We start from the raw sequence: 56,494 nt of genomic DNA, 5'->3' as shown, positions 1-56,494 counted from the left end.
GTCCTCGCCGGCCTCGGTCAGGCGGTACTCGTCACGGCGCCGCCGGCCCGATTCCCGGTAGGGCACGCGGGTGACGATCCCCGCCGACTCCAACTGCCTGAGGGCCCGCGACACCGCGGGCCGTGGGGGATGCCGAACCGTCATGCCGCTGTGGACCGTTCACCACACCCCGGGAATCTTCACGGACGAGGACAAGCACCGGCTCGCGTCCACCATCGCGGACCACTACGAGAAGGTCGGTCTGCCCCGGTTCTACGTCGTCACCCTGTTCCAGGAGACCCGGTCCGAGGACTTCTACGTCGGCGGTGAGCCCGTCGCCGCGGGCGTCCGCGTCACCGTCGACCACATCGCCCGGCACAACCCGGACCGGGACAGCAGGCGCCGCACCGCCGAGTGGATCAGGCGCATGCTGCAGCCCCACCTCGAGCGGCATCCCGGGTTGCACTGGGAGTTCCACGTCGACGAGACCAGCGAGGACCTGTGGATGATCAACGGCTTCGCGCCTCCCCCGGCCGGCTCCGACGCCGAGAAGAGCTGGGCGGAGTCGAACTCTCCGGCCCCCTACTGACCTACCCCGTGAGTGCGGCGAGCATCTCCCGGCTGTCGTCCGCGGTGATGCCGGCCCAGTTGGTGCGGATCACGAGGTCGGTGACGCCCAGCGCTTCCAGCTCCGCGATCCGCTCCCGGCACTCCGCCGCGGAGCCCACGAGGTAGGGGCTCTCCCCCGTCGCGGACCCGTACCCCCACTCGGCGTTCTGCTCGGCCCGGCGCGCGATCGCATCGGCGGCGGCGGTCGGCGCGACCACGTCGGTGACCAGGACGTCACGCCTGAGGGCGACCGGGGTGGACGTCGGGCGGGTGCGGAGGAGCTCGGCGAGCCGCCCGGGTGCGACCTGCGGACCCAGGAACGGGGTGTGGCCGCGGTCGAGCGCGTCGCCGTACGAACGGGGCCCGCTCGCGGCCAGCCAGACGGGTGGGTGCGGGCAGGCGACCGGGCGCAGCCCCAGCCGGGCACCGGTGCCGCGCACCTCGGCGCCCTGCCACCAGGCCACCATCTCGTCGAGGGCACGGAGCTGGCGGGTGCGCCGCTCGGCCCGGCTCACCCCGAAGGCGGCGAACTCGACCGGCCGGTACCCCGCGCCCGCCCCGACCACCAGGCGGCCACCGCACAACGTGTCGACGGTGGCCAGCTCCTCGGCGAGCTGGACCGGATCGAGAAGGGGCAGCAGCAGCACGCCGGCGACGAGCCGCATGTCACCGGACTCGGGGATGAGCCGGGTCAGCAGGGGCAGCGGCTGCAGGTAGGGCCGGGGTGCGGTGAGGAAGTGCTGCCCCGCGACGACACCCGAGTACCCGGCGTCGCGGGCGGCCCGCGTGGTGCGGACGGCGTCGTCCACGAGTGCCGCGCCGTCCGTGCCGGTGCTCTCGTGCAGTGCGACGGCGAGCCTCACGCGTGCTCCTCGGCCGTCGCCTCGTCGAACGCCTTGATGATGCCGTCGATCGACGCGCCCGGTCCGAAGTGCACCGCGACGCCCGCCGCCAGCATGCGGTCGATCTCGGCCGGCTCGTCGATGCCCCCGGCGAGGACCGGGATGTCGCAGCCCTGCTCGCGCAGGCCCTCGACGGTGAGCGAGGCGAAGTGCCCGAGACCCCCGCTCAGGCAGCTCAGCCCCACGGCGTCGGCCGACTCCTGCACGGCCGCCCGCACGATGTGCGCGGTGGGCACCCGTTTGCCGAGGTAGATGACCTCGAACCCGGCCTGCGCGAGGTGCTTGCCGATGAGCCGGACGCCGACGTCGTGCCCGTCGAGCCCCAGCTTGGCCAGTACGACACGTCGTCTCACTCCTCGAAGCCCTCCCTCGTGGCGGCGACGATCTCGGCGGAGGTGGCGCCCGCGCGCAGCGCGCCGATGGCGGGGCGCACCAGGTTCTCGTCGCCCGCCGCGGCCATCCGGACGTCCTTGAGGGAACGCTCGACGAGCGCGGAGTCGCGGCGCCGCTTGTGCTCGCCGACGCGTTCGACCGCGTCGCGCTCGACCTCGGGGAAGTCGACCTCGCCGGTGCTCTTCCCCGCGAAGTACGAGGCCCGCTCGGGGGCGTCGAACACGCCGTGCCCGACCATCTGCCGCTCACCCCGGCGCAGCTGGTCCTGCCGGGCTCCCCTGTTCTCGTCGATCCGGGCCGTGAGGTACCCGTTCTCGATCGCCTCCAGGGGCCCGCCCTCGTCGAACAGGCGCTTCAGCTCGGCGCGCACCTCGCTCTGGACGTGGTCGTCGATGTCGCGGAGCTTCGCGCTCCCGGCGAGCGGGTCGATGCTGGTGGCCACCCCGTGTTCGTACGCCACCACCTGCATCGTGCGCACGGCGAGCGCCGCCGCGTCGACCGATGGGATGCGCAGCGCCTCGTCGTAGCCGGTGGCGCAGAGGTAGTCGACCCCGCCGAGCACCGAGCCCAGCACGCTGAGCGTGACGCGGGGGATGTTGACGAGCGGTTCGTCGGCCGACTCGAGCCCGTGGGCGTATCCCATCATCACCGCGACGGGCTGCTCGGCGACCTCGAGCCCGTAGCGGTCGCGCAGGATCTCGCTCCACAGGACCCGCGCGGTGCGGAAGATCGACGCCTCGACGAACATGTCGCTGCGCTCGTTGAGGAAGAACATGAACTTCTCGGCCACCGCCGCCGGGGCGTACCCGCGACCGACCAGCTCGTCCATGTAGGCGATGGCGTTGCCGAACGCGAAGGCGACGGCCACCACCGGTCCGGCCCCGGCGACGTCGTAGTGGTTGGAGCACACGGTGAGCGCCGCGCCCGGCATGCCCTCGTCGATCGCGAAGGCCACGCAGTCGGCGGCGATGCGCAGCGCCTGCTCAGGGGTGTGGATCTCCGTGCCCCGAGCGGTGAACTCCTTCAGCGGATCGTTCTGCATGAGGAGCTTCGTCTGCGTGGCGCCGCGGTCGGCCAGCACGCTGTGGACCATGCCCAACGCCACGTGGCCCAGCGAGTTCTGCAGCATGCCGAGGCTGTCGGCGGCCTCGAGGTCCAGCCGGGAGCAGATGGTGGCGAAGTCGTCCAGGGTCGCGCACGACACGCCGGCCCTGCCGACCTGGGCGTGTGCGAGCTCGTGATCGGGGTCGAAGCCCAGCTGCGTGGGCAGATCGGTGGCGAGCTGGAAGGCCTCCGCGCCCACCTCCTGGAGCACCGCGAGCCGCTCGGCCGTCATCGCGGGCGAACCGAGCCCCGAATAGACCATGAACCGCGGCCGGAACGGGCCCGGTTCGGCGAGCCGGCGATCGCTCCACGCGCGCAACGCGGGCTCGGCGGTCGTCGGGGAGGGCTCGTAACGAGCCCGGATGGGCACCCTCCCGTCGTTCGCCGAGCTGACGTCCGGCTCGCGCGCGACGTCGTCGGGATCGGGCATGAGATCGCTCCCTCCGTGCTGGTCGGTGGCAGGTTCGCCGAAGCCGGAACCGGGGACCAGCGGGCGGCGCCGTCAGCCCATCGAGGTCCGGTCCTTGATCGTGGACGAGATCAGCGCGGCGGTGGCTCGGACGTGCCGCTCGGCCTCGGCGAGCCGCTCGCCCGTCAGCCGGTCGGCCGGACCGAGGACGCTCAGCGCGGCGAGGATGGTGCCCGCCGCGTTGGTGATGGGCGCCGTCACCCCGACCGCGCCGAGGACCCGCTCGCCGTAGCTGTAGGCGATCCCGTCCTGCGCGATGCGGGCCAGTTCGGCGCGCAGCGTGTCGAGATCGGTGATCGTGTTGGGCGTGGTGGCGTGCAGCGGGAGATCCTTGAGCAGCCGTTCCCGCTCGGCCTCCGGCATGAACGCGAGCAGCACCTTGCCCGCCGACCCGGTGTGGATGCCCTCGGAGACGCCGACGCCGGAGATGTAGCGGATCGGGTGCGGGCTCGGGAGCTCCTTGACGCAGATCCGGGAGCGGCCGGCCCGCACGTGCACGTCGATGGTCTCGGAGGTGACCTCGCGCAGCTGCTCGAGCGCGTCGGTGGCCTCGAAGATGAAGCCCGCGTTGCCGTTGGTGATCGACGACATCAGGTGGAAGCAGCCAGGGCCGAGGCCGTAGTGGCCGCTGGCGTGGTCCTGGACCACCATCCCCTTGGCGCGCAGCGTGCTCAGCAGGCGGTACGTGGTGGGCTTGGTCAGGTTCACGATCTCGGCCAGATCGCCCAGCGGGAGCGGGCTGTGGCCCAGGGCGATGAGGATCTCCACGGCCCTGCCGACGGACCGGACCATGGCGCCGTCGTCGCGCGTCTCTGCCATCGCCCACCTTCGGGATCACTGGTGCGGTGCTGGGCCGCGCCGGCCACCGGCCGCGAAGTCGTTCCGTGACGCGACGCAACCGTATCACCTGCCGAAACGGTGAGATGCGGGTTCGTCCTGCGGCACGAACCAGTACCGCGGGGTCTCCCCCGGCGCGGCGATCACCACGCGAACGGGCATCCCCGCCCGCACCCCGCCGTCCGGAGCCCGGACCTGACCGAAGACCATCGGACCGGCGTCGTCGAGCACGACCTGGCCGAGCGTGTACGGCGCCTGCAGGCCGGGCCGCGCGACGTGGACCGTGGTGCAGGTGATCAACACGCCGGTGGGCGCGAAGACCTCCTGCGCCGGCCCGGCCGTGGCGCACGCGTGGCACACGGCCCGCGCGGGGAACGAGACCGCCCCGCACCGTCCACAGCGGCTCCCGACGAGCGCCCGCCCGTCGTCGCGGGGACGTTCGGCCGTGCGTGGGACGGTCAGGGCTGCGTCCAGATCCACGCTCATGTCCACGGCTCCATCCGTTCCAGGACGTGCACGCAGCACGCCGCCGACTCCCCTTCCAACCAGCCGCCGTTGTTGTGGGCGAGCCCGAACCGCGGCCGATCGGTCTGCCGTCCCGTCGCCTCTCCCCGCAGCTGCCACGTCAGCTCGGCCACCTGCGCGAGACCGGTGGCGCCCACCGCGTGGCCCCGCGACGACAGCCCGCCGCTGGGGTTCACCGCGATCCGGCCGCCGATCTCGGTGGCCCCGCTGCGCAGCAGCGCACCGGCGTCGCCGGGCGAGCAGAAGCCGAGCTGCTCGTAGGCGATGAGCTCGGCGGGCGCCATGGCGTCGTGGATCTCCGCGACGTCCAGGTCGGCCGGGCCGATCCCGGCCTCCTCGTACGCCTTGACCGAGCAGCTCTCGCTCAGCCCCGGGCCGTCGCCGCCGGTGGTGTACCCGGTCATGGCCTGCGAGGCGCGGATGCGGATCCCGGGCCGGCCGTCGGGCCGTGCGACCGCATCCCGTCGGGCGACCACTACCGCGGCCGCGCCGTCGCAGATCGAGCTGCACATCAGCAACGTCAGCGGATCGGCGATGGGGCGCGAGCTCAGCACCTCCTCGGCGCTGACCGCCTTGCGGTGCTGCGCATAGGGGTTGCGCGCGCCGTTGGCGTGGCTCTTGATCGTGACGTCCACGAGGTCGTCCCGGGTCAAGCGGCCCGCGGCCATCAACTTGTTCAACCGCATCCCGTAGACCGCGGTGAACTGCAGGCCGATCCCGGCGATCACGTCCAGGTCGCCGCCCGACTCGAGCGCCTCGAGCGTCCGGGTCCGATCCTCGACGAACATCTTCTCCACGCCGGCGACCAGCACGACGTCGGCGGCGCCCGCCCGGATCGCCAGCACCGCCTGCCGGAGCGCGGTCGACCCGCTCGCGCAGGCGTTCTCGACGTTCGTGATCGGGATCCGCTCGATGCCGATCTCCCGCATGACCGACTGGCCGCGGATCATCTCCTGGCCCTGCAGCAGCCCGGCCATCGCGTTGGCGGCGTAGACGGCGTCGAGGTCCCGCACACCGATTCCCGCGTCGACGAGCGCGCGGATGCAGGCCACGCGGTTGAGGTCCTTGAGCGAGGAGTCCACGAACCGGCCGAACGGGTGCACGCCCACGCCGACGACCTCGACGTCGTCGATCATGACGGGCCGCCGTTCGCCAGCTGCTTGCGCAGCTCGACCCGGTCGACCTTCCCGTACGCGGTGCGCGGGATGCTGTCCCACACCTCGAGCCGGCGCGGGGTGCGGATCCCGAGGCGCGGGCGCACGAAGTCGATCAGTTCCTCGCTGGAGACCGACTGCGGGCCCCGCAGCCGCACGACAGCCGTGACGGCGTCGCCCCAGCGCGGGTCGGGCATCCCGAGCACCACCGCCTCGCTCACTGCCGCGTGTGCTGACAGGACGTTCTCGACCTCCCGCGGGGCGATGTTGTACCCGCCCGAATTGATCATCTCGTCGCTCCGTCCCTGCAGGTGGACGAACCCCCGCTCGTCCGTCAGCGCCAGGTCCTTGGTGCGCAGCCAGCCGTCGACGAGCACGGCGGCGGTGGCCTCGGGGTTGCGGTGGTAGCCGGTCATCATGTGGCTGCCGCGGACGTGCACCTCGCCGATCTCGCCCGGTGCGGCGATCGCGCCGTGCTCGTCGCGCACCTCGACGGCGACCGAGCGCCACGGCCTGCCCGCCGACCGGCGGGCATCGGGGTCGAGGTGATCGTCCTTGCCGAGGCAGGTGATGGTCATCGGCGCCTCGGACTGCCCGTAGTCCTGGATCAAGGTCGGGCCGAACCGGTCGAGGGCGCGGTCGAGGACCGGCAGCGCCACGCTCGACGCCCCGTACACGATCGTCTCGAACCCCCACTCGCCGTCAGCGGCGTCGAGGAGGGGTTCGAGCATCGCGGGCACGGCTTTCAGGGTGCGGAAGCACTCCTGGCGGGAGCGCCGCCACACCTCGTCCGGGTCGAACCGCGGCATCAGGTGCACCCCGGCCCCGCTGATCAGGTACGGCAGCACGAAGTACCCCGACGCGTGTGAGATCGCCTGGGTGAGCAGGATCCGCTCGCCGGTGCGCACCGGACCGAGCTCGAGGAGGAGGTTGAGGGCGACCTCGCGGATCGCGCGGTGGGAGAGCACCACGCCCTTCGGCCGCCCGGTCGTGCCCGACGTGTAGATGATCCACGACGCGGCCTCGGGGTCCCCGTCGCGCCGGCGTGGCTCGGCCGGCGCCGACTCCACCAGCGACTCGAAGGAGTGCGCGAAGTCCGGGTCGGGGTCGAACGGCACGGCGAGGAGACCGAACTCGGCCGCCAGCGCGTGCGCGGCGTCGGCGAACCGGCGGGAGAACAGGAGGACCCGCAGGTCGGCGTCCTGCGCGACGTGCCGGAAGTCGTCGAGGTGCAGCCGGGCGTTGAGGGCCACCCGGACCCGCCGCCCGAGCGCGACCGCGCAGTCGGCCTCGACGAACTCCGTCCGGTTGTCGGAGAGGATCCCGACGCTCGCGCCTTCGGCGACGCCGAGCGCGTCCAGTGCGTTGGCCAGTCGCTCGGCCCGGTGGATGAGTGCGCTGAAGCTGCGGGCGCTGACGCCGTCGTCCACCGCTGTCACGTCGGGGTACGAGGCGGCCGCGCGTCTCAGCAGGTATGCGGTGTCCAGAGCCTGCTCCTCGCATCTCGAGTAGCGTTTCGTCTGACGACATGACCGTACCGATGCATGAAACGATCGGTCAACACGTGCCCGCGGCCCGCTGCACTTGACCCTCGGCACCCCACAGGCCACAATCCCGCTTCACACAGCGATATGGGCGTTTCGCACCACGAAACGTCGCGAGGGCGGCAGCAGTCGTATCTCGGCGCCGGGCCGCGCCGGGCGTCCTCCAGCGAGAGTTCAGTGCCCGCAACGACGCGCAAGGACTGAATGGTGCCGTGAACGAACAACAGCCCCCCGCGAGCCCCACCGGGCACGCCGCCGCCAAACGCACCGTCGTGCCGGCGGTCGTGATCGGATCAGCCCTCGAGTGGTTCGACTTCTACATCTTCGCCTCGATGGCCGCCCTGGTACTGGGAAAGGTCTTCTTCCCGACCTACAGCTCGGTGGCCGGCACGCTGGCCTCCATCGCCACGTTCGCCGTCGGGTTCATCGTGCGGCCGCTGGGTGCCATGTTCTTCGGGTACCTGGGCGACAAGATCGGGCGCAAGCACGTCCTCGCCCTCACCTTCGTGATGATGGGTGGCTCGACGGGCATGATCGGGCTCATCCCGTCCTACGAGACGATCGGCGTGCTCGCCCCCGTGCTGCTGGTGGTGTTCCGCCTCGGCCAGGGATTCGCCGCGGGCGCCGAGTTCGCGAGCGCCGTCGCCGTCGCCTACGAACACGCCGGGGTGAGCACGCGCGGCCGTTTCGGTTCGCTGCCCGCCCTCGGCGTGAACATCGGCCTGTTCGCGTCGTCGTTGACCGTCACCCTCCTCACCTCCATGGACGACGCCGCCCTCGAGGGCTGGGCATGGCGCCTGCCGTTCCTGGCGAGCTTCGTGCTGGTGGGCTTCGGCTACTGGGTCCGCCGCCAGATGCCGGAGACACCCGATTTCGAACGCGTCTCCACCGGGAGCACCCGGAAGGCGAGGGCGACGCCGTTCCGCGACCTGTTCCGCACCGACTGGCGCGGCATGGGGGCCGTCAGCCTCGTGGTGGTCGGCTACCTCAGCGCCAGCTACCTCTTCAAGACCTTCAGCCTCACCTACCTCGCCGAGTTCCGCGGCATGGAGGCGAACGTCGGCGCATTCGGCGTGACGCTCGCCAGCGCCGTCGCGATCCTCTCCGTCCCGATCGCCGGCCGGTTCGCCGACCGCTGGAACGCCCGCCGCGTCCTGCTCGGCGGAGCGGCGGGGATCGCGATGCTGGGGCTGCCGTTCCTCTGGGCGCTCGACCACGGGTCACCGGTGGTGATCTGGGCCCTGTTCGTGCTCACCACCGGCATCACCATCCCCATGATGCTGGCGGCGCAGGGCACCTACTTCGCGGCGCAGTTCCCCACCCAGGTCCGGGTGACGGGCATCGGCACGGCGAAGGAGACCAGCTCGATCGTCGGCGGCTTCGCCCCGTTCATCGCCGTCGCACTGATCAGCGTGACGCCCGGCAACGCCTCCTGGCCCGTGGCGCTGATGTTCGGGGTGTGCACGGTCTGCGTGGTCCTCGGAGCGCTGCTGGACCAGGAGCGGAAGGTCGAGGAGCGGACGAAGGACCAGCAGCCGATGGTGACGGCGGACGCGGGCGAGCGGCCATGATCGCCGGTCTGGCGCGTTTTCCGACGCCTCACATCGGGTTTCGCGCCGGAGCGACGATCATGTCTCCTTTGTGGGGCCTCCTGGCGGCGAGGCAGCTTCCCCGGGAAGCGGCAGCTCGAGGCCGGGGCCTCCGCGGCAATCGGGGCCAAACGGCGGATCTCACGGCGCCCGCAGCGCGCGAAATTTGGCCATGATCACGGGGTTGGCGCATTCCCGGGTCGATTTCGCCCGGGAATGCGCCAAAGCACTGATCATGCCCGCGGAACCGGCCTCCGGGGGCGCCGCGCGCCACGAGGGCAGGCCCCGGCCTGCCCACGCGAATGCCCGGGAGGGGCCGCTGAGGCTCACGGGTCAAGGGGCGCGAAGCGACGCCGAAGGCGCCCTTGAGGCGTGGGAGGCGGCCCCGCACGATGCGCGGCGCCACCGGAGGCCCACCGCCACCGTCGCGACCTCGCCCCGCCTGCGCACGAGGATCACCGCGGACAGGCCAGGTCCTAACCGGGCGCGCGGGGCCGCCAGATGGCTGTCTCCCCGGGAGCGGCGTCTACAGGCCGGCGCGCCCCTCGAAGATCAACGAGCGATCATTTCGCCTTGGTCAGTCCCTCGGAGCGCGACCTGGGCCATCCCCGCGGCCTCCTTCGGCCGGTATCGGGCACCGATCATTCGCTCCGTCGAGGGCCATCAGGGCGCGCGTCACCGGGCCCCAGCGATCGGCGTAGGCCGGAAGCGCCGGATCGTCTCTGAAACCCGCGTCGAGGAGGTAGAGGCCGGGCAGGGCGCAGGTACCGCCGAGCTCGGCCAGAACGGGCTTCAGCGTGAGGTCGGGAGCCATGGCGTGCGCGGGCCCGGCACCGAGCATCAACGGCACCGCGACGACGTCGGCCAGCCCCGTGCCTCCGGCGAACTGATCGAGGAAGAGCTTGAGCAGGCCGGTGTATGTCCCCTTGTAGGTCGGGCTCGCGAACACGACGAGTGACGAGGTCTGCACGGTCCTCACCGCCGAACCGACGGCCTCGTCGCCCCAACCCAGCAGGCGCGCGCCGAGCTCGGTCAGCTCGACGACGTGTTCCGGTGCGGCGCCGGTGAGCCGCTCGGCCAGCAGCTCACCGGCCGCCCGCGTGCGGGAGCCCGGCTTGGGGTTGCCGACGACGACGGTGACGGTCACGGGATCTCCAGGAGGCGAATCGACCGGGGCGAGGGCGCCGGGGTGGGAGCGGGAACGGGGAAGACGGCGAGGTCGGGGCGGGCGAGACGCGCCGCCGTCGCGGGGCCTGGAAGCAGCCGCACTGCACGGTGGCCGAGGTCGGCGAGGATCGCGCCTGCCGCACCGTCGTCGGCGGGCGTCCAGGTGTGTCCGTCGGGCGCGCCGACGGCCCGGAGGCCCGGGTGGCGGAGGTAGACCACGATCCCACCTTCGCGGCCGACGAGGGCCGCGGACTCGGCGACGCGACGGGCACAGTCACAGCCGAGGGCACCGAACACGTCCCCGGTCACGCATTCGACGTGCACCGCCACGAGCGGCCGCGTCGCCGGCCCGCGCCCCACGAGCGCGACGTGCTCGGCACCGGTCACCTCGTCGCGGTACCCCACGGCGTCGAACGAGCCGTGCCCGGTGGGCAGCCGGGCGGTGGCGGCCCGGGTGACCCGGCCCCGCTCACCGTCGCCGAACCGCAGCCGGTGGTGCACGAGGTCACCGATGTGGAGGACGGGCAGGTCGTGTCGCGCCGCGAGCAGGGCGGCGTCCTCGCCGCCTGCCATGCCGGCGCCCGTTCCGACGAGCTCGGCGATCAGGGCGACCGGGGGCAACCCGGCCAACCGGCACAGGTCCACCCCCGCCTCGGTGTGCCCGGGGCGGGTGACCACCCCGCCCGTACGCGCCCGTAGCGGGAGCAGGTGGCCCGGGCGGACGAGATCGGCGGGCCGGCTCGCCGGGTCGGCGAGAACCCTCGCGGTGCGAGCCCGATCCGTCGCGCTGATCCCCGTGCCGATGCCGTGTGCAGCGTCGACCGAGACCGTGTAGGCCGTGCCGCGCGGGTCCTGGTTGTCGCGGACCATGGGGTCCAGTTCGAGTGCGTCGGCGTGCTCGGCGGTGAGCGGGGCGCAGAGCAGCCCGGACGTGTGCCGCACGGCCCAGGCGGTCCACCGGGGCTCGGCCAGCGCTGCCGGGAGGATCACGTCGTACTCGTTCTCCCGGCCGGCGTCGTCGGCGACGAGGACCGGGCGCCCGGCGCGCAGGGCGGCCAGGGCAGGGCCGACCCGGTCGACGGGGGCGAGGTCGTCGGGCTGGACGGACATCAGGCGGCCAGCGCGGACAGCGCGTGGAACCGGCTGTCGTGGAAGACCAGCGGGGCGACGTCGTCATGGGTCTGCAGGGCTTCGACGCGCAGCAGCACCAGGTCGTGGTCGCCGGCGGCGATGACCTCGTGGACCGAGCAATCCAGCCACGCCGCGGCGCCGTGCAGCAACACCGCGCCCTCGGGGGTGGTGGTGAGACCGATGCCCGCGAACCGGTCGCCGCTCTTCGAGGCGATCTGCCGGCAGACACGGTCGTGCGTCGACCCCAGCACCGAGATCCCGAGCCGGGGCAGGCCGGCCAGCAGCGGCCAGGTCGTGGAGGTGTGCTGCACGCACACCGACACCAGCGCCGGGTCCATCGACACGGAGACGAACGAGCTGGCGGCGATACCCACCGGGGCGCCGTCGCGCAGCGCGCAGACCGCGGTCACCCCGCTGGGGAAGGCAGCGTAGGCCCGTCGCAACGCACTCGTCTCGACCGAATCGGGGACGATCATCAATGGCCTCCTGTCACGTGCGGTGGGGTCTACCGAACCTCCCGGGTGTTGCCCGCGCGTTACGGGTGCCGATCGACCGATTGCGCTGCCGGTGGCCCCGCGCACAGGACGTTGACCAGCGGCGACCTCCGGAGAACGGGGCAATACGCCACGGTTCGGCGCCGTCGTACCCGCCGCCGACGGGGGAGGTCGCGGCACCGCGGGCCGATCTCGCGGTCCTCCGTCATACGATCCGCACCCGCCTCGCGGCCAGCAGCGCCGCCAGCAGCCCGGTGATCCCGAGCGTCGCCGCCATCACGACGTAGCCCGCCACGTCGCCCGGAGTGCCGAGCACCACCGCCAGCACCAGCGCGGTGCTGAGGGCGAGCGCGCCGTTGTGCAGCACCGACCGGAACCCGTTCGCGATCGCCCGCCGGTCCGGCGCGACCCCGTCGATCACCCGGCGGGTGATCGACGCCATGAACATGCCCTCCCCGAAGCCGGCGAGCAGCAGGAGCAGCGCGATCCCGAGTACGTCCGGACCGCCCCCCAGCAGGCCCGCGAGACCGACCATGGACAGGCCGACTCCCAGCGCACCCACCGTGGTCAGGACCCGCGCGGAGATCCGCCGGGCCAGCACGACGGTCACCGGTGAGGCGACGACGAGGGCGAGGCCCATCGGCAGGGCCATGGCCCCCGCGACGCCGGCGGAGAAGCCGTGCACGGTCTGCAGGTACAACACCACGAGCAGCACGGATGGGCCGAACGCCAGCCCCGCGCAGAAGGAGGACCCGTAGGCGTAGCCGCGGTCGCCACCCAGTACCCGCAAGTCCAGGATCGGCTCCCGCACCCGGCGCTCGACCCCCACGAACGCTCCCAGCGCGACCAGCCCCACGAACAACCCCAGCCCGGCGGCGGTCCACCGGCGGTCGGCGAGCAATTGGCCTGCGAACAGGACGGCCCCGATCCCCGAGACCGACAGCACCGCGCCCGCCACGTCGAACCGGAAGCCGGTCGCGCGACCGGGTGAGTGCGCGTACCGCAGGCTCCACCACCCGATCCCGACGGCGAGGACCCCCAGGGGCACCGTGCACACGAAGATCGACCGCCAGCCGTACGCGTCCACGAGCAGCCCGCCGACCAGCGGGCCCAGCAGGGTGGCCGAGCCGCCTGCGGTGATGTTGAGCGACAACGCGAGCGGAAGTCGTCCCGGTGGGAAGACGTCGCTGAGCACCGCGGTGGTGTTGCTGACCGCCGCGGCTGCCGCCAGGCCCTGCGCGACTCGCGCGGCGATCAGCAGGCCGTCGCTCGTGACCGAGGCGCAGACCACCGAACCGGCCGTGAACACCGCGAGCCCACCCAGGTAGAGCGGGCGGCGGCCGAGGGAGTCCGACAGCTTGCCGAAGACCAGGATCGTCGCCGAGTTGGCGAGCAGGAACGCCAGCACCATCCAGGACGCGCCGGCCCGGCCTCCCGCCAGGGTCGTCGCCATCGACGGGACCGCCACGCCCAGCGCCGCCGCGGAGCCGAACACCAGCAGCGCGGACAACGACGTCGTGGCGAGCACCGCGGCGGCGGCGCCGCGCGCCACCGGATCGCTCACGGCGCCGCTCCCCCGACCCCGGACAGCGGCCGCTCCGGTGCCGGGGGCCGGACCCGCCACGGGCCGCCCCGTGCCACCCCGAAGCCGAAGGCGACGGCCTCGGCGGCGGCGCAGACCAGCAGCGCGACGGTGAACGCCGCCCGGACGGCGGGACCGGCGTCCTGCACGTCGTAGCCGGCGATGCCGGAGGCCGACACCACCAGCAGCGCGACGCTCGTCCCCAGCGCTGCGGCGCTGTTGTAGAGCATCGACCGGACCGCGTTCGCCACGGTGCGCCGGGCGGCCGGGACACCGCGCATGATCGCGGCCGTGTTGGGCGTCGTGAAGATCCCGATGCCGGCCCCGACCAGCACCAACCAGCCCATGGTCAGCGGAAGCGGGACCGTGGCGGGCGACAGGGCGAGCCCCACCAGCCCCGCCACCGAGAGCATTCCGCCGATCGCGGTCAGGGTCCGTGCCGTGAGGACCGCAGCGAGCCGACCGGACACGGGCGTCGCGATCACCATCGCCAGTGCCATGACCATTCCCGTGAGCCCGGCCTCGGCCGCGGAGCGACCGGCCACGATCTGCTGCTGGAGCACCACGAGCACGGTCACACCCGCCCGGCCGAAGGACTGGAAGAACGCGGCCCCGTAGGCGCACGCCCGCCCCTTGTCGCGGATCAGCGCCAGGTCGACGAGCGGGTGCTCCAGCTTCCGCTCGAGCAGCCCGAAGGTGACGAGCAGCAGGACACCCGCGATGAGCAGGGCCCACCCGCACAGGTCCACGGGACCCGCCGTCGACAGCCGGTTCACGCCGTACAGCAGCGCCCCGAGCGCGGCGGCCGAGAGCACCGCGCCCCTGGCGTCGAACGTCTCGCGCGGCCCGGTCCGCCGGCGCGCCGCGGGGAGCACACGCAGTCCGAGCAGCAGAGCGGCGAGCCCGAACGGCACGTTGACCAGGAACAGCGCCTGCCAGCCCGCTGCCGACACGAGCAGCCCTCCGATCGGGGGGCCCGCCGTGTTCGCCACGGAGGCGGCGGTGAGGTTGAGGCTGAGCCCGTGGGCGAGCCGGTGCTCGGGGAAGGCGTCGGCGACCAGCGCCGAGGTGTTCGCGACGATGGTCGCGGCGGACACGCCCTGCAGCGCACGCACCGCGATGAAGGTGCCTGCGTCCGGCACGACGGTCGCCAGCAGGCTCAGGACCATGAAGGCCGTCATCCCCGCGAGGTAGATCCGTCTCCTGCCGACCAGGTCGGAGATGCGGCCGAACACCAGGATGGACGCGGTGTTGGCGAGCAGGAAGGCGAGCAGGAACCAGTCGGCCAGGCCCGCGGGGGAGCCGAAGGCGCGCGAGAGGTCCGGCAACGCGACGTTGATCGACGTGCCGTTGACCAGCACCAACGCGAGCGCGAGGCTGGTGACGGCGAGGACGCCGTAGGGACTGCGGGCAGGTGGGGTACCGGCGGGTGCGGTCGATGCCGCCGCCGGGCGTTCGGAGGGCGTGGTCGTCCCTTCCGTGGTAGGGGAACGGGACGCGCCGGCACTGCCGCGTCCCGCTTGCGGGTCAGGCGTCGAGGAAGGTGATGTTGCCGAAGTCGATCGCGTTCTCCGACCGGTAGGTGAAGCCGCCGACGTCGGTGCGGAAGATCTGGGAGGGCTGGATCGAGCAGACGAATATCTCCGGCGACGAGTCCACCAGGATCTGCTGCGCCTGCACCCACAGCGCGCCCGCCTCGGGGCTGAGTGGATCGGCGATGGCCTGGGCGCGGTCCACGACCTCCCAGAAGCGCGCCGCGGAGGCGTCCTCCCACCGGGAGGGGTTGGACGCGTCGTCGTTCGGCTTCCAGAAGATCGTGCAGGAGTAGGTCGGAGTCTGGACCTGGGACCGGTTGCGGTAGATGATCGCCTGTCCGGTCGCCCCGTTGCGGACGGTCGAGAAGTCCGCGGCCGTCCGCTGGTCGATGGTGATGTCGAAACCGGCGTCACGGGCGTAGGACTGGATCAGCACGCTGGCGTCGACGAGGTCCTGGGTGGCCGTGGACACCGTGAGCGTGTAGGCGATCCGGTCATGGCCCGCGTCGGCCAGCAGGGCCTTCGCGCGGGCGGCGTCGGACGACGGCGTCGGCAGCTGCGAGACGTCGTAGTTGCGGGTGTTCGGGTTGATGTTGCCGATCATCGGGACCGCCCGGCCCGCGTAGATCTGCTCCATGATCTGGTCGTAGGGGACGGCGAGGGCCATGGCCCGGCGGACCCGCTCGTCGTCGAACGGCGCCTTGTTCGTCACGAGGGTCAGGTCGACGTACTCGATCGGGTCCGCCTCGGGCACGACGACGGCGCTGTTGCCCGCGAGCCGGGCCTGGTCGGTGGGCCGGGTGCCCTCGGCGATGTCCACGTCCCCGCTCGCCACGAGCGACGCCCGGGTGCCCGCGTCCCCGACCACGCGCAAGGTGACCTGGCTGATCGCCGGGGCGCCGTAGGCGTAGTTCGGGTTGGCGGTCAGCACCATCTCCTGGTCGGGGGTCTGTGACGTGACGTGGTACGGGCCGAGGCCCCAGCCGCCGTTCGCCTTCGCCCACTCCAGTGCGTAGGGGTCCTCGGACGTGGCGTGCTGCTTGAGGGCGGTGGAGTCGTAGATGTGGCCCTGCAGGTTCGCGAGCAGTCCGAGGAAGGTGAGGCCGAAGCCGGCGCTGGTCAGGGTGAACGCGACGGTCCGGTCGTCGACCTTGCTGATCGCCTCGGGGCCCGCGAACCCGCCCTGCCACACCGTGTTCGAGTAGGTGGGGGTGTTCCACTTGCGCTCGAAGGACCACAGCACGTCGTCCGCGGTGATGGCGTTGCCCAGCGGGCTCATCAGCCCGGGGCGCAGGTGGAAGGTGTAGGTCAGGCCGTCCGGTGACACGTCGTAGGACTCGGCGAGGTAGCCGACGTAGGTGTTGAAGTCCTGCACCGCGGTGTTCGGCGTCGTGCCCGCGATGTACGGGTTGCGGACGAGTCCGGCCTGGAGGTTGGCGTTCATCTCGAACGACTCCAGGGTGAGGCCCCCGCCGCCGACGACGCCGTCCAGCGTCGGCGCCAGCGCCGGCACGGCGACGACGAGCGAGCGGTTGCCGCCGCCGCCGCCCGCGGCGCTCCCGGCGCCGCCCCCGCAGGCGGCGAGCGCGAGCAGGCCGAGGGCGGACAGGCCACCGGTGAGGAAGCGGCGGCGACCGAAGGCCGGGTTCTCCAGGGGGTCGGGCTGGGTCACGGGGGATCTCCTTGGGGGGTGGCACAGCGGGGGTCAGTGGCCCGGGGAGCGGGTCAGGCGGGTGATGACGCCGGCGAGCAGTGCGGCGGACGACACGGCGGCGCAGAGCGCGATCGCCGGGAAGAGGGTGGTCCACCAGCCGCCGAGCATGACGTCTGAGATGCCGCTGGAGATCATCACGCCCCACTCCGGGGTCGGCGGGTTCAGGCCGACACCGAGGAACCCGAGCGACGCGGAGACGATGATCGAGACCCCGAAGACGTTGGAACTGTTCTCGATCGCGGGCCGGGCCGAGTTGGGCAGCACGTGGCGGACCATGACCTGCCAAGGCAGGAGGCCCGCCATCCGGGCGGCGTCGACGTAGGCGTCCCCGCGCACCTTCAGCACCTCGGCGCGGGTGAGCCGCACCTGGTTGGGCATCAGGATCAACGCGAGCGCCACGCTCAGGCTGACCAGCGACGGCCCGAACAGCCCGACCACGACGACGCCGACGATCAGCGGCGGCACGGCGTCGGTCAGGTCGGTGAACCGGGTCATGCCGCGGCCGACCAGCCCGCGCACACCGCCCGCCGCCTCGTTCATGCCCAGCACGAGGCCGAGCACCAGGCCGGTGACCGTGGCCATCAGCGTGACCAGCACGGCCATCACGAGGTTGACCCGGGTAGCGGCGATCGTCCGGGAGAACACGTCCATGCCGGTCGAGTCGGTGCCGAACGCGTGGGCGCCGCCCGGGGCGAGGTTGGCGGGCGCGACGACCGTCTCCGGGTCGAACGGGACCACCCAGCGGGCGACGATCGTGAGCAGCACGAACACCGCGAACGGCCCAGCGGGCAGCCAGGTGCGCCACGCCGACGCGCCACGGCGCGGGGTCGTGGCGGTGACGGAGGGGGGAACCGCGACGAGTGCTTCGGTCATGGCGCTCAGCCGTCCACTCGGACGCCCGGGCGGCGTCGGGGGTCGAGGATCATGTTCACGAGGTCGACGAGGAAGAAGACCAGCAGGCACAGCGCGGCCACCACGACCAGGAAGCCCTGCAGGCCCACGAAGTCGAGCTGCTCCACCGACGTGATGGCGAACCGGCCGACGCCGCCGAAGCCGAAGAGCTCCTCGATCACGACGACGCCGCCGATGAGGCCGCCGAACATCGCGCCGAGCATCACCACCGACGACGCGCAGGCCCGGCGCAGCACGGACAGGTACACCGAGAGCCGGGTGGCTCCGGACGCGACCTTGAACAGCGTGGGTGGGGCCGCGACCTGCTCGGACAGCCCCAGGCTCAGCTGCCGCCACAGGCTCGGGGTGTGCACCAGGACCAGCACGGAGAGCGGCAGCACGTAGCGGGCCACGATGGCCCCGACGACGTCCCACCGGCCGGTGATCACGCTGTCGAGCAACGGGAACCCGATGACGTCCGGCAGCGACATCCGCGGGTCGACGCGGCCTAGCGGCGCCGGGATCACCTGCAGCACCACGTAGAACAGCACCAGACCGAGGATCGCCACGGCGAAGTCCGGCACCGCACCGGCGAGCTTGCCGTAGCCCCGCAGCACCGTGTGCAGCCGGGGGCGGCGCGTGCTGAGCGTGATCAGCGCCAGGACCAGCGCGAGGACGACCGACCCGAGCAGCCCGAGCGTGACGAGCTCGATCGTGGACGGCAGCCGCGACATCACCTCCTCCCACACCGGGCGGCCGGTCACGGGCGAGGTGCCGAGGTCGAACGTGATCAGTGCGGACCAGAACCGGCCGAACTGCTCCCAGATCGAGCCGGACAGGCCCATCTGCTCGGCCGCCCGGGCGTAGTCCTCCGGCGTGAAGCCGCCGCTCGCGTCCACCCGGGCCATGACCGGATCCCCCGGCACGAGCCGCACCAGGAAGAACGCCACGCTGGCGAAGACCGCGATGTGCAGCGGCAGCACCAGCGTGCGGGTGAGCCACCAGCGGTGCCGGGCCAGGAAGGGGGTCAACGGTCCTCTCCTCTCGGTGCGGGCGACGGCGCCGGTGCTGGCACGGGGGTGGGTCTGACGAGCCAGGTGCCGGATCTCCGCAGCGACGTGGCGGTGGCGGCGAGCGCACAGCCGACGAGCACCGCGGCGGCCAGGTGGAAGCCCCAGAGGGCGCCGGAGGGATCGGCGGCGACGCCGTCGTAGCCGCCGATCCCGGCTCGGGCGAGCCCGGCGGCGGCGAGCAGCAGAGCCGTCGCGGCGCCGAGGGCCTGGGCGCTGTTGAACATGAGGGACCGGATGCCGTTGGCGATCCCGCGCCGATCCACCGGCAGACCGCGCACGATCGACGCCGTGTTGGGCGCCATGAAGATCCCGTTGCCCGCACCGACGAGCACGAGCCCGAGGTGGAACAGGGGGCCGGTCCCCGCGCCGCTCATGGACAGGCCGAGCAGCAGGTAGCCCACCGCGGCGAGCCCGCAGCCCGCCGAGGAGACCGCGCGCGGGGTCAGGAACCGGGCGAGGACGCCCGCGATCGGGGAGGTGACCACGAGCGCGGCAGCGGCCACCGTTGCGGCGACCCCCGCCTCGATGCTCGGGGCACCGAGCACGGTCTGCTGGTAGAGCACCACGAGGACCAGCGAGGCGGCCTGCGGCAGGGCCATCAGGAACGCGGTGGCGTAGGCCAGCGCCCGGTTCGGGTCGGCCACCAGGCCGAGGTCGACCAGCGGCCGGGCCGCCCGGCGCTCCACGACCACGAACGCGCCCAGCACCGCGACCGCCACGGCGAAGAGCCCGACCACCCGCGGATCGGTGACGCCCCAGGCGGACGAGCGGTTCACCGCGAGCAGCAGGCACGCGAGCCCGCCTGCCGAGAGGATCGCCCCCGGAACGTCCAGCGACTCCCCCGCGACCGGCCCACGCCGGTCGTGCGGGAGCCACCTGGCCGCCAGCACCAGCGCGACCAGCCCGAACGGCACGTTGACCAGGAACAGGGACCGCCAGCCGAAGCCCTCCAGCAGCAGCGCCCCGACCAGCGGTCCGAGCATCCCCGCCACCGACGCCATCATGATGTTGATGCTCAGCGCGCCCGCCAGCCGGTGCGCCGGGAAGACGTCCGAGATCACCGCGGTGGCGCCGGTGATGATGATCGCGGCGGCCACGCCCTGCACCCCGCGCAGCGCGGCGAGCAGGGCCGCCCCGCCGGTGAACGCGGCGCCGATGCTGGACACGACGAGTACCGCGAGCCCCGCGAGGTAGATCCGGCGCCGCCCGATCATGTCCGAGATCCGCGAGACGATCAGCACGGACATCGACAGGGTGAGCATGAACGACAGCAGGATCCAGTCCGCCGTCGCCGCCGCGATCGACAGGTCCGCCGAGATGGCGGGGAGCGCGACGTTCGTGGCCGTGCTGTTCAGGAAGATCAGCAGGCTGCCGAACGTCGTGACGACGAGGACGGCCCAGCCGGGCCGGCCGACCGGCTCCGACACCCGCTCGGAGAAGGAGTGGGACACCGTCACGCCGGCTCCGCCAGGGGGACGAGGTGCCGCGGTCCACGGCGGTACGCGTCGAGCAGGGAGATCGTGTACGGGTGGGTCGGGCGGTCCAGCACCTGCTGCGTCGGCCCGCGCTCCACCACCGCGCCCCGGCACATGACCAGCAGCTCGTCGGCCACGAAGGCGGTCGCGGGCAGCCCGTGCGAGACGAACCCGAGGCCCACCCCGTGCTCCTCGCAGTAGTCCCGGATCATGTTGAGCACCGCGCCCTGCACCGAGACGTCCAGTGCCGAGACCACCTCGTCGCACAGCAGGATCCGCGGCCGCACGACGAGCGAGCGGGCCAGGGCGAACCGCTGACGCTGCCCGCCGGAGAGCTGGCTCGGGTAGCGGTCGAGCATCCGCCGGTCCAGCCTGAGCAGGTCCAGCACGGGCAGGATCTCCGCCTCGGCAGTGGCCCCCTCGAGCTCGCGCAGCACCCGCAGCGGAGTGGCCACGGCGTCCCGCAGGGTGCGGCGCGGGTCGAACGAGGAGAACGTGTCCTGGGCGACGTACTGCACGGTGCGCCGCAGGTCACGGAGCCCGAACCTGGTGCCCAGCAGCTGCGCCACAGGGGCGCCGTCCAGGGTCACCGTGCCCTCGGTGGGCTGGTCCAGCCCCACCAGCAGCCGGGAGAGCGTGGACTTCCCGGAGCCCGACTCCCCCACGATCCCGAGGGACGTGGACGAGGTGATCTCCAGGTCCAGCGGGTGCACGGCGACGTGCCGGGCAGCGCCGCGCCCGAAGGCGCGCATCACCCCCTCCGCCCGCAGCGACACCGGGCGGCTCACGCGGACACCCGCTCGAGCTCGGCCCGCGCGGCTGCGGGGGTGCGGGGCTCCCCCGCAGCCTGCTCCGCGGAGATCCGGTCGAACTCGGCGCGGGCCGCGTCGGACAGGGTCGGCAGCCGGTGCAGCCGGGCGGAGTCGAGGGTGGGCACGCACTCGGTGAGCGCCAGCGTGTAGGGGTGCGTGGCGTCCTGCTCCACCCGGTCCGCGCGTACCACGTCCACGATCCGGCCGTGGTACATGACGACGATCCGGTCCACGTACATCCGGCAGAGCTCGATGTCGTGGCTGACGACGAGCAGGCTCGCCCCGGTGCGCTGGGTCATGTCCCGCAACAGGTCCATGACGTCCCGGCTCAGTGACGCGTCGAGTGCGGACGTCGGCTCGTCCGCGATCAGCAGCTTCGGCTCGCTGCACAGCGCGAGGGCGATCATCACGCGCTGCCGCATGCCGCCCGAGAGCTCGTAGGGGCGCAGCTTGACCACCCGCTCGGCGTCGTGCAGCCCGACGCTGCCGAGCCAGTCGACGGTGAGCGACCGCGCCTCCCGGCGGGAGACCCGACGCACGCCGCGCAGGACGTCGGTGAACTGCGAGCCGATGGTCGCGACCGGGTCGAGGGAGGTCATGGCGTCCTGGAACACCATCGACATGCCCGGGGTGCGATGCGGGACGGCGTGTCGCGGGCCGCGCACCACGTCCGTGCCGGCGAACCGGAAGGACTGCGTCGTCGTGTCCACGCCCTCCAGCGGAAGCAGGCCCGCGACGGCCAGCGCGAGCGTGGTCTTGCCCGAGCCGGACTCCCCCACGATCGCGACGTGCTCGCCGCGTTCGATCGTCAGGGTGGCGCGGTGCACGGCGAGCGTGCCGTCGGCACCGCTGCCGTAGCGGACGGTCAGGTCGCGGACGGCGAGCAGCGGGTCGACCGCGGGGCGCGAGGTGTCGGGTTCGATCACGAGGTCCTCGATTCGGGGGTCGTCGGCCCGGACCCCGGGTGCGGGCTCAGAACTCGAGCAGGTTGTCCCGGAAGCGGGAGTGGGTGTACTCGGTCCGGGTGAGGCCACGACGCTGCAGCGCGGGGACCAGGCCGTCAGCGATCTCGCTGACGTAGCGGCGGTTGAGGTCGAAGTTCGCGATGAGGAAGCCGTCGCCGCCGACTTCCTGCATGACCTCGTCCATCGTCGCGGCGATGGTGTCGGAGCTGCCGACGAACTCCATCGTGGACAGGCTCCCCCGCAGGAACTCCCGCGGCGTCTTGCCGACGGCCTGGGCCAGCATCTGCTGGTGGCCGTTGGTCGTCGCGGTGTCCGGGATCGGCTCGTCGAGCGGGAACTGCGCGAAGTCGATGCCGGAGTGCCGGGACAGGTGCAGCAACCCGAGCTCGGGGTGCGCCTCGGCGAACGCGATCTGGCGCTCCCGCTTGGCCTGGGCCTCCTCGTCCGTCTCGCCGACGACCGGGGAGGCCATGAACAGCACCTTGACGTCGTCCGGGTCGCGGCCGTAGGCGATGGCCTGCTCGCGGATGTCGTCCCGGAACCGCTTCATGGCCTCGACGCCGCCCTCGACGCCCGAGATCACCGAGTTCGCGGTGCGCGCGGCGAACCGCTTGCCCCTTGGCGACCCTCCTGCCTGGGTGAAGACCGGCCGGCCCTGCGGGGACTGCGGCGCGTTGAGCGGGCCGCGGACCTTGAAGAACTTGCCCTCGAAGTCGATCGTGTGGACCTTCTCGTAGTCGGCCCACACCCCGTTCTGCTCGTCCAGGGTGACCGCGTCCGGCTCCCACGACTCCCACAACCGGCAGCTGACGTCGAAGAACTCGTCCGCGATGTCGTAGCGCAGGTCGTGCTCCTCCAGCAGGTCCTTGCCGTAGTTCTGCGCGGCCCGGTGGCTGGAGGAGGTGACGATGTTCCAGCCGGTGCGGCCCTGCGACATGTGGTCCAGAGTGTTGATCTTCCGGGCCAGCATGTACGGGTGGTACTCGGTGACCGACAGCGTCGGCACGATGCCGATCCGGCTGGTGAGGTGCGCCATGATCGGCGCCAGCACCGTCGGGTCCATCTTGGGTGTGGCGGTGGCGCTGGACAGGTACGCCTTCGAGCTGGACCCGTAGGCGTCCGGGACGTAGGACGAGTCCTCGATGATGATGTAGTCGAAACGCGCCCGCTCCAGGGCCTGTGCGATGTCGACCCACAGCTGCGGACTCGCCCAGTCCACCGCGCCGCGCCCCGACCAGGTCTTGTTCCAGGACTTCACACCGAAGCCACCCGCACCGAACCAGGCGAGGTGGAAGGGGTTGGCAGTCACGTTCTTCTCTCCTAGAACTGGAGCAGGTTGTCCTTGAACAGGGGGTTCGGGTAGTCGCTGCGGATCAGCCCGCGGCGGCGCAGCTCGGGGGCCAGGCCGGAGCAGATCTCGTCGATGTAGCGCCGGGTGTGGGACAACCCCGTCTCCGCCCGGATCAGGAAGCCGTCGCCGCCGGTGCGGGCGACGACGTCCTCCATCTGGTCCGCCACCTCGGACACCGTCCCGACGAGCAGCGGGCCGAGCCGGAGGCGCTCGCCCAGCGACTCCCGCAGGGTCCTGCCCTCGTTGCGCTTCATGAAGTCGTCCAGCACGGACTGGTGGCCGTTGGTCGTGAGGTCCTGCGGCATGGGCGCGTCGAGGTCGTACTTGAAGAAGTCGATCTCCGTGACGGCCGCGGTCATGGCCAGGGTCTGCTCGATCTGCAGCGGGTCGTCCATCCCGAAGATCCGGTGGTAGGCGGCCTGGGCCTCCTCCGTGGTCTCCGCGACGACCGGCGCGGCGTGGAACAGCACCTTGACGTCGTCCGGGTCGCGGCCGTGCCGGGCCGCCCGCTCCCGGATGTCCGCCCGGTACGCGGCCATCTTCTCGACGTTCGGGTTGGTCGCCACGATCACGTTGGCGTGCTTCGCGGCGAAGTCCCGGCCCTTCGGCGAGCCGCCGGCCTGGCAGAGCACCGGATGTCCCTGCGGGCCAGCCGGCATGTTCAGCGGGCCCCGTGAGGAGTGGTACTTCCCGCGGTAGTCGATCCGGTGGACCTTGGTGTGGTCGGCGTAGTGCCCGGTCTCCCGGTCCATCACGATCGCGCCCGGCTCCCAGGAATCCCAGAGCGCCTTGACGACCTGCACGAACTCCTCGGCGCGGTCGTAGCGCTCGTCGTGCGGGGGCAGCGCCTCCATGCCGTAGTTCTGCGCCGCGACGTCCTCGGACGAGGTGACGATGTTCCAGCCGATCCGGCCCGCCGTGAGGTGGTCCATGGTGGCCATGACGCGCGCCAGGATGAACGGCGAGTAGAACGACGTGGACCCGGTGGCGATGAAGCCCATGTGCTTCGTGGCCCCGGCCAGCAGCGGGAGCAGCGGGAACGGGTCCAGCTTCGGCGAGTGCAGGCTGTGCTTGAGGTCCTGCTCCATGGTGCCGCCGAGCGCCTCGGACACCATCGTGGAGTCCTCGAACATCATGAAGTCGAAGCCCGCGCGCTCCAGCTGGCGGGCCATCGACACGTAGTACTCGCCGGTCATCCACTCGGTACCGGTGTCCCCGCCGAACGTCGAGCGCCACGCCGGGGCGGTGAACGAGGTGAACCAGGCCAGGTGGAAGGGCGCGACGTCCTGCGTGCGGCCCGCCATCACGCCACCGCCGCCGGGACGCGGGGATCCAGCGCGGAGAGGCCGAAGTGGGAGGTGATGGTGCTGCCTTCGTAGGCGGTCCGGAACAGGCCGCGCTGCTGCAGGATCGGCACCACGCCGTCCACGAACGCGTCGACGGTCTGCGGCAGGATCGGCGCGACGATGGAGTAGCCGTCGCAAGTGCCCGCGCGGAACCACTCCTCCATCACGTCCGCCACGTGCACGGGCGTCCCGGTGGCGACGAACTGCATGTTCGCCAGCCCACCGACGTAGGAGCGGTAGGCGGTCTCCGCGATCGTCAGGCTCTCCTCACGGGCCATGCGGGTGAACAGGGTGGCCTGGCTGACGCTCGCGGACTTCACCGCCGGCAGCAGGTCGAACGGCAGCGGGCCCTCCGGGTCGTGCGCGCGCAGGTCGTACTCGAGCAGGCCGGACAGGTGCCCGACGAGGTCCGCGCCCTCGGCGTGGTTGGCGTCCAGCACGGCCTGCAGTTCGGCCGCCTCCTCGGCGGTGTCGCCGAGGAACGGGGCGATGCCGAGCAGCACCTTGATGCTGTCCGGGTCCCGGCCGTAGGCGACCGCGCGGGCCTTGATGTCCTGGTAGTACTCCTGGGCCCGCTCCAGGGTGGACCCGCCCGCGTAGATCGCGTCGGCCCAGCGGGCAGCCAGGTCGCGGCCCTCCGCCGAGGAGCCGGCCTGGACGATCAGCGGTCTGCCGTGCATCGGCTGCCGGACGTCCAGGCAGGCATCCACGTCGAAGAAGCGGCCGTGGTGCTCGACGCGGGAGCCGGACCGGCCGGCCGTCGGGGCGTTCGCCCACAGCTTCGTGGCGACCTCGATGAACTCGTTGGACCGCGCGTAGCGCTGGTCGTGCGGGAGCTGACGGGCCCGGTGGAAGTTGCGGGCCGTCGCGTCGCCGGTCGAGGCGACGTAGTTGATCCCGAGCCGGCCGCCGGTGATCGCGTCGACCGACGCCGCTCGGCGGGCGACGTCGAAGGGCTCGTTGTAGCTGGTGGAGAGCGTCGCGATGATCGCGATGTGCTCGGTCTCGGTCGACAGCGCCGCCGCGATCTCCAGCGGGTCGATGCGGGTGGTGGTGGCACTGGAACGGCCCCAGCTGTGCACCGGGGTGTCCGCGATGAAGGCCTGGTCGAACAGCCCGCGCTCCGCCGTCCGCACCGCGTGCCGGTAGGCCGCGAGGTTCGGGATCCGGCTGACGTCGCTGGCGGCGTGCCGCCAACCGCCGGAGTGGCGGCCGTACTCGGTGAGGTTGAGGCTGAGGTGCATCTTGGGGTGCATCTCGGGGTGCTTCGTGGGGTGCATGCGCGTCATGCGGCGCGTCCTCCGTGGGTCAGGGTCTCGGCGAGGCCGAGCGCGGCGGCGAGCGTGCCGCCCGGTCCGCGGGTGGCACCGAACGCGGCGGCCAACGCGGCCGCGGCGTCGGCGGTGTCGGTCGAGCACTCGAGCGAGACGCCGGCGGCGTCCGCGTCGAGGCAGCGCCGCGAGGCCTCCGCGGCCGGGGTGTCCGCGGGCAGGACGAGCAGGACGAGCGTGGTCGGGTCCCCCTCCTGCACGGCCGCGGCGAGTGCCGCGTCCGGGACCAGCGCGACGTCCACCACCGGGGCGAGGTACGCCGCCTCCTCGGCCGTGCCGACCTCGGCGAGCAACACCGGACGCCGCTGCGGCGACGGTGGGACGTCCAGCGGACCCTCGACCCGGAAGGCCAGCGATCGGTAGGCGATCGCGTGGATCCGGGAGTCGTCCTTGTAGTCCCCGGTCGCCTTGTCCGGGTACTGGGCGCCGTCCTCCCACGAGTTCCAGAGCTCGAGGGCGATCTCGGTGTACTCGGCGGCGCGATGCAGCTCCGCCGTGCGCCCGAGGGTGGAGCGCCAGTCGTAGGCCGACACCTCCGAGGTAGCGGTCCCGGTCCGCAACATCCAGCCGGAGCGGCCGTCCGAGAAGTGGTCGACGGTCGCCAGTCGCCGGGCGAGGTGGTAGGGGAAGCCGTAGAGCGCGGAGCCGGCGGCGACCAGCCCGATCTCCGACGTGGTCGAGGCCAGCCGCCCGCACAGGGTGGTCGACTCGAACGGGCTCACCGCGCCGGTGTCGGCGGCGTCGAGCACGCAGACCGCGGCGACGCCCGCGGCCTCGAGACCGCGTGCCGCGCCCTCGACGGCGGGGAGGGTGCTGTCCGGCCCGAGGGCCAGCTGAGCGGTGACGATCATCGTGTGACCCCCTAGAACGCGAGCAGGTTGTCGCGGAACCGGTCGTGCTCGTACGCGGTGCGGGTGAGCCCGCGGCGCTGGAGCTCGGGCACGAGGCCGTCACAGATCTCGGTGACGTACCGGCGCGAGAAGTAACTGTTGACCAGGAGGAACCCGTCCCCGCCGACCTCCTGCACCACCTCGTCCATGTGCGCGGCGACGCGGTCCGGGGTGCCGACGAACGCGCCGGAGCCCGAGTTGAGCGGGTTGCCGCGGATGACGTCGCCGAGAACCCGGCCCTGCCACTGGGCGACCATCGACTGGTGCCCGTTGCTCACGAGCCTCTCGGGCAGCGGCTCGTCGAGCGCGAACTGCGAGAAGTCGATCCCGGACTGCCGGGAGAGCGACGCGAGCTGGTACTCGATCTCGTTCTGGTCGATCTCCACGCTGCGCCGGTAGCGGTCCTCGGCACGCTCCTGGGTCTCGTCGACGGTCGGCGAGACGAGGAAGAGGATCTTGATGTGGTCCGGGTCGCGGCCGTGCGCCGAGGCGATGGCGCGGACGTTGTCCCGGTAGGCCTTCATCTTCTCCGGGGTGGAGGCGGAGGCGATGATCGTCTCCGCCCAGCGGCCCGCGAACGCCTGCCCGCGCCCCGACCCACCGGCCTGGCAGATCACCGGGGCGCCCTGCGGCGACCGCGGGGACGACAGCGGGCCGCGCGAGCGGTAGTAGGTGCCCTCGTGGTTGAGCGGGTGGACCTTGTTCCCGTCCGCGAAGACGCCCTTCTCCAGGTCCAGGACCAGCGCGTCCTCGTCCCACCCGGTCCAGAGGCCGTGCACGACCTCGAGGAACTCGTCCGCCCGGTCGTAGCGCTCGTCGTGGGGGTACTGCCGGTCCCGGCCGTAGTTCTGCGCGCCACCGTCGTTCGACCCGGTGACCACGTTCCACCCGATCCGGCCGTCGGAGACGTGGTCGAGCGCGTTCATCTTCCGGGCGAGCATGAACGGGTGGTACTCGGTCGTAGAGCACGTCACGACGATTCCGAGCTTCTCGGTGGCGGCGATGAGGTAGGGCGCGAGCACGGTCGGGTCGAGCTTGGGGGTGTCGACCGAGTGCTTCAGGTATGCGTTGTGTGAGCCCTGGTAGGTGTACGGGACGTTCGACGAGTCCTCGATCATGAAGTAGTCGAAGCAGGCCCGCTCCATCGCCCGGGCCAGGTCGACGGCGGTGTCCGGCTTGGTGAACCGCGCCACCGCGGACCGGGGACCGGCCCATTCGTGCTTCCAGGCCTTCGGGCCGAAACCCTTGGAGTAGAACCAGCCCAGGTGGAAAGGTCGTGCGCTCATCTCGGGTCCCTCTAGAAGGCCAGGAGGTTCTCGCGGAAGGTGTCGAACTCGTACTCGGTCCGGGTCAGACCCAGCCGCTGGAGCTCGGGCACCAGTCCGTCGCAGATCTCGGTGACGTACCGCCGGGAGAAGTAGCTCTCGTTGAGCAGGAACCCGTCCCCGCCGACCTCCGCCATGAGCTCCCGCATCTCGGCGGCGACGCTCGAGGCCGTGCCGGTCAGCGGGACGCACTCGAGGTGGCGCTGGTAACGCAGCACGTCCCGGAGGACCTTGCCCTCCATCTGCGCGACGCTGGACTGGTGTCCGTTGGACTTCAGGGCGGGGAGCGGCTCGTCGAGCGCGAACTGCGAGAAGTCGATCCCCGAGGCGCGCGACAGCGCGGCGAGCCCGAACTCGACCTCGCTCTCCGCGAAGTCGTAGCGCGCCTGCCTGCGTTCCTGTGCCGCCTCCGGCGTCTCGTCGACGATCGGCGAGACCAGGAACAGGACTTTGATCGAGTCCGGGTCGCGACCGGCGGCGGCGGCCTGCGCGCGGACGTCCTCGCGGTAGGCCTTCATGGCGTCGACGCCGCGGGCCGAGCAGATGATCGTCTCAGCCCAGCGGGAGGCGAAGGCCCGGCCACGCCCGGACCCGCCGGCCTGGCAGATCACCGGTGCGCCCTGCGGCGACCGCGGCGCCGACAGCGGGCCGCGGGAACGGTAGTAGGTGCCCTCGTGGTTGAGCGGGTGGACCTTGTCGCCGTCGGCGAACACGCCCTTCTCCAGGTCCAGGACCACGGCGTCGTCGTCCCAGCTGCGCCAGAGCCCGTGCGCGACCTCGAGGAACTCGTCCGCCCGGTCGTAGCGCTCGTCGTGGGGGTACTGCCGGTCCCGGCCGTAGTTCTGGGCCCCGCCGTCGTTCGACCCGGTGACCACGTTCCACCCGGCCCGACCGTCGGAGACGTGGTCGAGCGCGTTCATCGCGCGGGCCAACATGAACGGGTGGTACTCGGTGGTCGAGCACGTGACGACGACGCCGAGCTTCTCGGTCGCCTGCACCAGGAACGGGGCCAGCACCATCGGGTCGAGCTTCGGGGTGTCGACCGAGTGCTGAAGGTATGCGTTGTGCGAGCCCTGGTAGGTGTACGGGACGTTCGACGAGTCCTCGATCATCAGGTAGTCGAAGCGAGCGCGCTCCATCGCCCGCGCCAGATCGACGGCGACGTCCGGCTTCGTGAACCGCGCCACCGCCGCTCGCGGACCGGCCCATCCGTGCTTCCAGGCCTTCGGGCCGAAGCCCTTGGAATAGAACCATCCCAGGTGGAATGGGGATGAACTCATACGGTCATCACCGGATCTTCGTCGGCGTTTGAAGGGACGACGAGAACCGTATGGAAGCTGTATTGCGAGGGCGTGACACCTGGGGTTAAGCCGGAATTACGCCGATGCCCAGTGGGCGCGCCGCACCCCAGCACGGCGACGAAAGCACAGCTCAGCAGGCATGCGCGGACCAATCTGGGATGCGCGGATCGCCGCCCGAGAGCCGGCATGAGCGAGCCACCCCAGTCGGCCGGAACCATTCCTGGCGGCCGGCGCACGCCGTTTTCCACCGATTCTCGCTGCCGCCTGCGCAGCTCGACCCGACCGGCGCAACTAGGTCGTTACGAACCGGTGACGGGGGCGGCACCTGCTCGTTCAACGATCTGTGCGTGCCGCAGTGCGGCGGCCCGTCGAGCATCCCGTCGGGTCAGGCTGGAGGACCTATGCACGCCGCGCAGGACGAACTCGAGTACCGCCGCGTGACGCGTGAGCGCGCCCTCCGGGATCACCGGGTGCGGCTGCGGTCGGTGACCAGCGCCCACGGCGCCCTGCGCTCCAGCCTCCGCACCGGCCTGATCGAGGCGGACGATCGGCTGGACGAGTCCACGCTGGTCAATCGGTTCTCGGTGAGCCGCAACGCCGTGCGCGCCGCGCTCACCCTCCTGGCGGACGAGGGGATCGTCTCGCGGTCACCACGCGCGGGGACCGTCGTCCGCTCGGACATCACTGACGTGGACATCGACAACGGAGTCGGCTGGCGGACCACGGGCGCGGAGTCGTACCACTGCGAGGTCCTGGAACGACGCTGGGTCGCCGCCACCCCGCTCACCCGCCGGTACCTGGCGGACGACGGGCCGCTGGTCCATCTCACGGAACTCGTGCTGGTTCGGCGCGGCGAGCCGACGATGCTCTACACCCGGTTCAGCCTGGCGGACGGCGCCGAGCGCGCTTTGGCGCTCACCTCGTCGGACACCCACTTCGACGAGGCGTTCACCCACGCCTACGGCAGCAGGCTGGGCGCGGTGAGTTGCTGGGTGGAGGCGGTGGAGGCGGACGAGAAGGTCGCCGCTCAGCTCCGGGTGCCGATCGGCACCGCGCTGCTCGTGAAGTCCCGGGTGTTGTGGAGCGCGGACGGCGTCCCCCGCGAGTACAGCGTTTCCCACTACCTCGCCGCGCGGATTGCGCTCAGCACCCGAACCCGCCGTGATCACACGTCCCGTCCGATGCCGGCGCGGGTGGTCGTCCCCCGAGCCCGCACCGAGGCCGATTCAGCGGAGCTCCCCCTCCGACAGTCCGCGACATCCGTTCACGGCGAGCTCCGGGCCGCACTGCGCAGTGGCCTCCTGCCCGTCCGAGCCCGGCTCGACGAGCAGGAGCTGGCAACGCGCTTCGGTGTCAGCCGCAACTCGATGCGCCGCGGGCTCGCCGCGCTCGCCAAGGAGGGTCTGGTGCGGCGCAACCGGCGGACGGGGACGATGGTGGAGCGGACGATCGCCGATCTCACCCTGGACAACGGGATCGGCTGGGACCCCGCGGAGACCGGGCGGTACCGGGCGGAACGACTCTCCGTGGCCACGGTGCCGACCCCGCCGTTCCTCGCCCGCATCCTGCGCACGGACGAACCGGCGATCAGGGTCGGCGAGTACCGGGTGTACCGCGACGGACACCCGTTCCTCGTGTACCTGCGCTACTCCCGCGCAGGCGTTCCCACCCGGCCGCTGAGCTGCGACTCTTCCGCCGATTTCGACGAGCTCTTCGCCCAGGCCCACGGATCCGAGGTGGAACGGATCGAGACGACCGTGCACGCGGTGCGCGCGCACGAACGCACCGGGCGACTGCTCCACGTGCCGCCCTCGACCCTCCTGCTGCTCAAGGAGCGGCTCCTGATCGACAGATCCGGCACGTCGTGCGAGTTCAGCCACACCTACTACGCCGCCGCCGGAGTGGCGCTGTCCACCCATTCCGTCGCGTGACGCTCGCCGCTGGGCCGGCGACTCCACCGACGCCAGCAACGCGCAGCGCCACCAGGAGGCTGTCTCTCCTGGAACGACAGTCGAAGGCCGGGGCTCCACGGCGATCAAGGGGCGATGGTCGCTCCTGAAGATCATCTAGCGACCATTTCCCCTTGATCGACGCCCCGGACCACCAAATTGGCCATTGCCAGGCCCATGATCGGGGAGTTGGCGCATTCCCGGGTCGATTTCGCCCGAGAATGCGCCAAACCCGTGATCATGCCCGCACTCCGGGACGCAGGCCGTAGCCTCCACGATGCAGCACGACCTGTCCGGTTGTGACGGGCTGCGGCGGAATCGGCCGGTCTCGGTGCGACAGGACGACAACATCGGTGGCTCTGGACACGACGGCTGATCGTCACAGGTGGGCCCCGCGCTCGACGACGATGACCGCCCCGGCTCACCCCGTACTGGGAAGCACCACCGCGAGCCAGAGCAGCACGGGCGCGAGCAGCACCACCCCACCGCCGTACACCAGCTGTGTGCGGTAGACGCGTTCGCGCGCGTCCTCCGTAGCGTTCGCGATCACGGCGGCGCCGTTGCCGGAGAACGGGCTGACGTCGACGATCGACGCCGCGATGGCGATCACGGCGACGACGGGGAGCACCGACAGGGTCGAGTTCTCCAGCAGTGGCACCGCCAGCGGGGTGAGCGCGGCGATCGTGCCCGCGGAGCTGGCGAACGCCGACACGATCCCGGCCACGTACGCGAGGAGCAGGACCGTGGCCACCGGGGCACCGATGGCGAGCGCGCTGTTGCCGAGCAGCTCGATCGCGCCGATCTGCTCGAGCACGCCCACATACGTGATCGTTCCGCCGACCAGGAGAACCAGGGTCCAGGGGACGTTGCGGAGGGCGGCGGCGTGCGGCTCGTGCCGGTGCAGCGCGAGCAGGGTGGCGAGGGTGATGGCGAGCAGGCCGACGTCGAGGTCCATGATCGCGCCGACGAACATGCCCGCGATGGCGAGCGAGGTCAGGACGATGTCGACGTTCAGGGCCGGCTTGGCGACGATCGCCGTGGCCGTCGCGGTCGCCGTGCCACCCGACGGCGGCGGGAGCTCGCCGCCGTCCTCCCCGCTCCCCTGCTCCACCCTGCGCAGGCGCAGGCCGCCGTAGACGACGAAGACCGCGATCGCGGGGAGCAGGCTCGCCGTGAACGCGAGGGCGAACAGGCCCCACGGATCGCTGGGCAGGCCGCTCTTGTTCAGGACCCCGGCGACGGTGACCCCGTAGACGCTGATCGGCGACAGCGACCCGGCCGCCGCGCCGTGCACGACCAGGATCCCCATCATCGGTTGCGGGATCCGGTGCCTGGCCGCGAACGCGAGCGCGATCGGAGCGACGATCGGCGGGGAGAAGACGGCTCCGATCGCGGACAGGAGCGCCGTGAGCGCGAACATGATCCAGGGGATGAGCACGGTGCGCCCACCGATCATCTGGATCGCGCTCGCGATCAACCAGTCGATCGTGCCGTTGGCGCGGGCGACGTTGAACAGGTACGTGACGCCGACCAGGATCAGCATCAGGTCCACGGGGAAGCCGCTGACGGCGTCGTCGGAGGACAGGCCTGCCACGAGGATGCCGATGACGAACGTCGCGGCGAGGGCGATCGCACCGAGGTTGATGGGACGGGCGGTGCCGAGGACGAAGGCCCCGGCGAGGACGACGAGCGCGACGATCTGCAGGGTCATCGGGAGCTGCACCTCACGGTTGGTTCTGAACGACGGTGTCCAGCCGGCCGGATCAGCAGGCGGAAGCGGCGTGTGTCACGACCGCCCGGGTCGGGGGATGCCGAGGTGGTCGCGCAGGGTCCGGCCCGTGTAGTCGCGCCGGAACAGGCCGCGCTCCTGCAGGACCGGCACGACCATGCGGACGAACTCCTCGAACGCACCGGGCAGGTGGGTGGCGGCGAGGACGAAGCCGTCGCACCCGCGGGCCTCGAACCACTCCTGCATCTGGTCGGCCACCCGCTCCGGGGTGCCGATGAACCGGGGGCCTTGCAGCAGCGTGGCGCGGTGCGCCGCGAGATCGCGCACGGTGACCTCGCGGTCGAGGTGCCGGCGCACCCCCTCGGCCAGACCGCGGATGCCGGAGCTGGCGCCCATCATCTCCTCGGTGACCGGGTCGTCGAGGTCGTGGCGGGAGAAGTCGTAGTTGAGCACCTCGGACAGCAGCGCCAGCGAGGCGAGGGGGTGGACGTAGGCCTCGAGGAACAGGCGTTCCTTCTCCTCGGCGATCGCCTGGGTCTCACCGACCACGGCGTAGGCCATCGGGAGGATCTTGACCTCGTCGGGGTTGCGGCCCGCCGCGGCGATGCGGTCCTTCTGGTCGCGGTAGTGCTGCTGGGCCACCGCGAGCCCCGGATCCGCCGTGAAGATCATGTCCGCCCACTCGGAGGCGAACTCGCGTCCGCGCCCCGACGAACCTGCCTGCAGGATGGCCGGCCTGCCCTGGGGCGACCGCGGGACGGTGAGCGGGCCCCGCACGCGGAACCACTTGCCCGCGTGGCCGATCTCGCGGACCTGGCTCGGGTCGGCGAACTCCCCGCTCTCGCGGTCCATGATCAGAGCGTCGTCGCCCCAGGAGTCCCACAGGGCCGTGACGGCCTCGAGGAACTCGTGGGCGCGGTCGTAGCGCTCGTCGTGGCCGAGGTGGTTCTCGACCCCGAAGTTCTGAGCCTCCGAGTCGTTCACCGAGGTGACGACGTTCCATGCAGCGCGCCCGCCGGAGAGGTGGTCGAGGGTGGCGAAGGTGCGGGCCACGTGGAAGGGCTCGTAGTAGGTGGTGGAGTAGGTGGCGCCGACCCCGATCCGGCTGGTGGCGCCGATGATCCCGCCGAGCACCGCGGTGAGGTCGAGCTTGACCGGCCGCGCGCCGTAGCGCACCGCGTCGGCGACCGAGTTGCGGTACACACCGGGCATCGCGAGCCGGTCGTCGAAGAAGACGCAGTCGAACCTGCCCTGCTCCAGGGTGCGCGCGATGTGCTGGTAGTAGTCCATGGACAGGAACGACAGGTCGGCCGACGGATAGCGCCACGAGCCGGAGTAGACGGTGACGTTCCCGGCCTGCATGAAGCCGACGAGCGTCATCTGACGCTGCTGCACGGTGGTCATCGTTCGGTCCTCTCCGCGGTCTCGCCCGACGCGCCGATGAGCGCTGCGATGCGCGTGACGGTGTCGGCGTGACGCAGGTGAGCGGCGTCGACGAGCATCCCGTTCACGCTGGTGGCGCCGCGTCCACCGGCCTCGGCGGCGCGGTAGGCGGCGACGACGTCCTCGGCGTGGGCGATCTCCTCGGGCGTGGGGGCGAAGGCGGTGTTCGCGATGTCGACCTGGCTGGGGTGGATGGCCCACTTGCCGGTGTAGCCCATGGCGCCGGCGCGGTCGCAGGCCGTGCGATAGGCGTCGGGGTCCCGGAAGTTGGGGAAGGGGGCGTCGACGGCGTCGATCCCGGCGGCGCGGGCCGCCACGACCACGCGGGCTCGCGCGTAGTGCCACATGTCGCCCGGGTAGGCGACGACCGGGTCGAAGTTGGTGTCGACGCGGGCACCCTGTGACGCGGAGAAGTCCCCGACCCCGAAGATGACCGCTTCGAGGCGGTCGCTGGCCCGCGCGATCTCGTCGACGTTCTGCAGGCCTTCGACCTCCTCGATGAGTACTTCCAGGCCGATCCGCTTCGTCAGGCCGAGGGTGTCCTCGAGCTGGGTGAGCAGCACGTCCACCCACCACACGTCCCTGGCCCGGCGCACCTTCGGCACGATGATCACGTCGAGGGCCTCGCGGGCGCCGGTGACGACCTCGATGACGTCGCCGTGCGCCCAGCGGGTGTCCACGCCGTTCATCCGGATCGCCCGCGTGGTGCGGCCCCAGTCCAGATCACGCAGTGCGGCGGCCGCCTTGCCGCGCGCGGACTCGCGTTCGGCGGGGGCGCAGGCGTCCTCGAGGTCGAGGAAGACCAGGTCGGCCCCCGAGGCCGCGGCCTTGGCGAACATCCACTCGTTGCTCGCGGGCGTCGCGAGCTCGGATCGGCGCGCTCGCAGCGCCATCAGATCACCCCGTCCTCGTGCAGTTGCCTGCGCCGGCCGTCGTCGAGCCCCAGCAGGCCGCCGTAGATCTCGTCGTTGTGCTCCCCGAGGGCGGGCCCGAGGTGCTCCACGCGGCCCGGTGTGGCCGAGAGCCGGGGCACCGGTGCCTGCACCCGCATCGCGCCGAGCTCGGAGTCGGCGACGCTGGGGTGGACACCGCGGGCCTGCAGCTGGGGATCGGCCAGCAGTTGCTCCGCGTCGTAGACCGGGGCCGCGGCCACCTCGGCCTGCTCGAACACCGCCATCGCGTCGGCGAGCGTGCGCTCCCCGATCCACGCGGCCATGATCGCGTCGATCTCCGCGGCGTTGCGCAGCCGCTGCTGGGCCTCGGCGAACCGCGGGTCCTCGGTGAGTTCCGGCCGGCCGACGGCGCGCAGCGCGCGCATCGCGACGGTCGGGGCGCTGCCGGACATCGCCAGCCAGTGCCCGTCCTTGGTGCGGTACGTGTTGCGCGGCGCGCTGATGTCCCACCGGTTCCCCGTGCGCCCGGTGACGGTGCCCAGCTGGTCGTAGGTGAGGACCGGTTGCTCGATGAGCCGCGCCAGCGGCTCGATCAGGTTGATGTCGATCAGCTGGCCGGCGCCGGAACGCACGTCCCGGTGGTACAGCGCCATCATCACCGCGTACGTCGCGTTCAGCGCCGCCACGCCGTCCGCGAGCATGAACGACGGCAGCGTCGGCGGCCCGTCCGGATGGCCGGTGATGTGCGCGAACCCGCTCATCGCCTCGCCCAGCGTGCCGAAGCCCGGCCGGTCGCTCTTCGGGCCACCCGCCCCGAATCCGGTGACGTGCACCATCACGAGCCCGGGGTTGTCCGCGGAAAGACTCGGATAGTCCAGCCCCCAACGCTCCATGGTGGACGGCCGCAGATTCATGACCAGCACATCTGCGCGTGCCGCCAGCTCCCGCAGCATTTCCCGACCGGTCTCGGTACGCAGGTTCAACGTGACCGACTTCTTGTTGCGGCCGAGGCTTTTCCACATCAATCCGACGCCGTCCTTCTGGGCGCCCCACTGCCGCAGCGGATCCCCGCCGTCGGGTTGCTCGACCTTGATCACCTCGGCTCCGAACTCACCGAGCCAGGTGGCGACCAGCGGGCCTGCCGCGAGCGTCGCGGCGTCCAGCACCCTGATCCCGGTGAGAGCCTGTTCCGGCATGAATGTCCTTCCCGCCTCGCAGCGCCGCACGGAAACATTTTCCCCGTGCGGATGTAAAGGCTTACATGGACGTCACTCCATGCAACACCACGACCCGCCGACCCGTCAAGAGATGACCTGAATCCCGCCCGTGACTTGACGGATCCGCGCAGGTCTTGTTCCATTGAGAACTGCACGTGCAAACGTTTACAAGACCATGTGCAATTCTTTTCATTCCCCGTGCCCGGCCCGGCCGGCGCGCAGGAGGGCGATCCGTTGACGAACCGACACGAGCCGGCCGACCCCGCGCGGGTTCCGGTCGAGACAGCCCTCGAGGAGCTGCGCCGGGGGCGCATGGTCCTCGTGATCGACGACGAGGACCGGGAGAACGAAGGTGATCTCGTCGTCGCGGCACAGCACGCGGACGAGGCGGCGCTGGCGTTCATGATCCGCCACACGAGCGGGCTGATCTGCGTGGCCATGGAGGCGCGCCGGGCCGGCGAGCTCCGTCTCCCACCCATGGTCCACGAGGCCGACGACCCGCACGGCACCGCCTTCACGGTGTCGGTCGACCTCAAGGGCGCGACGAGCACCGGCGTGTCCGCGAGCGATCGCGCATCGACGATCAACGCTCTGGCCGATCCGCGCACCCGGCCCGACCAGCTGTCCCGCCCCGGACACGTGTTCCCGCTCGTCGCACGCGACGGCGGGGTGCTGCGCCGCGCGGGCCACACCGAGAGCGCCGTGGACCTCTGCCGGCTGGCCGGGCTCGAACCGGTCGGTGTCCTCGCCGAGGTCACGAAGGACGACGGGAGCATGGCCCGTCGGGCCGACCTGGCCGCGTTCGCCGCCGAACACCGGCTCGTCTCGGTCACGGTCGCCGAACTCGTCCGCTACCGGCGCCTCACCGAGACCCTCGTGCGCCGCGAGGCGTCCGGCCGCGTCCCCAGCGCGCACGGCGAGTTCACCGCGATCACCTACCGCACCACCATCGACGGGCAGGAGCACGTCGCGCTCGTCCTCGGCGACGTCGACCAGGAGCGGAGGCCAGGAAGCGAAAGGTCGCCGGTGCTCGTGCGGGTGCACTCCGAGTGCCTCACGGGTGACGTCTTCGGGTCCCGGCGCTGTGACTGCGGCGACCAGCTCGAGCTGGCCGTGCGCCAGATCGGCGAGGCCGGGCGCGGCGTGATCGTCTACCTGCGTGGCCACGAGGGCCGTGGGATCGGCCTGTCCCACAAGCTGCACGCGTACACGCTCCAGGACGACGGACTCGACACCGTCGATGCCAACCTCGCCCAGGGCCTCCCCGTCGACAGCCGCGAGTACGGCATCGGGGCGCAGATCCTGCGCGACCTCGGCGTCCGCGACATCGCGCTCCTGACCAACAACCCGGCCAAGTACCGGGGCCTCGCCGGCCACGGCGTGCGGATCTCCGCCCGGATTCCGCTGGTCACGGCCCCGAACCCGGACAACGTCGCCTACCTCGCCACCAAGAGCCGCCGCCTGGGCCACGCCCTCGGGACGGCCCCCGTGAGCGCGAGCTCGTCATGACCGCAGCGCTGTTCAAGGACGCGATGGCCGCGTTCCCGAGCGGGATCACGATCGTGACCACGGTGGACGACGAAGGCCGGTGGTGGGGGTTCACCGCGACGTCGTTCTGCTCGGTCTCGATGGACCCGCCCCTGGTGCTCGTCTGCCTCGCCCGCACGGCCGAGTGCCACCCCGTGTTCACCCGCGCACCTCGCTGGGTCGTGCACGTGATCCGGCCCGAGCACGCCGACCTCGCACTCCGGTTCGCCACCCGTGGTGCCGACAAGTTCGCCGCGGCGGGTTTCCGCGCCGACGAGCACGGCCTTCCGGTGCTCGGCAATGCCTGCGTGACGCTCGACTGCACCGCGCACCAGCGGCTCGACGGCGGTGATCACACGATCCTGCTCGGGCGGGTGGAGCACACCCGTCTGGGAGACGCCGAGCCGGCGGTCTACTTCCGCCGCCGCTTCCACACCCTCACCTCGTCGGACCGGCCCTGAACGGTCAGCCCTGCCGCGCCGCCAGGGGCGCGGTCGACCCACCGATGTGGAGCTCGGCGGGCACGAGCTGCACGTCATCGGCGCCGGCCCCGTCCCCGGCCCGCGTCGACTGCCGACCCTCCAGCCGGCTGATCAGCAGCCGCGCCGCCCGGCGGGCGAGGTCCTCGTAGGAGACGGTGATCCGGCTCAGGGGTGGGTCGCTCAGCGCGAACCAGCTCGGGTCGCCGTAGACCACCAGCGACAGCTCGGAGGGCACCTGGATCCGGCGCTCGCGCACCTCCTGCGCAGCGCCGATCGACAACGCCCCGCCCCCGACGATCAGGGCGGTGGGAGGCCGGTCGAGGTCGAGCAGCTCCGCCGCGCCGCGCTGACCGTTGCTCTTCGTGGGCTCGAGCAGCCGCATCGGCAACCCGTCCAGGTCGAGCCCGGCCAGCTCCACGCCGCGGCGGAGCCCACGCAGCCGCACCGGCCCGTTCGACAGCTTCTCCGTGGTGCCGAGGTAGCCGATCCTCGTGTGCCCGAGCGCGGCGAGGTGCAGCACGGCCTCGGCCATCGCGTGCTCGTCGGCGCTGAAGACGCCCGGCGCGTCGATCCCGCACGCGCGGTGGAACTCGACCACCGGCAGCGCGGACAGGAGCTGCTTGCTCGCGTCGAGGATGTGGGTGCTCGGAGCGATGATCATGCCTGCCACCCGGCTCGCCACCAGCTCCTTGAGCTGCTGAAGCTCTCGCTCCGGGTCGTTCTCGGTGATGGTCAGGATCATCTGCGTGCCATCGGCCGAGAGCAGGCGCGCGCACTCGGCGACGACGGCGGAGTACGCCGGGGTGTCGACGTACGGGATGACGCATCCGACGAAGGCGCGGCTCACGTTCGCCGAGAGCGCGCGGGCCAGCCGGTTCGCCACGTAGCCCCGCGCCTCGGCGTGATCACGGATCCGCTGCGCGAGCTCCGGACGCACCGACGGGCTGCCGTTCAGCGCCCGGGACACGGTGGCCGTGGACACGCCCAGTTCCTGGGCCAGTTCGACCACTCCGACCTTCGCCGCTCGCCTCCGCGTTCCCATGGCGCCCCCGTCAGATGTAAACGATTACACACATCGTAAACACAACAGACGGCCGTGTGGCAATGCTCAACTCGTGCGCGCAGCCGGGACGGCGCGGAGATGGGCACGCTCGCCCTGGCGGCCGAAGAGCGTGAGCACCTCCACGGGGTGCTCGTCGGCGTTGCCGAACCAGTGCGGGGTGCGGGTGTCGAACTCGGCCGCCTCGCCCGGCCCCATGGTCAGGTCGTTGTCGCCCAGCACGAGGCGCAGGCGCCCGTCGAGGACGTACAGCCATTCGTAGCCCTCGTGGCTGGACGGTTCGGGCTCCCGGGGGCGCTGCCGCGGCGAGATGATCAATTTGTACGCCTGGATGCTCCCGGCACGGCGGGTCAGCGGCAGCAGGGTCATGCCGTTGCGGGTGACGGGCTTCAGGTGCAGCCGCGGGTCGCCGGTCTGGGGCGCTCCGATCAGCTCGTCGACGGCGACGCGCAGCTCACGCGCCAGGGGCAGCAGCAGCTCCAGGGTCGGGCGCCGCTGACCGGACTCCAGGCGCGAGAGCGTGCTGATGGAGATGCCCGTCGCCGCGGCGAGGTCGGTCAGCGTGATGCCGCGGTGGGTCCGCAGACCCCGGAGCCGGGGACCCACGGCAGCCATCGTCGCCGCGGTGTCGTCGTCCACGCGTCCACTTTGCCACCGCGGCAAGGATCTTTGCGACGAGGCGAGAGCTCCCGGACCGTGGCGGCAGACGCGCCGCCGACCCGGAGAACACACCCATGAACTCGGACCTCGCCCACCGCACCGCCCTGGTCACCGGCGCCACCGCCGGCATCGGCCGCGCCACCGCCCTGGCTCTCGCCGAACGCGGCGCCGACGTCATCGTCCACGGCCGCGACGCCGAGCGGGCCGCCGGCACCGTCGCCCGCATCACCGCCCTCGGCGGCACCGCCCGCTTCGAGCCCGCCGACCTGAGCGACCCCGCCGACGTGACCCGCCTGGCCGAGCGGGCAGGAGACGTCGACATCCTCGTCAACAACGCCGGGATCTTCCGCTTCGCCCGCACCGCCGACACCGACCAGGCCACGTTCGACGCGCACGTCGACGTCAACCTGCGTGCGCCCTACCTGCTGGTGCAGGCCCTGACTCCCGGCATGGCGCAGCGGGGCCGAGGCGCAATCGTCAGCATCAGCAGCGGCGCGGCCACCACACCCGGCACGGGCACCGGCATCTACGGCGCCACCAAGGCGGCGCTGGAGTCGCTCACCCGCGTGTGGGCCGCCGAGTTCGGCCCCGCAGGCGTCCGCGTGAACGCCGTGGCCGCCGGACCCACCCGCACCGAAGGCACCGCGGCCTACGGCGATGCCTTCGAGGCTGCAGGCAAGTCCGTCGCGCTGCAGCGCCTGGCGAGCGCCGACGAGATCGCCGCCGCCGTCGTCTTCCTCTGTTCGGAGGCGGCCGGCTACGTCAACGGCCACACCCTCGCCGCGCTGGGTGGGATGCCGGCACTCGGCCAGGGCTCCCCGGACGGGCGAAGCCCGGCTGGGACCGCCTGATCGCGGCCGCGGCGGAGCATGATCGTTGCGAGGTCCCGCTGGCGCCACCGAGGGCACATTGGGGGCGGAAGGGTGAACCCATCGGACGAACGGCACCTTCGTACCGCTCTATCGGACGAGAGTGCCATTCGTACGTCAGCTGGAGGTCGGGGCCCCGCGGCGGTCGGGCGTGGTCACCGCGGGCCGACCGGCTGGAGGACGGGGGTGGCGGGTGTCGGGGTGGGCTCTGCCGGCTCGGGCAGGGGCAGGCGTTTGAGCAGCAGGGCGTTGACCGCGACGAGCAGGCTCGATCCCGACATCGACAGCGCGGCGATCTCGGGGCGCAGCATCAGCCCGAACGCCGGCTCGAAGACACCGGCGGCGATGGGGAGCGCCACCGCGTTGTAGCCGATCGCCCATCCGAGGTTCTGCCGCATCTTGCGCAGGGTCCCGCGGCCGATCCGCAGCGCCACGGGGACGTCCAGCGGGTCGGAGCGCATGAGCACGACGTCCGCGGTCTCGATCGCGACGTCGGTGCCGGCGCCGATGGCCATCCCGAGGTCGGCCTGGGCCAGCGCGGGTGCGTCGTTCACCCCGTCCCCGACCATCGCCACGCGCTTCCCGGCCCGCTGCAGCTCGGCGATCTTCGCGGCCTTGTCGCCGGGGAGCACGTCGGCGATCACGGTGTCGATGCCGAGCTGCCCGGCGATGCGCCGCGCGGTGGCCTCGTTGTCGCCGCTCAACATCACCACCTCGACGCCGGACTCGTGCAGGGACGCCACCGCCGCCGCGGCGGTCTCCCGCGGCGCGTCGGCCAGCGCGATCACCCCGGCCCCGCGCCCGTCGACGGCGACCAGGACGGCGGTCCGGCCGGTGGCGGCGAGCTCGTCGCGCCGCTGCACGAGCGGGCCGAACGAGACCTGCTCCACGGCCATCAGCTTGCGGTTGCCGACGACGACGCGCCGCCCGTCCACGTCGGCGGAGGCGCCGTGCCCCGGGACATTGCGGAACCCGGTCGGGGCCACGGCGTCGACGTCGCGTTCGGCGGCGTACCGGACGATCGCGGCGGCCAGCGGGTGTTCGGACTCCCGCTCCACCGCCGCGACGAGAGCCAGCAGCTCGTTCTCGGGCATCCCGTCGACGACGACGTCGGTGACCTCGGGGGTGCCCTTGGTGAGGGTCCCGGTCTTGTCCATCACCACGGTGTCGATCCGCGCCGCGGTCTCCAGCGCGGTGGCGTTCTTGAACAACACGCCCCGTTTGGCGCCCAACCCGGTGCCCACCATGATCGCGGTCGGGGTGGCGAGACCGAGCGCATCCGGGCACGTGATCACCACGACGGTGATGGCGAACAGCAACGCCACCGTGAGCGGCTCCCCGGAGAACAGGGCCCACGCGGCGAACGTGGCGCCACCGCCGAGCAGCGCGACGAGCACCAGCCAGAACGCGGCCCGGTCGGCCAGCCGCTGCCCGGGCGCCTTCGAGTTCTGCGCCTCCTGCACCAGCGCCACGATCTGCGCCAGCGCGGTGTCCGCGCCGACCTTGGTGGCGCGCACCCGCAGCGTGCCGGTGGTGTTGATCGAGGCCCCGATGACCTCCGCGCCCGGGGCCTTGGACACCGGGAGGCTCTCCCCCGTCACCATCGACTCGTCGACCTCGGAGACGCCCTCGGCCACCACCCCGTCCACCGGGATCTTCGCCCCCGGCCGGATCAGCAACAGGTCCCCGACCACCACGTCGGCGGTGGGGACCTCCACCTCGTGGCCGTCGCGCAGCACCACCGCCACCGGCGGCGCCAGCTCCAGGAGGGTGCGGATGGCGTCGTTGGCCCCGCCCCGGGCGCGCATCTCGAACCAGTGCCCGAGCAGCACGAACGCCGCCAGCACCGCGGCGGCCTCGTAGAACACCTCGCCGCCCCCGGCGAGGGTCACCCCGACGCTGTAGAGCCATCCGGCGCCGATCGCCACCGCGACCAGCACCATCATGTCCAGCGTCCGCGCCCGCAACGCCCGGTACGCGCCGTCGAAGAAGATCCACGACGAGTAGCCGATCACCGGCAGGCTCAGCAGCAGCGAGAACACGTCGTCTCGCAACCCGAACGGCGCCGGGACGGTGAACCCCAGCACCTCGCGGCCGATCGGGGACCACAACAGGATCGGCACCGACAGCACCGCGGCCACCAGGAACCGGTTGCGCATGTCCCGGGCCATCGCGTCCATCGACATCCCGGCGTGGCCGCCGTGGCCCGTTCCCTCGTGAGACGGGTGGTCAGCGGCGTGGCCGCCGGGGTGCGGCTCCATCATCGGATCGCACACGTGCTCCGGCACCGAGAGCCCCTCGCAGTGGTAGCCGCAGTCCCGGACCCACGCCGCGAGCTCGGACACCGAGGTCTGCGTGGGGTCGTAGGTCACGGTGGCGGTCTGGGCGACCGGGTTCATCTCGACCCCCCGCACCCCGGGGCGCCGCGTCAGCGCGGCCTCGACCACGGCCTTCGAGCTGGCCCGCAGCATCCCCGACGCCTCGAGGACCGTCGTCGCGGGTGTGGGAGCTTCTCGCGAGCGATGCGACATGCCGACCACTCCCCGTCCCTCCGGCGCCGGCGACCCTGCGCGGCGTTCTCCGTCGAGGGTAGGGGCTTCGGCAGGCACCCGGCGGGCTCTTCGCCGCGGGCATGGAGTCGTTACCGCACGTCAGCGGGGTACGAGGAGATCGGCGTCCGTCAGTAGCGCACCGTGTCGGCGAAGAACGGCACCCGCGCGCCGAGCACGGCCTCGGCCGTGGTGATGCCGGAGCGGACGGCCTTGTCGATGCCGATCCCGCGGGCCCGCACGGTGTCGCCGGTGAGGAACAGGCCGTCGATCTCGCGGACCCGCGTGTCGGGCCGGACCGCGCCGACGAGCCCCGGCTTGTTGACCACCCCGTAGGTGGTGACGAGGTGCTTCTTCGTCCACAGCGCACCTCTGGCAGCCGGCATCATCTCCTCGACGTCGAGCCAGAACTCGTGGAACTTGCGGTCCAGCCAGGCCTTGTCCCCGTAGTGCTCGGTGGCGTCGAACGCGGCACCGACGCACGTGAGGTACTCCCCCGGCGGGGAGACGCCGGGGTCGTAGCCGGTGAAGTTGAGGGTGAAGCCGCCGAGCCCGGCGCGCGGGGTGGCCTGGAAACTCGCCATCTCCAGCGGAGACATCGCGATCACCGGCTCCTTCGCGGCGATCCAGTACCCCAGCCAGCACCCCCGGTTGCGGTTGTTCGCGAGCATGCGCACGCGCTGCAGCAGGTTGTGCGGCAGCACGCCGTCGTCGAAGAGCCGCGCGAGGTTCCACACCGGCGCGTTGACGACCACCGCGTCCGCCTCGAGCACCTCGCCGTCGTCGGATCCCGGACGTTCCGGATCGCGCAGGCGCACGCCGGTGACCGCACCGTCCCCGACCAGCACCCGCTGCACCGTGGTCGATCGGCGCAGCTCCACGCCCCGGGCGACGAGCGCGGCGCCCAGCTCGTCCCACAACGTCGCCCAGCCGCCCATCGGCCAGTACGAGTAGCCCGCGGTGCGCTTGCGCTCGTAGTGCATCTTGCGGACGTACAGGTTCTCCGAGGCGGAGTGGTCGTACCACTTGTCGGTGATCTGCTCGAGGATCGAGATGGCCTCCCACACCGTGTACACGCCCTCGTCGGAGGTGTACTGGGCCATCCACTCCCGCAGCGGCAGGTGGTCGAGCTCGTCGAGGTCGGCGTAGTCGGTGTCGGTGAGGGCCTGGATGCAGCGCTTCAGCCCGGCCTTGGACACGCCGCCATAGAGCTCCTGGATGGGCCTCCACCGGTCCCGGTCCCAGAACGGCATCGAGTCGCTGCGCGCGCTGTGCGTCATCGGGATCCCGACCAGCTCGCACAGCCGGGTGAGGCTGTCCCCGGGGTCGACGATCAGGTGCGACCCGAGCCCGATCTGGTGCCCGCGGTAGCGGTACTCCATCGAGCGCCCGCCGAGGTAGCCGTGCTTCTCCACCAGGGCGACCCGCTTGCCCTGCTCGGCGAGGGTCAGCGCGGTGGTCAACCCGGCCGCCCCTGCCCCCACCACGACCGCGTCGTATCGCATCGATCCCCGCTCCGGTCCGCCACAGGAGTACCCCATCACCTTTACATACCGACCGTTTGGTGGCTAGCGTGGCTGCCGATGGTTGACATGACAAACGCCTTCCACGCGGGGTTCGTCGTGCCCGATCTCGTCTCGACGATCGACTCCTACCGCGCGGTCCTGTCGACGGACTGGACCCCGATCCAGACGACCGACCTCGCCCTCCGCGGCCCGGACGGTCCGTTCTCGGTGACGATGCGGATGGCCTTCAGCACGGACGGCCCCGTCCGCATCGAGCTGATCGAACCGATCGACGGCACACCGTGGGAGCAGCCGTGCCATCCGGCGCTCGGCGCCATGTCCGTCCACCACATCGCGTTCTGGTGCGACGACCTGGCCGAGGCGTCGACGCAGATGGCGGAGCTCGGCGCCCGGCTGCTGGTGACCCTCGACAACGGGCAGGACGACGGCGTCTCCGGCTTCACCTACCACCGGATGCCGGACGGCGCGATCGTGGAGCTCGTCGACTCGCGCAGCAGGCGGGCGTTCGAGCGCTGGTTCGCCGGAGGACCGTTCCCCGCACAACGCCGGTGACCACGCAGCTCGCGGGAAGCCTACCAAACGGACGATTGACAGGTGGCCACACCGAGATACGGTGATCGCCGACGAAGGAGGATCGATGGCCAGAGTCGCCCCGCTCCCGGTCGACCCCGCGGGAAACGCGGTCACCAACAGCGTGCTCGCGCGCGTGCTCGGCCGGCGCCCCGAGATCCTCGCGGCGTTCGGCCGGCTCGACGCCGCCGCACGCTTCCACGGCCTGCTCAGCCCCGCCCTCAAGGAGTCGCTGCGCCGGGCCACCGCGGGCGAGATCGGGTGCGCCTACTGCGAGTCGCTCGGCACGGGGACGCCGGAGCCCGCAGATCGACGCGAGTCCCTCGCCGTCGCCTTCGCGAAGATGATCGCCGAGGACCCCGCGGGCATCAGCGACGCCCAGTTCGACGTCCTGCGCGAGGAGTTCACCGAGGAGGAGATCGTCGAGCTCGTCGCGTTCGTCTGCTTCGTCGGGATCGCCGGGCAGATGTTCGGGGCCGTCATGGGTCTCGAGGCCGCCGACCCCGAGGAGGCCGCCGCCTACCAGGCGGTGCTCGAGCGCCGTGGCTAGGTGGATCGAGGCCACCACGCTGGGCGACCTGCTCGACCGGCGGGCCACCGAACGCCCCGACGCCGACGCCGTCGTCTTCCCGGACGCCAGGGCGTCCTACGCCGAGCTCGCGGCGCGCGCCCAGCGGTTCGCCCGCCGGCTGGCCGGGTTCGGCGTCGGCCCCGGCGATCGGGTGGGGATCCTGCTCCCCGCCTCCGTCGACCTGCTCGCCGCCCTCTTCGGCGCGGTGAAGCTCGGGGCGATCGCGGTGCCGGTGAACGCGCGGTTCAAGAACGTGGAGCTCGCCCAGATCGTGACGCACTCGGGGATGCGGGTGCTCGTGACCGACACGGCGTCCGCCCCGCTCCTGCACGAGACGTTCCCCGACGAGGCCGACGCACCGGAACTGCGGCACGTCGTGCTCGTCGATGACGACGGCGACGACCCGGGCACGCCGGAGGCCACCGACGCCGAGGTGTGGGCCGCCCAGGAGTCGGTGCGGGTGCGGGACACCGCCGTGATCGTCTACACCTCCGGCACCACGGCCGCCCCGAAGGGCGCGATGCTCAGCCACGAGGCGCTGTACCGGCTCGCCACGGGCATCGGGGACCGGATGCGGATCACCCCGGACGACCGCGTGTGGACCGCGATCCCGCTGTTCCACGGCGGCGGCATCACGTTCGCGCTGAGCTGCGTCGCGGCGGGCGCCCCGTTCGTGCACGCCGGGTTCTTCGACCCGGGCACCACCCTGGAGTACCTGCGCGACGAGCGGGTGACGATCGCGCTGGCCGCGTTCGAGACGATCTGGATGCCGGTGCTCAACCGGCCCGACTTCGCGAGCTTCGACCTCTCGGGGATCCGCGTGGTGATGGCGGTCGGTGTCCCCGAGCGCCTGCGCGACATGGCCTCCCGGCTGCCGCACGCCGTGCACGTGTCGTGCGTGGCGATGACCGAGTCGTCGGCGTTCCTGACCCTCAACCGGCTCGACGATCCCTTCGAGGCCCGCGTCACCTCCGGCGGGCACCCGATGCCAGGCATGCGGTGCCGGGTGGTCGACCCGCAGACCGGCGCCGACGTGGAGCCCGGCACCCCCGGCGAGCTGCTGTTCCGCGGCCCGAACGCGTTCGACGGCTACTTCCGCGACCCCGAGCGCACCGCCGAGGTGTTCGACGCCGACGGCTGGTTCCACAGCGGGGACCTCGTCGTCGCCGACCCGGAGGGCAGGCTGACGTTCCTGTCCCGGCTGAAGGACATGCTGAAGGTGGGCGGCGAGAACGTGGCCGCGGCCGAGGTCGAGGGGTATCTGCTCACCTACCCCGCCGTCGACGTCGTGGCCGTGGTGGGTGCGCCCGACGCCTACTACGTCGAGGTGCCGGCTGCGTTCGTCCAGCTCGCGCCCGGCGCCACGGCCACGGAGGAGGAGCTGATCGAGTTCTGCCTCGGCCGGATCGCGACGTACCGGGTGCCGCGCTACGTCCGGTTCGTCGACGCCGGCGAGTGGCCCATGTCCGGCACGAAGATCAAGAAGTACGTGCTGCGGGAACGGATCGCCGCCGAGCTCGAGGCGGCGGGGATCACCGAGGCCCCGCGTTTCGCGAGCCGCCGGTCGTAGCCGGGGTCAGGCCTGCCCGGCGACCCGCGCGGACAGGACCTTCTCGCTGGCGATCCCGCGGATCACCATCTCCGCCATCTGGGCACCGATCTTCTCCGGGGTGAACTCACCGCCCGGGCGGAACCAGCGGTAGACCCAGTTCGTGGCCCCCAGCACCGACAACGCCGCCAGCCGCGGGTCGACGTCGGCCCGGACCAGCCCCTCCTTCTGCGCGAGCTCGATCAGCCCGCGGAAGACCCCCTGGTAGGCGTGCTCGCTCCCCAGCACCTCCTGCCGGCGCTCCGGGGGGAGCGCCGACAGCTCGTGCAGGAACACCGTGGTGGGCACCAGGTTGCGGCAGGTGTGCTCGACGTGCCCCACGATCACGTTCTCGAGCCGCTGCAGCGGGTCGCCCTCCGTGTCGGCGCGAGCCTGGATCACCGAGAGCCCCTCCCGGTGCACGGCGCTGATCACGTCGAACAGGAGGTCTTCCTTGGACTGGATGTAGTAGTACAGGCTGCCCTTGAGCATCCCGAGCCGGTCGGCGATGTCCTGCAGCGAGGCCGCCTCGTAGCCCTTCTCGTAGAAGACCTGGGTGGCGACCTCGATCAGCTCCGCCCAGCGCTCCTCGCGCGGCTTGCGCTCCCCACCCGTACGCCGCGCGCTCCGCCCAGCCGGCTGCCGCACCCGGATCGCCCCCTGCCCCTCACAATGATGATCGTTCTACTCTACCGTTTGGTAGGCAGCCCGATCGGCAGCCCACACGGCCGTGCTGCTCAGACGCTGCGCCCGTGATCGGCCCAGTACGGCTCGCGCAGCGCACGCTTGAGGATCTTGCCCGTCGGCGCCTTCGGGAGCGCGTCGACGAACTCCACCGACCGCGGCTTCTGGTAGGAGGCGAGCCGGCTCTTCGCCGTCTCGATGATCTCGGCGTCGGTGGCCGTCTCACCCGGCTTGAGCACGACGAACGCCTTGACGCTCTCGCCCCACTCGTCGTCGGGCACGCCGATCACGGCGCACTCGAGCACCGACGGGTGCGCGTTCACCGCCTCCTCGACCTGGACCGAGTAGATGTTCTCGCCGCCCGAGATGATCATGTCCTTGGCGCGGTCGACGATGAACACGTACGAGTCGGCGTCCCAGGTGGCGATGTCGCCGGTCCACATCCAGCCGTCGCGGATCGTCTGCGCGGTGAGGTCGGGCCGGTTGAGGTACCCGAGCATGTTCGCCTCGGAGCGGACGATCACCTGCCCGGCCGTCTTCCCGTCCTTGGGCACCGGGACGCCGTCGGGGTCGACGACCCGCACCGTGGTGACGAAACCCTCCCGGCCGCAGGAGCGCAGGCGCTCCGGGTGGATGCCCCGCACCGCATCGGCGTGATCCTCCTGGGAGAGGAAGCACATCGTGGTGCCCTCGGTCTGCCCGTAGCCCTGGATGAGCGTGCACGGGAAGTTGTCCAGCGCCGCCTTCACCACCGACGAGGGCATCGGGCCGCCGCCGTACTGGATGTTGCGCAGGCTCGACAGGTCGAACTGCGAGAAGCCGGGGACGGCCATCATCCAGTTCAGCATCGTGGTGATCCCGAGGAACGCCGACACCCGCTCGACCTCGATGATCTCGCACGCCGTCCTGGCCTCGAAGTTCATCAGCACCAGCGGGCAGCCGTGGCGCATGTAGTTCATCGAGAGCACGACCGGGATGTGGTACATCTGCCCGGTCAGCATGTAGACGTCGGTGGGCACGATCCGCTCGGCCACGGTCTGGTTCCACATGCCGAACGCGGCGCTCTTGTGCGAGTGCAGCGCGCCCTTCGACTCACCGGTGGTGCCGCCGGTGTAGAGGATGAAGAACGGGTCGTCGTCGCCGACGTGGCTCGACCACTCCGGCTCGTCGGAGCTGCTGCGCGCGACGAGGTCCTCGTAGGTGCCGTCGCCGCCCTCGCCGTACTGCAGCCAGTGCGGGACGTCGACCGCGGCCTGCAGCTCCTTCGCGGTGTCGAGCCACTCGTCGGACGTCACCAGCGCCTTCGGCGCGGCGTCGCCGACGATGCGGGCCAGCTCCGACGTGCCCAACCGCCAGTTCAACGGCTGCGCGACGAGCCCGGCCCGGCCCGCGGCGTAGTACAGCTCCTGGTACTCGATCGCGTTCTTGGACAGGATCGCGACCCGGTCCCCCTGCGCCAGGCCGAGCCCGCCGTCCCCGGTGCCGCGCAGCCCGTTCGCCAGCCTGCGCACGCGCTCGTCCAGCGTGCGCCAGTTCATCCGCCGCCCCGACGTGGCGTCCACGATGGCGTCCCGCTCGGGCGTGAGCGTGGCCCACTTCGCGGGGATCCGGCCGATGTTGACCATGTCGACCTTCCGATCAGTAGGGGAGGTCCAGGTAGATGTGCCGCCGGGAGATCTGCCAGCGGCCGTCGCGCTTGACCAGCTCGTCGCTGTACCAGCCGGACGAGAGCACCCGCAGGGCACCGTTCTCGACCGAGAGCAGGGTGAGGTTGCTGGTGGTGGAGGCCGCCTCAGCGGTCTCCTTGTGGACCACCAGGTTGCTGATGTTGTGCCGGCGCTGGTCGGTCTGCCCCGCGAGCGAGTCGGCGTGCAGCTTGCGGATGGCCTCCCGCCCCTCGAACGGGCCGATCGTGTCGCCGTCCCGCCCGATCTGCATGGTCATCGTCGCCGTCTCCGCGAACTGCTCCGCGATCAGATCGACGTCGTTCTCGTCGTACCCCCAGGCCGCCAGACCCAGGACGTTCTCGATCTCCGCACGTGCAGTCACGACGGCTCCTCCTTTGGAACATGCGCCTAACGGCCGTTTGGTAGTGGTGAGACTAGCACCACACCTCGTGACCAACAAGGCCGCTCACCAGCGGCGCAGCGCCCGCCTCATCCGCGGATCTGGCGCGCCAGCGCGCGCGTGTCGTACCAGGTGGCGACCTTGGTGATGCGGCCGTCGCGCAGGTCGAACACGTCCAACGCGTCGAAGACGATCGGCCGCCCCGTGCGGAGGCGTCCGGTGAACCGGATCTCGCAGACGATCGCCTCGTCGCCCTCGATCCAGCGGGTGACCGCGTCGTCGTGCGCGGAGTACGCCGCCAGCACCCGGGGGAGGTGGGCCAGGGCCGCGGCGCGGCCGACGACCGGCTCCGCGCCCACCGTGTGGATCTCGACGTCCGGTGCGAACACCGCGCCCAGTGCGGCGAACCGGTCGGAGTTGATCGCCGCGAAGTAGCCCTCCACCGCCTGCCGCCCGGCCGTGAGAGCGGTCGCCGGTTCAGCCATCGAGCAGCCCCTTGAGCTCGTTCATCGCCTGGAACGACCACTTCGCCAGCGACGGGTCGCCGAACGCGGTGATGTTCCACATCACCAGGTGACGCAGCCCGTTCTCGCGGTACTCGGCCAGCTCCTCGGCGACCTGGGCGGGCGTCCCGCAGAACGCGTAGTGCCGCACCACCTGCGGCGGGATCGCCTCGATGATCCGCAGCGACTCGGCGCGCTCGACGGTGGTCGGGATGAAGTCGTGGAAACCCGAGCCGTGCGGGCCGCCCTCCAGCGGCGGCTCGACACCGAGGTCGCGGAACACCTGCGAGGGCAGCAGCACGCACAGCGCGCGCACGAGGGGCGCCTCGGTGAGGCGGCGGACCGTCTCCTCGTCCGGCCCCATGAGGATGTAGCCGAGCATGCCGGGCGTGATGCCTGCCGGATCCCGATCGGCGTCCTGGGCCGCCTGCTCGATCACGGTGAGCGACTTGCCGTAGTCGACCGCGGTCATCTTCGTCGGCAGCCAGCCGTCGGCCTTCGTGCCGGTGAGGCGCAGCATCCGCGGCCCGTGCGCGGCCGTCCAGATCTCCGGCGGGCGCTCGCGGTAGGGAGACAGGCCGAGCACCGCCTTGTCCAGGGTGTGGAACGTGCCCCGGTAGTCGACGGGCCCGTCGGCCTCCCACAACAGGCGCATGACGTCGATGCCCTCGGACAGGCGCGCGACGGGCTTCTCGAACGACATCCCGTACGGCGTGACGTTGAGCTTCTCGCCGCTGCCCAGGCCGATGATCGCCCGACCCTTCGTGACGTGGTCGAGGGTGAGCGCGCTCGCGGCCGCCATCGCCGGGTTGCGCCGGATCAGGTCGGTGACGACCACGCCGACCTTGACCCGCTCGGTCTGCGCGCCGACCACGCCCATCATGATCAGCGGGTCGAAGTAGGTGTGCGGGTTGTCCTGCACCCGGGCCAGCGGGGTGAGGTCGGGCGTCCACATCGTGTCGGCGTGCCACCCCATGAGGTGGTCCGGCCACCACACGGCGTCGAACCCGTCGGCCTCCGCGCGCTGCGCGAACCGCACGGCCGCGTCGGCGGGCGGCATGATCTGCCCGGGGACGCCCAGTTCCAAGCGCTCCATCAGTAGGAACCCATCGTCGACAAGCGGCGGAGCCGCTCGTCCTTGCGCGCACGCCACCGGCACCGCCGCGGGTTCTCAGGCGTCGTCTCGCGAGGACAGCGCCGACGTGGTGAACCGGCGTTCATGAGGAGGCGATCCCGGAGCGAGACGGCGTCTGAGGTTCCGCCACCGGCACCGCTACGCAAGGCGATTCGGACCACTTCTCAATACCTCCAGCCGTCGCCGAAGGTGGGGATGCGAGTGCCCAGGTAGTCCTCGACGCAGGTGAGGGCCGCGCGGGCGGCGCGGTCGGTGCCGATGCCGCGGCTGCGGAACGTCTCGCTGGCGAACCACAGCCCCTCGACGTTCGGGGCGCGCCAGTGCGGGCGGTACCTCCCGACGAGCCCGGGCATCTGGATCACGCCGAACGACGGCTCGAACACGAGGTGCCGCCGCCGCCAGATCGGCTTGGCGAAGCCCGGCCACATCGTCTCGATGTCGCGCTCGAAGGCCTCCATGGTGGCGCGGCACCACTCCCGGTCGCGGCCCTTCGCACCGGGGATGATCGCGCCCATCACGTGCAGGTGGGTGCCGGGCGGCGAACACGTCGGGTCCATCGCGGACTGGTCGAACATGAAGCCCGAGCAGTCCGTGGACGGTGTGGCGGTCCAGGTGGAGAGCTCCCGCGGGTCGAACCGGGTGACCGGCTCCTCGGTGGCGAGGTACAGCCCCAGCCAGGCGATGCGGAACTTGTCCTGTGCGAGGAACTCGATCTGGGAGGCGTACCACTCGGGCAGCGCGCTGCGCGGCACGACGTTCAGCACGTTCCACACCGGGAGCGTCGAGATCACGGCGGGGGCCGCGAGGATCTCCTCCTCGAAGAACTCGTTCGGCATGATCTTCGGTTCCCGGCCGATCGCGACGCCCGCCACCCGGCCGTTCTCGATCACCACCCGCTCCACCGACGTCCCCAGCCGCAGCTCGCCGCCGTGCTCGGTGATGGCGTCGGCGAGGTCGCGCCACATGCCGTCCCAGCCCTGCCCCGGCCAGAACGAGTACGCCGCGGTGCCCCGCTCCTCGAAGTGCATCTTGCGGACGTAGAGGTTGTCGCTGGCCGAGTGGTCGTACCAGTTGTCGGTCATGCACTCGAGCACCGAGATGAACTCGAACAGGTCGACGACGCCCTGGTCGTCGGTGTGCTGGTGGATCCACTCGCGCAGCGAGCGGTCGTCCCAGTCGTCGAGCGCCTCGTACGGGGTGTCGACCAGGGCCTTGATGACCTTCTTGAGCTCGGTGCGGTCGGTGTAGCGGTCCCGGATCGACCCCCACCCCGTGCCGTTCTCCCAGATCGGCATCTCCCTGCTGACCTCGCCGTGGATCAGCTCCTTGCCGACGTGCTCGAAGACCTTGGTGAGCCCCGATCCGCCGTCCTCGACGAGGTGGCCTCCGAGGTTGACCGTGAACCCCTCGTCCGGCACGGCCAGCGCGCGGCCTCCGAGATGGGGGCTGCGATCCAGGACGACGACCCGCTTGCCCTCCTTGGCCAGCAGCGCGCCCGCGGTCAGGCCGGCCGCGCCTGCCCCGATCACCACGACGTCGTAGCTCGGCATGACATCCTTTCTACCAAACGCCCGTTTTAGAGTCTCACGGGGAACCGGGCGGCGCAACCACGCGCTTGTCCACCGTCGAACGGCGTTGTTAGCTTGTCAAACGATTGGTAGACGCACGGGAGGGTCAGCGACGATGCCCGGCACCACCATCCCCGACCTGCTCGAACAGCGCGCCGCCGACGCACCCGGGCACGAGGTCGTGTTCCCCGACGGGCGCCTCACCTATCCCGCCCTCGCCGCCACCGCGACGCACCTGGCAGGCGCGCTGTGGGGAGCGGGCGTGCGGCCGGGCGACCACGTCGGCGTCCTCCTGCCGAGCGGGATCGACAGCATCACGACGTGGCTGGCCGCCGCGCACATCGGCGCCGTCGCCGTGCCGGTGAACCCGCGGCTCAAGCCCGGCGAACTCGCCTACATCGTCGAGAACGCCGACATGCGGCTGGTGTTCGCCGCCGCCGAGCTCGCGCCGGTCCTCGCCGAGGCCCTCCCCGGGCTCGCCGACGCGACGCCGGGCCGGCTCCAGCTGCCGACGGCACCGATGTTGCGCACCGTCGTCGCGCTCGACGCGGACCGGCCGGCCCCGGCGGGCTGGCTCTCCCGCTCCGGCTTCGTCGCCCGGCCGGGCGACCCCGACGCCGTCGCCACGGCCCGGGCCGCGGTGCGCGCGGAGGACCCGGCGCTGATCCTCTACACCTCCGGCACGACGTCCCGCCCGCGCGGCTGCGTGCTCGACGGCACCGCGCTCGTCGCGGAGGGCGAGGCCGTCGCCGAGCGCCTCGGGCTCACGCGAAAGGACCGGTTCTGGACCCCGCTGCCGATGTTCCACTGCGGCGGGTACGACGTCGCCGTCGCCGCGCTCGCGGGCAGGTGCGGCATGGTCCACGCCGGCGTCCCCGAACCCGGCGCCACGCTGCGCCAGCTCGCCGAGGAGCGCTGCACCGTCGCCTTCCCGGCGTTCGAGACGATCTGGCTCCCCGTGCTCGAGCACCCGGACTTCCCGGCCACCGACCTGTCCGCCCTGCGCATCGTCCTCAACATCGGCGCCCCGGAGCGGCTGCGCTCCATGCAGGAGCGGATCTCCCCCGCGATCCAGATGTCGTCCTACGGCATGACCGAGTCCTGCGGGTTCTGCTGCATCGGCGCGCCGGACGACCCACCCGAGGCGCGGGCGACCACGAGCGGGAAGCCGCTGCGGCACATGGAGGTCCGCGTCGTCGACCCCGAGACCGGCCGCCCGGTGCCGGCAGGCACCCCCGGTGAGGTGCAGTTCCGCGGGGGCTCCCGGCTGGTCCGCTACCACCGCGACCCCGAGCTCACCGCCGAGCGGATCGACCCCGACGGCTGGTTCACCTCGGGGGACATGGCCGTCGCCGACGCCGACGGCCGGATCTCGTTCCGGTCCCGCCTCAAGGACATGCTCAAGGTCGGCGGGGAGAACGTCGCCGCTGCCGAGGTGGAGGGCCTGCTCGGCGAGCACCCCGCCTGCGGCGTGGTGCAGGTCGTCGCCGCACCCGACGCCCGGCTCGGCGAGGTGCCGGCGGCGTTCGTCCAGCTGCGGCCCGGCACGTCCGCCACCGAGCAGGAGCTGATCGACCACTGCCTGGGCGCGATCGCGACGTTCAAGGTGCCCCGCTACGTGCGCTTCGTGACCGAGTGGCCGATGTCGGGCACCAAGGTGCAGAAGTTCCGCCTGCGCGAGCGCATCGCCGCGGAGCTCGCGCAGGCCGGGATCACCGAGGCGCCGCGGCTGACGTCGCGCGCCGCTACTTGACCGCCGCTCCCGCGTCGACCGGCAACGTCACGCCCGTGATGAAGCGGGCCTCGTCGCTGGCCAGGAACAGCACGGCGTTGCTGATGTCGATCGACTCGATCCAGGGCACCGGCAGGGCGTTGAGCGACATGAAACCGGGCATCGCCTTGTCCCGGGTGGGCTCGGGGTCGCCCGGCGCGAACATGCCCCAGGTGCCCGGGTTCTGGATCATGTCGGTGTCGACGTTGGTGGGGTGCACGGTGTTGACGCGGATCCGGTGGCCGGCCAGCTCGTTGGCCATCGTCCGCATCAGCCCGACGATCCCGTGCTTCGCCGACACGTAGTGGGCCACCTGCATGATCCCCTTGAGCCCGCCGATCGAGCTGGTGAAGACCATCGAGCCGCCGCCGCGGGAGATCAGGTGCGGGACGGCCGCCTTCGCGGTGTGCCAGACGCCGGTGAGGTTGACGTCCAGCATCTGCTGCCACATCTCCTCGGTGAGCTCCCAGGACATCCCGTAGCTCGCGATGCCCGCGTTGGCCACCACGATGTCGAGGCCGCCGAGTTCGCTCACGCCCTCCTCAAGGGCGGCGCCGAGCCCGTCCGCGTCGCGCACGTCGGCGACCCGCGCGACGATCCGCCTGCCGAGCGCCTCGACCGCGGCGACGGTGTCGTCGAGGTCCT

The 56,494-nt window shown here is 71.7% G+C and carries 50 protein-coding genes and 1 pseudogene (2 of these 51 only partly in view); 10 read left to right on the top strand and 41 right to left on the bottom strand.

Features of this window, described 5'->3' with window-relative positions:
- Positions 1-144, bottom strand: partial view of a winged helix-turn-helix transcriptional regulator gene (locus tag ACFPL3_RS15495; RefSeq protein ID WP_343941652.1) — the 5' portion only. Its footprint begins 186 nt before the window's first position; the window shows 144 of its 330 coding nt (coding positions 1-144); its start codon is at positions 142-144; the stop codon falls past the left edge of the window.
- On the opposite strand from ACFPL3_RS15495, the gene ACFPL3_RS15490 reads away from it, so the two are divergent.
- Complete coding sequence (locus tag ACFPL3_RS15490) at positions 143-568, top strand: tautomerase family protein (RefSeq protein WP_343941653.1); 426 nt, start codon at positions 143-145, stop codon at positions 566-568. The two genes, ACFPL3_RS15495 and ACFPL3_RS15490, sit on opposite strands and share 2 nt — an antisense overlap.
- A gap of 1 nt (position 569) precedes the next feature.
- On the opposite strand, the gene ACFPL3_RS15485 is transcribed toward ACFPL3_RS15490, so the two are convergent.
- The 7 genes from ACFPL3_RS15485 to ACFPL3_RS15455 all read right to left on the bottom strand — a co-directional run bounded on the left by ACFPL3_RS15485 (position 570) and on the right by ACFPL3_RS15455 (position 7,570).
- The gene (locus ACFPL3_RS15485) at positions 570-1,451 is read right to left on the bottom strand and encodes an LLM class flavin-dependent oxidoreductase (RefSeq protein ID WP_343941654.1); all 882 of its coding nucleotides are present in this window, start codon (positions 1,449-1,451) and stop codon (positions 570-572) included.
- Positions 1,448-1,843, bottom strand: a complete 396-nt coding sequence (locus tag ACFPL3_RS15480) for a cobalamin B12-binding domain-containing protein (RefSeq protein WP_343941655.1) — start codon at positions 1,841-1,843, stop codon at positions 1,448-1,450. The genes ACFPL3_RS15485 and ACFPL3_RS15480 overlap by 4 nt, the downstream gene beginning before the upstream one ends.
- Complete coding sequence (locus ACFPL3_RS15475; RefSeq protein WP_343941656.1) at positions 1,840-3,417, bottom strand: methylmalonyl-CoA mutase family protein; 1,578 nt, start codon at positions 3,415-3,417, stop codon at positions 1,840-1,842. The genes ACFPL3_RS15480 and ACFPL3_RS15475 overlap by 4 nt, the downstream gene beginning before the upstream one ends.
- 72 nt (positions 3,418-3,489) lie before the next feature.
- Entirely contained in the window at positions 3,490-4,275 is a 786-nt protein-coding gene (locus ACFPL3_RS15470) for an IclR family transcriptional regulator (protein ID WP_343941657.1), read from the bottom strand.
- Positions 4,276-4,359: 84 nt separating this feature from the next.
- Complete coding sequence (locus ACFPL3_RS15465; protein ID WP_343941658.1) at positions 4,360-4,779, bottom strand: Zn-ribbon domain-containing OB-fold protein; 420 nt, start codon at positions 4,777-4,779, stop codon at positions 4,360-4,362.
- The gene (locus ACFPL3_RS15460; RefSeq protein WP_343941659.1) at positions 4,776-5,954 is read right to left on the bottom strand and encodes a thiolase family protein; all 1,179 of its coding nucleotides are present in this window, start codon (positions 5,952-5,954) and stop codon (positions 4,776-4,778) included. Before ACFPL3_RS15460 ends, ACFPL3_RS15465 begins: the two co-directional genes overlap by 4 nt.
- The gene (locus ACFPL3_RS15455) at positions 5,951-7,570 is read right to left on the bottom strand and encodes a class I adenylate-forming enzyme family protein (RefSeq protein ID WP_379589162.1); all 1,620 of its coding nucleotides are present in this window, start codon (positions 7,568-7,570) and stop codon (positions 5,951-5,953) included. Before ACFPL3_RS15455 ends, ACFPL3_RS15460 begins: the two co-directional genes overlap by 4 nt.
- A gap of 158 nt (positions 7,571-7,728) precedes the next feature.
- Here ACFPL3_RS15455 and ACFPL3_RS15450 point away from each other — a divergent pair, with 158 nt between their 5' ends.
- The gene (locus ACFPL3_RS15450; RefSeq protein WP_343941661.1) at positions 7,729-9,087 is read left to right on the top strand and encodes an MFS transporter; all 1,359 of its coding nucleotides are present in this window, start codon (positions 7,729-7,731) and stop codon (positions 9,085-9,087) included.
- 595 nt (positions 9,088-9,682) lie between these two features.
- Here the strand turns inward: ACFPL3_RS15450 and ACFPL3_RS15445 are convergent.
- The 18 genes and pseudogenes from ACFPL3_RS15445 to ACFPL3_RS15360 all read right to left on the bottom strand — a co-directional run bounded on the left by ACFPL3_RS15445 (position 9,683) and on the right by ACFPL3_RS15360 (position 29,467).
- Positions 9,683-10,252, bottom strand: coding sequence for an NADPH-dependent FMN reductase (locus ACFPL3_RS15445; RefSeq protein ID WP_343941662.1), 570 nt, complete (start codon positions 10,250-10,252; stop codon positions 9,683-9,685).
- Entirely contained in the window at positions 10,249-11,382 is a 1,134-nt protein-coding gene (gene ribB, locus ACFPL3_RS15440; RefSeq protein ID WP_343941663.1) for a 3,4-dihydroxy-2-butanone-4-phosphate synthase, read from the bottom strand. The genes ACFPL3_RS15445 and ribB overlap by 4 nt, the downstream gene beginning before the upstream one ends.
- Complete coding sequence (locus tag ACFPL3_RS15435; protein WP_343941664.1) at positions 11,382-11,879, bottom strand: flavin reductase family protein; 498 nt, start codon at positions 11,877-11,879, stop codon at positions 11,382-11,384. Before ACFPL3_RS15435 ends, ribB begins: the two co-directional genes overlap by 1 nt.
- Before the next feature lie 223 nt (positions 11,880-12,102).
- Positions 12,103-13,461: an MFS transporter gene (locus ACFPL3_RS15430; RefSeq protein ID WP_379589160.1), complete on the bottom strand. Its 1,359-nt coding sequence runs from the start codon at positions 13,459-13,461 to the stop codon at positions 12,103-12,105.
- Positions 13,458-14,123, bottom strand: coding sequence for an MFS transporter (locus tag ACFPL3_RS15425; RefSeq protein ID WP_379589208.1), 666 nt, complete (start codon positions 14,121-14,123; stop codon positions 13,458-13,460). Before ACFPL3_RS15425 ends, ACFPL3_RS15430 begins: the two co-directional genes overlap by 4 nt.
- A gap of 66 nt (positions 14,124-14,189) precedes the next feature.
- Positions 14,190-14,846: pseudogene (locus ACFPL3_RS15420) on the bottom strand (MFS transporter); the annotation flags it as partial.
- Positions 14,847-15,006: 160 nt separating this feature from the next.
- Complete coding sequence (locus tag ACFPL3_RS15415; protein WP_343941666.1) at positions 15,007-16,686, bottom strand: ABC transporter substrate-binding protein; 1,680 nt, start codon at positions 16,684-16,686, stop codon at positions 15,007-15,009.
- A gap of 33 nt (positions 16,687-16,719) precedes the next feature.
- A complete protein-coding gene (locus tag ACFPL3_RS15410) occupies positions 16,720-17,601 on the bottom strand; it encodes an ABC transporter permease (protein WP_343941667.1) in 882 nt (293 codons plus the stop codon).
- A 5-nt stretch (positions 17,602-17,606) separates the two neighbouring features.
- The gene (locus ACFPL3_RS15405) at positions 17,607-18,650 is read right to left on the bottom strand and encodes an ABC transporter permease (RefSeq protein ID WP_343941668.1); all 1,044 of its coding nucleotides are present in this window, start codon (positions 18,648-18,650) and stop codon (positions 17,607-17,609) included.
- A complete protein-coding gene (locus ACFPL3_RS15400) occupies positions 18,647-20,149 on the bottom strand; it encodes an MFS transporter (RefSeq protein ID WP_343941669.1) in 1,503 nt (500 codons plus the stop codon). The genes ACFPL3_RS15405 and ACFPL3_RS15400 overlap by 4 nt, the downstream gene beginning before the upstream one ends.
- Positions 20,146-20,955, bottom strand: coding sequence for an ABC transporter ATP-binding protein (locus tag ACFPL3_RS15395; RefSeq protein ID WP_343941670.1), 810 nt, complete (start codon positions 20,953-20,955; stop codon positions 20,146-20,148). Before ACFPL3_RS15395 ends, ACFPL3_RS15400 begins: the two co-directional genes overlap by 4 nt.
- Entirely contained in the window at positions 20,952-21,905 is a 954-nt protein-coding gene (locus ACFPL3_RS15390; protein ID WP_343941671.1) for an ABC transporter ATP-binding protein, read from the bottom strand. The genes ACFPL3_RS15395 and ACFPL3_RS15390 overlap by 4 nt, the downstream gene beginning before the upstream one ends.
- 46 nt (positions 21,906-21,951) lie before the next feature.
- Positions 21,952-23,253 carry an NtaA/DmoA family FMN-dependent monooxygenase gene (locus ACFPL3_RS15385; protein ID WP_343941672.1) on the bottom strand — a complete coding sequence of 434 codons (1,302 nt, stop codon included), beginning with the start codon at positions 23,251-23,253 and terminating at the stop codon, positions 21,952-21,954.
- A gap of 11 nt (positions 23,254-23,264) precedes the next feature.
- Positions 23,265-24,599 carry an NtaA/DmoA family FMN-dependent monooxygenase gene (locus ACFPL3_RS15380; protein ID WP_343941673.1) on the bottom strand — a complete coding sequence of 445 codons (1,335 nt, stop codon included), beginning with the start codon at positions 24,597-24,599 and terminating at the stop codon, positions 23,265-23,267.
- Entirely contained in the window at positions 24,599-25,930 is a 1,332-nt protein-coding gene (locus tag ACFPL3_RS15375) for an NtaA/DmoA family FMN-dependent monooxygenase (RefSeq protein ID WP_343941674.1), read from the bottom strand. Before ACFPL3_RS15375 ends, ACFPL3_RS15380 begins: the two co-directional genes overlap by 1 nt.
- Positions 25,927-26,823: an LLM class flavin-dependent oxidoreductase gene (locus ACFPL3_RS15370; RefSeq protein ID WP_343941675.1), complete on the bottom strand. Its 897-nt coding sequence runs from the start codon at positions 26,821-26,823 to the stop codon at positions 25,927-25,929. Before ACFPL3_RS15370 ends, ACFPL3_RS15375 begins: the two co-directional genes overlap by 4 nt.
- An 11-nt stretch (positions 26,824-26,834) precedes the next feature.
- Positions 26,835-28,148 carry an NtaA/DmoA family FMN-dependent monooxygenase gene (locus ACFPL3_RS15365; protein WP_343941676.1) on the bottom strand — a complete coding sequence of 438 codons (1,314 nt, stop codon included), beginning with the start codon at positions 28,146-28,148 and terminating at the stop codon, positions 26,835-26,837.
- A gap of 11 nt (positions 28,149-28,159) precedes the next feature.
- Positions 28,160-29,467, bottom strand: coding sequence for an NtaA/DmoA family FMN-dependent monooxygenase (locus ACFPL3_RS15360; RefSeq protein WP_343941677.1), 1,308 nt, complete (start codon positions 29,465-29,467; stop codon positions 28,160-28,162).
- A gap of 179 nt (positions 29,468-29,646) precedes the next feature.
- Here ACFPL3_RS15360 and ACFPL3_RS15355 point away from each other — a divergent pair, with 179 nt between their 5' ends.
- Entirely contained in the window at positions 29,647-31,419 is a 1,773-nt protein-coding gene (locus tag ACFPL3_RS15355) for a GntR family transcriptional regulator (RefSeq protein ID WP_343941678.1), read from the top strand.
- A 439-nt stretch (positions 31,420-31,858) separates the two neighbouring features.
- Here ACFPL3_RS15355 and ACFPL3_RS15350 read toward each other — a convergent pair whose 3' ends face one another.
- From ACFPL3_RS15350 to ACFPL3_RS15335, 4 genes are all read right to left on the bottom strand, one after another.
- On the bottom strand, positions 31,859-33,148 hold the full coding sequence (locus ACFPL3_RS15350) for an SLC13 family permease (RefSeq protein WP_343941679.1): 1,290 nt from the start codon (positions 33,146-33,148) through the stop codon (positions 31,859-31,861).
- A gap of 75 nt (positions 33,149-33,223) precedes the next feature.
- Positions 33,224-34,570 carry an LLM class flavin-dependent oxidoreductase gene (locus ACFPL3_RS15345; RefSeq protein ID WP_343941680.1) on the bottom strand — a complete coding sequence of 449 codons (1,347 nt, stop codon included), beginning with the start codon at positions 34,568-34,570 and terminating at the stop codon, positions 33,224-33,226.
- Positions 34,567-35,502, bottom strand: a complete 936-nt coding sequence (locus ACFPL3_RS15340; protein ID WP_343941681.1) for an HpcH/HpaI aldolase/citrate lyase family protein — start codon at positions 35,500-35,502, stop codon at positions 34,567-34,569. Before ACFPL3_RS15340 ends, ACFPL3_RS15345 begins: the two co-directional genes overlap by 4 nt.
- Positions 35,502-36,698 carry a CaiB/BaiF CoA transferase family protein gene (locus ACFPL3_RS15335; RefSeq protein ID WP_343941682.1) on the bottom strand — a complete coding sequence of 399 codons (1,197 nt, stop codon included), beginning with the start codon at positions 36,696-36,698 and terminating at the stop codon, positions 35,502-35,504. The genes ACFPL3_RS15340 and ACFPL3_RS15335 overlap by 1 nt, the downstream gene beginning before the upstream one ends.
- A 255-nt stretch (positions 36,699-36,953) precedes the next feature.
- On the opposite strand from ACFPL3_RS15335, the gene ACFPL3_RS15330 reads away from it, so the two are divergent.
- Together ACFPL3_RS15330 and ACFPL3_RS15325 are read left to right on the top strand one after the other, a co-directional pair.
- Positions 36,954-38,228, top strand: a complete 1,275-nt coding sequence (locus ACFPL3_RS15330; RefSeq protein ID WP_343941683.1) for a bifunctional 3,4-dihydroxy-2-butanone-4-phosphate synthase/GTP cyclohydrolase II — start codon at positions 36,954-36,956, stop codon at positions 38,226-38,228.
- The gene (locus ACFPL3_RS15325) at positions 38,225-38,707 is read left to right on the top strand and encodes a flavin reductase family protein (protein ID WP_343941684.1); all 483 of its coding nucleotides are present in this window, start codon (positions 38,225-38,227) and stop codon (positions 38,705-38,707) included. The genes ACFPL3_RS15330 and ACFPL3_RS15325 overlap by 4 nt, the downstream gene beginning before the upstream one ends.
- A gap of 4 nt (positions 38,708-38,711) precedes the next feature.
- Here the strand turns inward: ACFPL3_RS15325 and ACFPL3_RS15320 are convergent, their stop codons facing one another.
- Complete coding sequence (locus tag ACFPL3_RS15320; RefSeq protein WP_379589154.1) at positions 38,712-39,770, bottom strand: LacI family DNA-binding transcriptional regulator; 1,059 nt, start codon at positions 39,768-39,770, stop codon at positions 38,712-38,714.
- A 66-nt stretch (positions 39,771-39,836) separates the two neighbouring features.
- A complete protein-coding gene (locus tag ACFPL3_RS15315) occupies positions 39,837-40,403 on the bottom strand; it encodes a helix-turn-helix domain-containing protein (protein ID WP_343941870.1) in 567 nt (188 codons plus the stop codon).
- Positions 40,404-40,522: 119 nt separating this feature from the next.
- Between ACFPL3_RS15315 and ACFPL3_RS15310 the strand changes: the two genes are divergently transcribed.
- Positions 40,523-41,299 carry an SDR family NAD(P)-dependent oxidoreductase gene (locus ACFPL3_RS15310; protein WP_343941686.1) on the top strand — a complete coding sequence of 259 codons (777 nt, stop codon included), beginning with the start codon at positions 40,523-40,525 and terminating at the stop codon, positions 41,297-41,299.
- Positions 41,300-41,472: 173 nt separating this feature from the next.
- On the opposite strand, the gene ACFPL3_RS15305 is transcribed toward ACFPL3_RS15310, so the two are convergent.
- Both ACFPL3_RS15305 and ACFPL3_RS15300 read right to left on the bottom strand, forming a co-directional pair.
- Positions 41,473-43,788, bottom strand: coding sequence for a heavy metal translocating P-type ATPase (locus ACFPL3_RS15305; protein ID WP_343941687.1), 2,316 nt, complete (start codon positions 43,786-43,788; stop codon positions 41,473-41,475).
- Positions 43,789-43,997: 209 nt separating this feature from the next.
- Entirely contained in the window at positions 43,998-45,371 is a 1,374-nt protein-coding gene (locus ACFPL3_RS15300) for a phytoene desaturase family protein (protein ID WP_343941688.1), read from the bottom strand.
- A gap of 78 nt (positions 45,372-45,449) precedes the next feature.
- Between ACFPL3_RS15300 and ACFPL3_RS15295 the strand changes: the two genes are divergently transcribed.
- From ACFPL3_RS15295 to ACFPL3_RS15285, 3 genes are all read left to right on the top strand, one after another.
- Positions 45,450-45,944, top strand: a complete 495-nt coding sequence (locus ACFPL3_RS15295; protein WP_343941689.1) for a VOC family protein — start codon at positions 45,450-45,452, stop codon at positions 45,942-45,944.
- A gap of 85 nt (positions 45,945-46,029) precedes the next feature.
- Positions 46,030-46,512: a carboxymuconolactone decarboxylase family protein gene (locus ACFPL3_RS15290; RefSeq protein WP_343941690.1), complete on the top strand. Its 483-nt coding sequence runs from the start codon at positions 46,030-46,032 to the stop codon at positions 46,510-46,512.
- Positions 46,505-48,103 carry a class I adenylate-forming enzyme family protein gene (locus tag ACFPL3_RS15285; RefSeq protein ID WP_343941691.1) on the top strand — a complete coding sequence of 533 codons (1,599 nt, stop codon included), beginning with the start codon at positions 46,505-46,507 and terminating at the stop codon, positions 48,101-48,103. The genes ACFPL3_RS15290 and ACFPL3_RS15285 overlap by 8 nt, the downstream gene beginning before the upstream one ends.
- 6 nt (positions 48,104-48,109) lie before the next feature.
- Here the strand turns inward: ACFPL3_RS15285 and ACFPL3_RS15280 are convergent, their stop codons facing one another.
- The 6 genes from ACFPL3_RS15280 to ACFPL3_RS15255 all read right to left on the bottom strand — a co-directional run bounded on the left by ACFPL3_RS15280 (position 48,110) and on the right by ACFPL3_RS15255 (position 54,117).
- Positions 48,110-48,769: a TetR/AcrR family transcriptional regulator gene (locus tag ACFPL3_RS15280; protein ID WP_343941692.1), complete on the bottom strand. Its 660-nt coding sequence runs from the start codon at positions 48,767-48,769 to the stop codon at positions 48,110-48,112.
- Between the two features lie 89 nt (positions 48,770-48,858).
- Positions 48,859-50,430, bottom strand: coding sequence for an AMP-binding protein (locus ACFPL3_RS15275; protein WP_343941693.1), 1,572 nt, complete (start codon positions 50,428-50,430; stop codon positions 48,859-48,861).
- A gap of 13 nt (positions 50,431-50,443) precedes the next feature.
- Positions 50,444-50,854, bottom strand: coding sequence for a nuclear transport factor 2 family protein (locus tag ACFPL3_RS15270; RefSeq protein WP_343941694.1), 411 nt, complete (start codon positions 50,852-50,854; stop codon positions 50,444-50,446).
- A 107-nt stretch (positions 50,855-50,961) separates the two neighbouring features.
- Positions 50,962-51,357: a nuclear transport factor 2 family protein gene (locus ACFPL3_RS15265; protein WP_343941695.1), complete on the bottom strand. Its 396-nt coding sequence runs from the start codon at positions 51,355-51,357 to the stop codon at positions 50,962-50,964.
- Positions 51,350-52,471 carry an LLM class flavin-dependent oxidoreductase gene (locus ACFPL3_RS15260; protein WP_343941696.1) on the bottom strand — a complete coding sequence of 374 codons (1,122 nt, stop codon included), beginning with the start codon at positions 52,469-52,471 and terminating at the stop codon, positions 51,350-51,352. Before ACFPL3_RS15260 ends, ACFPL3_RS15265 begins: the two co-directional genes overlap by 8 nt.
- Positions 52,472-52,674: 203 nt before the next feature.
- Positions 52,675-54,117 (bottom strand): phytoene desaturase family protein, encoded by a 1,443-nt coding sequence (locus ACFPL3_RS15255; RefSeq protein WP_343941697.1) that lies wholly within the window; start codon positions 54,115-54,117, stop codon positions 52,675-52,677.
- Between the two features lie 76 nt (positions 54,118-54,193).
- Between ACFPL3_RS15255 and ACFPL3_RS15250 the strand changes: the two genes are divergently transcribed.
- On the top strand, positions 54,194-55,831 hold the full coding sequence (locus tag ACFPL3_RS15250; protein ID WP_343941698.1) for a class I adenylate-forming enzyme family protein: 1,638 nt from the start codon (positions 54,194-54,196) through the stop codon (positions 55,829-55,831).
- Here the strand turns inward: ACFPL3_RS15250 and ACFPL3_RS15245 are convergent.
- Positions 55,824-56,494 carry the 3' portion of a mycofactocin-coupled SDR family oxidoreductase gene (locus tag ACFPL3_RS15245; protein ID WP_343941699.1) on the bottom strand. Its footprint extends 163 nt past the window's final position, so the window shows 671 of its 834 coding nt (coding positions 164-834); its start codon lies off the right edge, out of view — the gene reads right to left on this strand; its stop codon occupies positions 55,824-55,826. The two genes, ACFPL3_RS15250 and ACFPL3_RS15245, sit on opposite strands and share 8 nt — an antisense overlap.

The sequence above is a fragment of the Pseudonocardia zijingensis genome (assembly GCF_042657305.1).
Taxonomy (GTDB): Bacteria; Actinomycetota; Actinomycetes; order Mycobacteriales; family Pseudonocardiaceae; genus Pseudonocardia; species Pseudonocardia zijingensis.
This window is presented reverse-complemented; position numbering and strand designations above follow the sequence as displayed.

What these genes read in the sequence shown, in the direction of transcription:
- ACFPL3_RS15490 (WP_343941653.1), top strand. Translation starts at nt 143, where the DNA reads ATGCCGCTGTGGACCGTTCACCACACCCCGGGAATCTTCACGGACGAG.
- ACFPL3_RS15475 (WP_343941656.1), bottom strand. Translation starts at nt 3,417, where the DNA reads ATGCCCGATCCCGACGACGTCGCGCGCGAGCCGGACGTCAGCTCGGCG.
- ACFPL3_RS15470 (WP_343941657.1), bottom strand. Translation starts at nt 4,275, where the DNA reads ATGGCAGAGACGCGCGACGACGGCGCCATGGTCCGGTCCGTCGGCAGG.
- ACFPL3_RS15465 (WP_343941658.1), bottom strand. Translation starts at nt 4,779, where the DNA reads ATGAGCGTGGATCTGGACGCAGCCCTGACCGTCCCACGCACGGCCGAA.
- ACFPL3_RS15460 (WP_343941659.1), bottom strand. Translation starts at nt 5,954, where the DNA reads ATGATCGACGACGTCGAGGTCGTCGGCGTGGGCGTGCACCCGTTCGGC.
- ribB (WP_343941663.1), bottom strand. Translation starts at nt 11,382, where the DNA reads ATGTCCGTCCAGCCCGACGACCTCGCCCCCGTCGACCGGGTCGGCCCT.
- ACFPL3_RS15435 (WP_343941664.1), bottom strand. Translation starts at nt 11,879, where the DNA reads ATGATCGTCCCCGATTCGGTCGAGACGAGTGCGTTGCGACGGGCCTAC.
- ACFPL3_RS15410 (WP_343941667.1), bottom strand. Translation starts at nt 17,601, where the DNA reads ATGACCGAAGCACTCGTCGCGGTTCCCCCCTCCGTCACCGCCACGACC.
- ACFPL3_RS15380 (WP_343941673.1), bottom strand. Translation starts at nt 24,599, where the DNA reads ATGGCGGGCCGCACGCAGGACGTCGCGCCCTTCCACCTGGCCTGGTTC.
- ACFPL3_RS15375 (WP_343941674.1), bottom strand. Translation starts at nt 25,930, where the DNA reads ATGACGCGCATGCACCCCACGAAGCACCCCGAGATGCACCCCAAGATG.
- ACFPL3_RS15370 (WP_343941675.1), bottom strand. Translation starts at nt 26,823, where the DNA reads ATGATCGTCACCGCTCAGCTGGCCCTCGGGCCGGACAGCACCCTCCCC.
- ACFPL3_RS15365 (WP_343941676.1), bottom strand. Translation starts at nt 28,148, where the DNA reads ATGAGCGCACGACCTTTCCACCTGGGCTGGTTCTACTCCAAGGGTTTC.
- ACFPL3_RS15360 (WP_343941677.1), bottom strand. Translation starts at nt 29,467, where the DNA reads ATGAGTTCATCCCCATTCCACCTGGGATGGTTCTATTCCAAGGGCTTC.
- ACFPL3_RS15355 (WP_343941678.1), top strand. Translation starts at nt 29,647, where the DNA reads ATGCGCGGATCGCCGCCCGAGAGCCGGCATGAGCGAGCCACCCCAGTC.
- ACFPL3_RS15350 (WP_343941679.1), bottom strand. Translation starts at nt 33,148, where the DNA reads ATGACCCTGCAGATCGTCGCGCTCGTCGTCCTCGCCGGGGCCTTCGTC.
- ACFPL3_RS15345 (WP_343941680.1), bottom strand. Translation starts at nt 34,570, where the DNA reads ATGACCACCGTGCAGCAGCGTCAGATGACGCTCGTCGGCTTCATGCAG.
- ACFPL3_RS15340 (WP_343941681.1), bottom strand. Translation starts at nt 35,502, where the DNA reads ATGGCGCTGCGAGCGCGCCGATCCGAGCTCGCGACGCCCGCGAGCAAC.
- ACFPL3_RS15335 (WP_343941682.1), bottom strand. Translation starts at nt 36,698, where the DNA reads ATGCCGGAACAGGCTCTCACCGGGATCAGGGTGCTGGACGCCGCGACG.
- ACFPL3_RS15325 (WP_343941684.1), top strand. Translation starts at nt 38,225, where the DNA reads ATGACCGCAGCGCTGTTCAAGGACGCGATGGCCGCGTTCCCGAGCGGG.
- ACFPL3_RS15320 (WP_379589154.1), bottom strand. Translation starts at nt 39,770, where the DNA reads ATGGGAACGCGGAGGCGAGCGGCGAAGGTCGGAGTGGTCGAACTGGCC.
- ACFPL3_RS15315 (WP_343941870.1), bottom strand. Translation starts at nt 40,403, where the DNA reads ATGGCTGCCGTGGGTCCCCGGCTCCGGGGTCTGCGGACCCACCGCGGC.
- ACFPL3_RS15310 (WP_343941686.1), top strand. Translation starts at nt 40,523, where the DNA reads ATGAACTCGGACCTCGCCCACCGCACCGCCCTGGTCACCGGCGCCACC.
- ACFPL3_RS15305 (WP_343941687.1), bottom strand. Translation starts at nt 43,788, where the DNA reads ATGCTGCGGGCCAGCTCGAAGGCCGTGGTCGAGGCCGCGCTGACGCGG.
- ACFPL3_RS15300 (WP_343941688.1), bottom strand. Translation starts at nt 45,371, where the DNA reads ATGCGATACGACGCGGTCGTGGTGGGGGCAGGGGCGGCCGGGTTGACC.
- ACFPL3_RS15295 (WP_343941689.1), top strand. Translation starts at nt 45,450, where the DNA reads ATGGTTGACATGACAAACGCCTTCCACGCGGGGTTCGTCGTGCCCGAT.
- ACFPL3_RS15290 (WP_343941690.1), top strand. Translation starts at nt 46,030, where the DNA reads ATGGCCAGAGTCGCCCCGCTCCCGGTCGACCCCGCGGGAAACGCGGTC.
- ACFPL3_RS15275 (WP_343941693.1), bottom strand. Translation starts at nt 50,430, where the DNA reads ATGGTCAACATCGGCCGGATCCCCGCGAAGTGGGCCACGCTCACGCCC.
- ACFPL3_RS15265 (WP_343941695.1), bottom strand. Translation starts at nt 51,357, where the DNA reads ATGGCTGAACCGGCGACCGCTCTCACGGCCGGGCGGCAGGCGGTGGAG.
- ACFPL3_RS15260 (WP_343941696.1), bottom strand. Translation starts at nt 52,471, where the DNA reads ATGGAGCGCTTGGAACTGGGCGTCCCCGGGCAGATCATGCCGCCCGCC.
- ACFPL3_RS15250 (WP_343941698.1), top strand. Translation starts at nt 54,194, where the DNA reads ATGCCCGGCACCACCATCCCCGACCTGCTCGAACAGCGCGCCGCCGAC.